We start from the raw sequence: 56,721 nt of genomic DNA on the forward strand, positions 1-56,721 counted from the left end.
TCGGTCAGGATGGGATCGGTGCCGTCGAGTTCATGGTCAACGCCACGGACACCATACTTACGCAGAAGATAAGCATCCGTACCGAACGGCGCGGCAAGAGCATCGAAGGCACCAACCACGTCCTGCCGACCGGCAAGACGGCCCGCTACAACGCCGGCCTGTCGGTCTCGCGGTTCCTCAAGCCGCTGACCTACCAGCGCACGGCCCGGGACGGCACGGCCGCCCTGGCCCCGGCCGTCGAACGGATCTCCGCCTTCGAGGGGCTGGCCGCGCACGAGGCCACGGCCACCCTCCGCATCGAGGGCATCGGCCGCCACTCGGGAGCCTTCGACGGGACCCCGGCCGTCGACCGCGACTGACCCGGCCACCGCACACCCGGACCGTCCCCGCTTCCCGCGGGTGCCCTCGCCCGCGCCTGCGGAACCGTGCTGGGTGGTGGCGCGTTCGGATCAGTGGGACGGGGTGAAGGTGGCCGAGGACCCGGGGGGACGGGGAGTTGTGGGAGCGGGCACACTTTCACCCTGGACAACACATCTCTACCGATCGGAATGGGTCATAGATGATCACCCTGACGAAAGATGACGAGCCGGCGGATCTCGACGGGATCACGCACATGTCCATCGGGGTCTCCTGGGACCCGACCGCCGGGAGCAGCGGGGGTGTCCTCGGGAAGGTGCGGCGGAAGATGGGGACGGACCTCGATCTCATCGCCATCGCCCTCCAGGGCAGCGACCCCGTGCGTCTCGCCGGGCTCGACTCGCTGGATCCGCTCGGGAACGGCGCGCTCCTGCACACCGGGGACAACCAGACCGGCCGTGGCGAGGGGGACGACGAGACCGTGACGGTCGAGTTCGGGCGGATACCCCCGAACATCACGTCGGTCGTGTTCGTCGCGAGCGCGTTCAAGCGGGGCAGCAGCTTCCAGAAGGCCCGCAACGTGAGCTTCAAGGTGTACGACGCGACGGGTGGGAGCAGCCAGCAGGTCGCCGACATCTGGCCGAGTCTGATGACGAGCGACAACAGCTGCGCCATAGCGAAGGCGTTCCGGGTCGGTTCCTCGTGGAAGCTCCAGGTGCTGAACCAGACCGGCAAGACCAAGCAGGGCGACGAGCTGTCCCTGATGCGGTTCGCCGCGGGCGCGTAAGGCGGGCGGTGCACGGGCGTCCGGTGTGGCCGGGCGCCCGGCGCGTTCGTGTGGGGGCGAGGGGGATATGTTCTGCTGCGGGGTGGGCGTGCCTGTGGTGGTGCGTTCGCGCCGGTGAGGGGCGTGGGGCGCTCTTCGCGTCGAGCGAGGAAACAGCAGAACGGCCGTGGATATGGGCAAGGAAGACAGCGGGGGTCCCATACCGGGGCGCGGGTGGCGGCGCTGGGCGATGGACACCCGGCCGTTGCGGCGTCCGGCGTACCGGCGGCTGTGGGGCTCGACGGTGGTCACGGCGGTCGGCAGTCAGCTGACGGCTGTGGCGGTGCCCAAGCAGATCTATGACATCACCGGTTCGTCGGTGTGGGTCGGTTACGCGAGCCTCGCGGGTCTGGTGCCGCTGGTGGTGTTCGCGCTGTGGGGCGGGGCGGTCGCCGACCGGATGGACCGGCGGAAGCTGCTGCTGATCAGCGACTCGGGGATCGCGGTGACGTCGGTGCTGCTGTGGGCGCAGGCGTTCGCGGGTCTTGATTCGGTGGCGGCCCTGATGGTGCTGCTGGCGGTGCAGCAGGCGTTCTTCGGCCTGGTGTCGCCGGCGCGCAGTGCGTCGATCCCCCGGCTGGTGCCGGCGGACGAGCTGCCCGCGGCGAACGCGCTGGGGTCGACGGTGTCGCAGACGGGGATGCTGGTCGGTCCGCTGCTGGCCGGGGCGCTGATCCCGGTGATCGGGCTGGCCGAGCTGTATCTGATCGACGCGGTGGCGCTGAGCGCCGCGGTGTGGGCGGACTGGCGGCTGCCCGCGCTGCCGCCGCTGGGGGGTGCGGCGGCTGCCGCCCGGTCGGGGTGGCGGGAGATCGTGGCGGGTTTCCGGTACATAGCGGCGCACAAGGTGCTGCTGCTGTCGTTCCTGGCGGACATCATCGCGATGGTGCTGGGGATGCCGCGGGCGCTGTTCCCGCAGTTGGCGTCGGAGACGTATGTGGCGCATGGGGAGGGGTTCGCGCTGGGGGTGCTGTACGCGGCGATCCCGGTGGGGGCGGTGCTGGGTGGTCTGGCGTCGGGGACGTTCTCGCGGGCGCGGCGGCATGGGCTGCTGGTGATCGCGAGTGTCATCGCCTGGGGGCTGGCGATCATGGGGTTCGGGTTGAGCGGGAGTCTGTGGGTGGCGCTCGCGTTCCTGGTGGCGGCCGGGGTGGCGGACATGGTGTCGATGGTGTTCCGCGGGGCGATCCTGCTGTCTGCGGCGACGGACGAGATGCGGGGGCGGATGCAGGGGGTGTTCACGGTGGTGGTGGCCGGTGGGCCGCGGCTGGCGGACGCGTTGCACGGGGCGGGGGGTTCGGCGTTCGGGCCGCGTACGGCGATCGCGGTCGGTGGGGGCCTGGTGGTGGTGATGGCGCTGGCCCTGGCAGCGGCGCCGACGCTGCGCCGCTACCGGGCCTGACGTCGCCTGTGGTCAGGCGGGAAGCGCGTTGAGTTGCCGTGCCCACTCGGGGTACTTGGCGAGCTTCGCGGCGTGGAGGGCGGCGACGCGCGCGGCGGTGTCGGGGTCGGGGTCGTCGGTGAAGCGGACGGCGGAGAGCCGGGCGAGGCGCGGGAGGATCGTCCAGTCGCCGTCGATGTGCGCGGGGTCGTGGAGGTAGCGCTCCAGGGCGTCGAGGTCCTGGAGGGAGGCGCTGTAGGCGTGGGTGAAGCCTTCGGCGGGGTCGCCCATGTCGCGGCCGACGGTGCCGAAGGTGACGGCTTCGACGGAGGCGGTGCGCCGCATGAGGGCGAGCACTTCGGCCCGTTCCTCCTCGGTCGTCTCGTCCTTGAAGGAGAAGCGGAGGACGTTGGTGATCATGGTGGCCCCTCGGGACGCTCGTGCGGATGAACCAGCGGGTTCAAATTACTGCACTGGTGAGTTGAGCGCAACGAGAGGCCGGTGGCGCGGGCGCCGGTGCAGGAAGCGCCCGCGCCACCGGGGTCATGCCGGGCGGGCGGCGGCCCGGCGGGGGTGGGTCACGGCATCAGCACGGAGTCGATCAGGTAGACCGTGGCGTTGGCCGTGCTGACGTTGCCGCAGACCACGGAGGCGTCGCCGTTCACGGTGAAGGACTCCCCCGAGCCCGAGGTCGTCAGCGTGCCGCCCTGGAGGGTCTCGAAGCTGCCGTCCGCCAGGTCCTCGGGCGTCAGGCGCTCGCCGACGACGTGGTACGTGAGCACGTCGGTGAGGGCGTCCTGGTCGGCGAGCAGGGCGGTGAGGTCGGCCTCGGGGATCTGGGCGAACGCGTCGTTGACGGGCGCGAAGACGGTGAGGGCCTCGGCGTTGTTGAGGGTGTCGCCCAGTCCGGCGGCGGTGACGGCGGCCACCAGCGTGGTCAGCTCCGGGTTGTTGCTCGCGGCGGTGGCGACGGGGTCCTGCGCCATGCCGTCGAAGCTGCCCGCGCCGTCGGCGGGGACGCCCGCGCAGGCCGGGCCGAACGGGGCGGACGCGTCGGACATGCCGCCGTCGCCGGGGTCCTCCGAGGGCTGCTCCTCGTTGCCCTGCTCCTGGGCGCTGCTGCTGTCGGAGGACTCGGCGGCGGAGTCGTCGCCGTCGGAGGAACAGGCGGCCAGGCCGAGGGGCAGGACGGCCGCGGCGACGAGGGCGAGGGTGGTGCGACGCATGCGGTTGACGTTCACGGGGTTCTCCTGGAAAGCGTTGCGTGTGGGGGTGGGTCTGCGGAAGGTGTCCAGGCGCTGGACGGGGGGGGTCAGGTCACGTCGACCACCACCGAGTGCCATCCGGTCGCGCCGCCGGGGATGGGGTCGGAGCGTTCGGGGGTCTGTGTCTCCCCGGTGCGGTCGGTGGCGCGGACCTCGATGCGGTGCCTGCCGGGGAGCGCGGGCCAGTCCCAGCGCCACTGGCGCCAGGTGTCCGCGGTGTCCTCGTCGGCGAGCAGGGCGTCCTGCCAGGGGCCGTCGTCGACGCGGACCTCGACCCGGTCGACGCCGGTGTGCTGGGCCCAGGCGACTCCGGCGACGGGGACCGTGCCCGCGGCGAGGCCGTCGAAGCCGCGGGGGGTGTCGATGCGGGCCTGGGTCCTGATGGGTGCCTGCGCGGCCCAGTCGCGGCGGACCCAGTAGGCGTCGAAGTCGGCGAACGTGGTGAGTTCGATGTCCTCGATCCACTTGCACGCGGAGACGTAGCCGTAGAGGCCGGGGACGACCATGCGGACGGGGAAGCCGTGCTCGAACGGGAGGGGTTCGCCGTTCATGCCGACCGCGAGGAGGGCGTCGCGGCCGTCCATGACGGCCTCGACGGGTGTGCCCAGGGTCATGCCGTCCACGGAGCGGGCGACGAGCTGGTCGGCGCGGCCTCCGGCGGAGGGCGGGCGGACGCCGGCCTCGCGCAGGACGTCGGCCAGGGGCACGCCGATCCAGCGGGCGTTTCCGGCGTAGGGGCCGCCGACGGGGTTGGAGACGCAGGTGAGCGTGATGTGCCGCTCGATCAGGTCGCGGGCCAGGAGATCGTCGAAGGAGAGGCTGAGGGGGCGGGTGACGCCGGTGCCGTGGAGGGTGAGGCGCCAGGTGCGGGCGTTCACCCTGGGGACGGTGAGCGCAGTGTCGATGCGGTAGAAGTCGCTGTTGGGTGTCAGGTATGGGGTGATGCCGGGGATGTCCAGGCTGGCGCCGCGTGGTGACGGGGTGACGGGTGATGCGGGGGCGGGGATGCGGATCGCGTCCCGGGCGGCGGCGGCCTGGGTGCGTCCCGCCGCGTTGATGCGGGCGGCGAGGGTGCCGGATGCGGCGGACACGGCGGCGACGGAGGTGGCGGCCAGGACGAAGCGGCGCCGGTCGAACGGCGGGGGCTCGTCCGGCGCGGGTTCGGTGACGGGTTCCGGCGCGGGGCGCTGTCGGGTGGGGAACTGCCCGGCCAGCACGTGGAGGACGGCCGCGCCGGTCACCGCGCCGACGAGGGAGGGAACGGCGTCGAACCGTCCGGCGTCCGGGCGTCCCGCGGCGGCGACGGCGCCCACCGCGCCGACGAGCAGGACACCCGCCGCCGCCGGCCGGCGGAAGCGCGTCGCCAGCACGCCGAGCGCCAGGGCCGCCAGGACGAGCACCACGAGGATGCCGAGGCGCAGGACGAGCTTGTCGTCGGTGCCGAAGGTGCGGATGGCCCAGTCCTTGACGGGGGCGGGGGTGCGGTCCACGACGGCCCCGCCGAGCGCGGTGACCGGCCCGGCCTCGCGGCGTACGAACGAGGCGGTCAGCTCGGCGGCGGCGAGGGCGGCGCCTGCCGCGAGGAGGCCGGACAGCGCGCCGGGGACGGCCACGCGGCCCGCCGGGGGCCGCCGGTCACCGCCGCGCCGGGCGCCGTCGCCACTGCCGTTGCCTTCCATGCCCGTACTTCGGGGCGGGGCGGGCGGTGGATGGGTGTGACTTCGGGTGAATTCCGCGCGGGGGGTGGCGGACGTGACGGCGCCGCCGACCGCGCGGGTGCGGTCGGCGGCGCGGAGGCGGTGCGCGTCAGGCGGCCGGGAACGCCATGACGGCCAGCGGGTCGCCGGTCGGCTGCGGGGAGCCGCCGTCGGGTTCGAGGGTGACGCCCATCCCGGACGCGCCGCCGACGGCGCCGTCCATGAGGACCGTCTCCCCTTCCGCCGCCGGGTCGAGCAGACCGGCGGGCCGCATCCGGCCGCCGTCGTCGAACCACAGCTGGTACACCTGGCCCGGCGGCGGGGCGGCCAGCCCGGAGACGGCGAACGCCGCGCGGTCCGCCGAGGCGGACACGACGACGGTCGCGCTGCCGCCGCCGGGGAGGGCGCCGGTCGCCACCCGGGCGTCCGGCGCGGACATCACGCGGGACAGTTCGGCGGCGCGGGCCTCGACCCGTTCCGCCTGCGCGCGGGCGTCCCGCGCGGCCTGCCACTGCCAGACGGCGGTGCCGCCGAGCGCCGCGGCCGTCACGCAGGCGGCCAGGGCGAGGGCGAGCGTGCGCCGGGTCCGTACGGCGCGCCGTACGGGGGTGTCGGCGGTGCGGTCGCCGCCGGGCGGGGGTTCCTGGCGGACGCTGCCGATCCGCCGCAGGACGGCCTCGCGCATCGCCGGGGGCGGCGGCTCGGCGACCGCGGTGCCGAGCCGGGCGGCGGTCTCCAGGAGTTCGGCGACCTCGGCCGCGCAGGCGGGGCAGCGTTCGAGGTGGCCCTCGAACCGTTCGCGTTCGGCGGGCAGGACGGCGTCCAGCGCGTAGGCGCCGCCGAGGGTGTGCAGCTCGGCCTCGTCGTCACGCGTCGTTCCCCCGCCGCTCGTTCCGGCGCCCTTCATGACATCACCCCCAGGCAGTCCCGCAGTCGGATCAGGCCGTCCCGCATCCGTGTCTTGACCGTGCCGAGCGGCAGTTTGAGGAGGTCGGCGACCTCGCGGTGGGTGAGGCCCCGGTAGTAGGCGAGGGTGACGGACTGCCGCTGCCGTTCGGTGAGTCCGCCCATGCAGCGTTTGACCTGCTCGCGTTCGAGGCGGGCCTCGACCTGCTCGGTGACCTCGTCGAACGCCGGGGTGCGCTCCAGCAGGGCGGCGCGCTGCTCGCGGTCGCTGGCGGCCTGGGCGGACCGTACGCGGTCGACGGCGCGGCGGTGCGCGAGGGTCATGATCCAGGCCATGGCGGAGCCGCGTTCCGGCCGGTACTGGGCGGCGCAGCGCCACACGTCGATCAGCACCTCCTGGGTCACCTCCTCGGACTGGGCGGGGTCGCGCAGCACCGACCTGACCAGTCCGAGGACGGGTCCGGCGACGCGGTCGTAGACCGTGGCGAACGCGTCCTGGTCGCCGCGCGCGACCTCGGCGAGCGACTCGGCGAGCCCGGCGGGACCCTCGCCCTGCCGTGGGAGGCCGGTGAGGCGGGCGGAATCCCTCACCTGTCGTCTCCTTCGGCGGCCGGGGCGTGGCGGGTCGGCCGGGCGGCCGTGCGGGCGGGATGCATGCGACTTTCTCCGAACGACGGCGGTCATGGCGCACCGTGCGGTGGCCGTGCGGTATTCGCCGCCGGTGCCCGCGCGGATTGGTGCGGGCTGGATTTTTTTCGCTGGGCCGCCCGGTAGGTGTCCGGCTGTGGGGACATGGTCTCCTGCCGGGTCGTGCGCCGGGTGGGCGGGGTCGCATGGGTGTGCGTTCTTCCGCCGGGGGCTCGTGGGGGCGAGGCTGTTGGCCCGGTGTGGTGTCCACAGGGGAACGGGGTGGGTGCGGGTGGCGAGGCGGTCACGGCGGCGTGAGCGGGTGGCGGTGTGGGGTGCCGTGGGAGTGGTGGCGCTGATGCTGTGGCCGGGGATCGCGCGGGCAGTGCTGGCGGCGGCGGTGCTGGCCGTGGTGGGGGGTGCCGGATGGTGGGGGTGGCGGACGCACCGCGCGCTGCGGGAGCGGGACCTGCGGTGGCGGGCGGAGGACCGGGTGCTGGCGGCGAACAGGCGGCTGGCGGATGTGGACGTCCTGGACGGTGACTCCTTCGAGCGGATGGTGGCCGCGCTGCTGCGGCGTGACGGGTGCGGGGATGTGGTCAAGGTGGGCAGGAGCGGGGACAACGGGCGGGATGTGACGGGGGTGCTGCCGGATGGGCGCTCCATGCTGGTGCAGTGCAAGCGGTTCGCGCCGCACCGGGCGGTCGGGGAGCGGGACATGCGGGACCTGCTGGGCACGCGGACGCACTTCGGCGCGGACGTGGCGGTGTTCGTCACCAACACCCGTTACACGCGGCCCGCGTTGGATTTCGCGGTGGCCAACGGCATCCTCGTCGTGCACCGCGATCTCTTCGCGTCCTGGCTGAACGGGGCGCCGTTCGCCTCGGTGGTGGGCGTGGGCGCGCGGGGGCAGGGCGACGGGCGGCATCTGGCGCGCTGGCGGCGCACGTACGGCGCCGCGCGCCCCAGGGCGGGGCGGCGGCGCGTGTCCTGAGCGATCCCGGCGGAAGGCGGACATGAGGCGGTGGGCCTCCCCCCTCGTCACCGGGGTGAGGCCCACCGCCCGTCCCAGTGCGGCGGCGATGGCTCCCGCCTGCCGCGGGCTGGTCCGCACCGGCCCCGTCGAGGCGTGCGTCCTCCCCCGGGGACCGGGGCGCGGGACATGGCCTCAGCGGCGCCGGGTGCGGGTCTTGCGCCAGCCGAAGGGGCCGGGCAGGTCCATCGAAGTGGTGCGGCGGCCGGTGCTGCTGACGGTGTGGCGCGGACCGCCCCGGCTGCCCGTGGTGACGGACAAGGAACGGCGGTTGATGTTCAGCCGCACGCCGGGCAGAATCCGGATGCTCTTGCGGAAGGTGAGGCCCATGACGTCCTCCTCGGTTCGGCTCGATCACTCGGGTCCGGCCCGGATGTGGGGCCGGCCGGATCTTCGGTAACGCTCCGCTTACCCGGCGCCGGGCCGTCCACACCACCGCACTCGGCACCGGCGCGGTGCCTGCCGTCAGGCGCATCCGCCTGCCTCCGGCGTGGATCTTCACCGGTGCCCGGCAGGAAGATGCCGCGCGGGCACGGCGGTTCGGGGCGTGCGATGGGCAGGGCAGCGCATCCGGAAGGCGTAACGGGGGCCCGCACGCGTCGGGACGGCGTGAAGGGCGGGGTCCGGCCGTCCGATCAGGGAATCCGGGTGCTGTCGCCAGGCGCACGCCGCGCCTCCTGACGGTGCCGTGGACGGGCCGTCAGGAGGCGTGGGCGCGGCCGGGTCAGGGGGCGGACCACTTCTGCGCGGGGTTGCCCGAGCACCAGGCGATCTGGAGGGGGGTGCCGTTGGAGGCGTTGGCGTTGGCGACGTCCAGGCACATGTCGGCCGCGACGTTGACGATGTCCCCGGCGGTGCGTTCGATGCGCCAGTGCTGCCGGGTGTCGGACGGGGCGCAGGCGGCGAGGACGGCGCGGGTGCCGTCGGTGATGGCTCCGCCGGAGAGCGCCAGGCACTTGCCCGCGATGCGGAGCGTGCCGTCGGAGGCGACCATCCACTGCTGGTTGGCGGAATTCGAGCAGTCGCCGATGCGGCTGCCGGTGCCCGCGGCGCTGCCGGGGACCTCGGCGCACTTGCCCGCGAGGCCGATGATGTGGCCGGTCGTGCCGGTGACGGCGGGCGGGGCGGGCGGCGGGGCCGGGTCGTTGCGGGGGGCGGGGTCGTCGGGCTCGTCGTCCTCCTCCGGCTCCTCCTCCCGCGTGTCCGCGCCGCCGGAGCCGTCGTCCTGGGCGGCGGGCGGGGCGGGCGGCGGGGCCGGGTCGGGGGCCGCCGCGTCCCGTTCGTCGGACTCCGCCGGCTCGTCCCGTTCCGCGGGCTCGTCGGCGGGCTCGGGCTCCGGCTCGGGCGTGGTGGGGTCGGCCTCCGGCGAGGCCGGGGCCGGTGGCGCGGCGCCGGGCCCGCCCGCCGTGCCGTCGGGCAGGGTGCCGGTGGCGACGGGTGCCGCGTCGTCGGGGCCCAGGAGGCGGGCGGTCACGGTGGCGGCACCTGCGACCGTGGCGGTGACCAGGGCGGTCGCGCACAGGGTCGTCCAGACGCGGCGGCCGGGACGGAGGCCGGTGGGGGGTCGGGCGGGCTTGCGGGCGAAAGTCGTGGAGAAACGTTCCTCGGACACCGGGCTCCTCTGCTCGCGGGGAGGGGGCTGGGGTGTGCGAGGTAGAGGGTATGCGCTCCGGGCGCCGCGCGCCGCCCCGCCCCCGGGAGGGCGCGGAACGTGCCGGGTGCCCGGCCGCTGGCGGCGGCCGGGCACCGGGTGTCACGCGTCATGCCGGGAGGGCACCGTTCAACTGGGCAGTACCCAGCGCTGGTTGGCGCCGCCGTGGCAGGACCACAGATGCAGCCGTGTCCCGTCCGCCGAGGAGACTCCGTCGGCGTCCGCGCACTTGTTGCTCACCGGGTTCAGCAGCGCGCCGTTGGCCTGGGGCGTCCAGCGCTGGTCGGTGCCGCCGTCGCAGGTGAACAGCTGGATGGCGGAGCCGTCGCCGGTGCCCGTCGCGGTCGCGCACTTGCCGAGCGCGCGGATCGTCCCGTCACCGGGCAGCGTCCAGTTCTGGGCGCCCGTCCCGTTGCACGTCCACAGCTGGATGCGCGTGCCGTCCGCCGTGTTGGAGCCCGAGACGTCCACGCACTTCCCGTCGAGCCCCGTGATCCGCCCCGTCACCGGGTTGGGTCCTGGGCCGCCGCCCAGTTCCTTGATGCGGATGTTGCGGAACGACGCGGTGTCGCCCGTCCCGTGGTTCTGCAGCCCGATGTGTCCCTGCTGGAGGCTGCGGACCGGGTCGGTGTTGGTGAAGTCGTTGATCAGCCTGCCGTTGAGGTAGATCCGCAGGCGTTCGCCCTCGACGAGGAGTTCGTACGTGTTCCACTCCCCCGGCGGGTTGAGCGCGGCGTCGCGGGCGGCGATGTCGGCCGACTTGAAGCCGTAGACGGAGCCGGTGGTGCGGTCGGCGGCGTCGGTGGCGTCGATCTGGATCTCATAGCCGTTGTTGACCGCCGACCACGGGTCGGACGACGGCGGGAAGCCGATGAAGACACCCGAGTTGTCGTCGCCGTCGAGGCGCCAGTCGAGCTTCAGCGAGTAGGACGTGAACTGCTGCGCCTGGTACCAGAGCATGCCCATGCCGCCCTGGGTCGTCAGCGTGCCGTTGGACAGGGAGAACGACCCCGGTCCCGCCTGCGACCAGCCCGTGGTGGCCGAGCCGTCGAAGAGGCTGCGGTAGCCCGTCTCCGGGCGGCAGTCGGCCTCGGTGACCCGGGCCGCCCAGCGGATGCCGCCCAGGAGGTGGCGGGTGAACGCCGCCTCGCTGTACGACTCGGCCGTGTGGCCGCCGCCGGTGTAGAACGCGCGGCCGCCCTGGTAGTCCTTGCACCAGGCGATGGGGTGGTCCCCGCTCATGTTCCCGCCGGTGTAGCTCGATTCGTTGAGCGAGGCGAGGACGTGCGCGGTGGAGCGGGGGTTGGTGCGGTAGTTGTACCACTCGTCGGTGCGCTGCCAGGTCGTGCCCAGGTGCGCGGTCGCGTCGTGCGCGCGGTCCTCGACCCGTACCTGCGCGGACTGGATGTTCGGGTGCGAGTGGAAGAGCGCGCCGGCCAGGCCGTTGTACCAGGGCCAGTCGTACTCGGTGTCGGCAGCCGCGTGGACGCCCACGTAGCCGCCGCCGTTGTTGATGTAGCCCTCGAACGCGGTCTGCTGCGCGCCGTTGAGGACGTCGCCCGTCGTGGAGAGGAAGACGACCGCCTCGTACTGGGCGAGGTTGCCGCTCGTGAAGGCGTTGGCGTCCTCGGTCGCGGTGACGGTGAAGTTGTTCGCCGCGCCGAGCTGGTTGATCGCGGTGATGCCCTCGTCGATCGAGTCGTGCCGGAAACCGGCCGTCTTGGAGAAGACGAGGACCTGGTAGGCGGGGTCGTCGGGCGCGGCCGTGGCGGACGCCGCCGTGAGGGCGGGCAGCGCGGTCGCGCACAGCAGGGCTCCGGCCGCCATGCGGGCGAAGCGGGTCAGTGTTCGGCTCATGAGGGGAGAACCCATCTCTGGTTGGCGCCGCCGTGGCAGGACCACAGGTGGAGGCGTGTCCCGTCGGCCGAGGAGACTCCGTCGGCGTCGGCGCACTTGTTGGAGGTCGGGTTGAGCAGCGCCCCGTTGGCCTGGGGCGTCCAGCGCTGGTCGGTGCCGCCGTCGCAGGTGAACAGCTGGATGGCGGAGGCGTCGGCCGTACCCGTGGCGGTCATGCACTTGCCGAGCGCGCGGATCGTCCCGTCGCCCGGGAGCGTCCAGTTCTGGGCGCCCGTCCCGTTGCAGGTCCACAGCTGGATGCGCGTGCCGTCGGCCGTGTTGGAGCCGGAGACGTCCACGCACTTCCCGTCGAGACCGGTGATCCGCCCCGTGGCCGGGTTCGGACCGGTGCCGCCGCCGGTGGTCAGGGTGAAGTCGTCGATGTCGAAGAGGTTCCCCTGGCCGGTGGGGCCGGTGAAGACGAGGTAGAGCGAGGTGGTGCCGGCCGGTGCGTTGGTGATGCCGGTGCTCACGTCCTGGAAGTTCTCCCAGCCGCCGGTGGACGGGACGGCGACGGAGCCGAGCAGGGTGCCCGTGGGCGAGCCTGCGCGGATCTGGATCGTGCCGCCGACGCCGCCGGAGGAGACGCGCGCGGTGAACCGGGTGACGTTGGACAGCAGGTAGGGCTGGAACGCGATCCAGTCGCCGTTGTCGGTGAAGCCGACGGTCCTGCCGCCGTGCGCGGTGCCGTGGTTGGCGACCTCGACGCCCTGCGAGGAGGAGTAGTGCTCGGCCTGGCGCTGGCGGGTCTGGGTCTGCGCCTGGTCGTGGACGGTCAGGCCGCCGTTGTCGGTGTAGACGGCGTCGAAGACCCCGAAGATGTTGGCGTTCGGGTCGTGTTCGCCGTCCGCGAGGGTCTGGAGCGTGCCGGAGCAGCCGGTGGCCGACGTCTGCGGGTGGCCGTGGGCGTCGTGGCCGAGGATGAAGTTGACCGTGACGCGCGAGCAGTCGATCGTGCCGTCCTCGGGGTCGGTGACGACCACCCGGAAGGGCACGGCGTCGCCGAAGTCGACGAGCTGTCCCTCGGCGGGCAGTTCGAGGCGTACGGTCGGTGCCGTGTTGCCCACCGAGATCTGGACGGACGCGGTGCCGGTGGCGCCGGTCGAGTCGCGGACGGTGAGGGTGGCGGTGTAATTGCCGTTCTGGCTGTAGGTCTTGCTCGGGTTGGCGGCGGTGGAGCTGGTGCCGTCGCCGAAGTTCCAGGCGTACGTGATCGGGTCGCCGTCCGGGTCGTTGCTCCCCGCCGAGGAGAACTGCACGGTCAGCGGGGCGGGTCCCGAGGTGCGGTTGGCCGATGCCTGGGCGACCGGGGAGCGCCCGTTGGTCACGTTCTCGATGCGGTAGACGCCGCTGTTGGCGTCGCCGTTGAACCAGCCGGTGCCGTAGTCGAGGACGTAGAGGGCGCCGTCCGGGCCGAAGGCCGCGTCCATGACCTGGGTGCCGGTCCAGGGGAACGCGTTGATGGTGCCCGCCGCGCCGTTGGCCTGGATGTCGATGTTCTTGATCCAGCGGCGGCCGAACTCCAGGGCGAAGAAGTCGCCGTCGAACTCGGCGGGGAACTTGACGGCCGACTGGAGGTTCGGGTCGTAGTTGTAGACCGGGCCCGCCATGGGCGACTCGGAGCCGCCGCCGAACGCGGGGACGGAGTTGCCGTCGTACGGGATCCAGGCCGCGCGTGCCGGGGGCAGGGTGGTCTGGCCGGTGTTGTTCGGCGAGTTGTTCACGGGGGCGGCGCAGTTGAAGGCGCTGCCCGACGTGTTGTTGGCGAAGTTGAAGTCGACGTACGGCTGGTTGTTGCCGACGCAGTAGGGCCAGCCGTAGTTGCCCGCGCTGGTGATCCGGTTGAACTCGACGAGTCCGGCCGGGCCGCGCGACGAGGACGCAGTGCCCGCGTCGGGGCCGTAGTCGCCGACGTAGACGACGCCGGTCCGCTTGTCGACGCTGATGCGGAACGGGTTGCGGAAGCCCATGGCGTAGATCTCGGGCCGGGTGTTGGGCGTGCCGGGCGCGAAGAGGTTGCCTGACGGGATGGAGTAGGTCCCGTTGGCGTTGACCTTGATGCGCAGCACCTTGCCGCGCAGGTCGTTGGTGTTGCCCGCCGAGCGCTGGGCGTCGAACGCGGGGTTGCGGTTGGTGCGTTCGTCGATGGGTGTGTACCCGTCGGAGGCGAAGGGGTTCGAGTCGTCGCCGGTGGACAGGTAAAGGTTGCCCTGGGCGTCGAAGTCGATGTCGCCGCCGACGTGGCAGCACTGGCCGCGGTTGGCGGCCACGTCGAGGATGCGGACCTCGCTGGCGAGGTCGAGCGTGTTGCTCGTGGTGAGGGTGAAGCGGGAGAGGCGGTTGACACCGTTGAACGGTGCGAACGCCGCCGCGTTGCCCTCGCTCGGCGCGTCGCCGGCGGGGGTGTCGAGCGGGGGCGCGTAGTAGAGGAAGATGTGCCGGTTGGTGGCGAAGTTGGGATCGACTCCGACGCCCTGGAGGCCTTCCTCGTCGTGGGAGTAGACGGGGACGCGGCCGGCGACGCTGGTGTTGCCGTTGGCGTCGGTGATGCGGAGCGTGCCGTCGCGCGAGGTGTGGAGCACCGAGCGGTTGGGCAGCACGGCGAGCGTCATCGGCTCGCCGGTCTCGGCGACGCCCCTGGCGAGCGCCACCTGCTGGAATTCGGCCGCCGCTTCGATGGGCGCGGCGGGGGCCGGGTCCGCGGTGGCGGTGGACGGGGCGATGACCGTGAGGGCGCCCGCCATGGCGAGCACCGACCCTGTCAACGCGGCGAAGAACCTTCTGAATCTCCTGTGCACGTGCGTCCTCCGTGGACAACGGGGGGCATGGGAACGAGCAGTGGCACAGGCGCGCGCCGTCGCGCCGGGGCATGCGGGAACCGTCGGACGGGAGGGGTGGCTCCGCAGGCCAGAGGTGATGGGCACCGGCAGGCAAGACCGGGGCTCACAGGGAAGGTAACGACTAAGCACGTCGCTGGATAGTCCTCCCGCGCGCCGGAATCCGGTGTCCCCGCGGCGGGGCCGGAACCGGTACCGTCACCCCGCCGTCTCGTTGTCCGGTCGTGGGGCGGACGGCGGGGGCCAGGGGGCAGGATGTGCCTCCACGGGTGGTGCGGTGCGGAGCGGGAGAAGGTGGGCGGATGGGCGTTCCTGACGGTGGCGGGCTGCCGGACCTGCCGGATGTGGGGACGTACGTCGTGGACGAGCGGGGCCACATCGTGCGGGTCTCGCGGCGGGCGGCGGAGCTGCTGGGCCGGGCGCCGGAGGAGCTGGTCGGGCAGGACGCGCACGACCTGCTGCACCGTGACAGCCAGGGGCGGACGCTGCCGCGGGCGCGGTGCCCGATGCTGCAGGCGTTCCTCGGCGGGCGGACGGCGCGGGGCGACCTGGAGTGGTTCGAACGCGGCGACGGCTCGCCGCTGGCGACGTCGTGGCTCGTCACGCCCTGCGGCCTGGGCGACGGCCGAACGGGGGCGCTGGTGCTGCTGCACCGGTCGCCGTCCGCCGCGGCCGACGGCTGGGAGGCGGCGGGGACGGCCGCGCCGCTGTCGGAGCTGGACCGGCTCGCGCTGCTGGCGGAGACGACGACCCGGCTGACCTCGACGCTGGACACCGAGGAGGCGCTGCGGCGGCTGGAGCGGCTGGTCGTGCCGCGGCTGGCGGACTGGGCGGTGGTGGACCTGATCACCGAGGAGGACGAGGTGTGGCGGACCGCGGTCGTCGGGCACGAGGGCGGCGCGCTGGTGCGGCGGGAGGACCTGGAGGGTCCGCTGCCGCCGGTGGTGCCCGACTCGCCGATGCCGCTGTCCCGTGCCCTGCGGGGGGCGGCGTCGGCCCTGACCGGCCCGGACGCGTACGAGGTGGCGCCGGACTCGGGGGTGGCGGTCGTCCAGCGGGAGCTGTTCCGTGCGACGGGCATGCACTCGGCGGCGATCGCGCCGATCCGGGGGCTGCGGGAGGTGCTGGGGGCGCTGACGCTGGGGCGGTCGGCGCAGCCCGTGGCGTTCGGGGCGGCGGAGCTGTCGCTGCTCGACGACATCGCGAGGCGTGCCGGGCTCGCGCTGGACAACGCGCGGCTGTACCAGCGGCAGCGGCGGGTCGCCGAGACGATGCAGCGGCATCTGCTGCCGCAGCTGCCGGGCGTGCCCGGTCTGGAGATGACGGCGCGGTACGTGCCGGCCCCGCAGGCGTCGCAGGTGGGCGGCGACTGGTACGACGCGTTCGTCCTGCCCGACGGGGCGACGGCGCTGGTGATCGGCGACGTGGTGGGGCACGACCTCGACGCGGCGGCGGGGATGGCGCAGATCCGGAACATGCTGCGGGCGTACGCCTGGTCCGAGGGGGAGTCGCCCGGCGCGGTGGTGGACCGGCTCGACCGGGCGGTCCCGCACATCGCGGAGGCGTCGGTGGCGACGCTGGTCCTCGGCCGCGCCGAGCCGCTGGACGGCGGGGGCTGGCGGCTGCGGTGGGTGAACGCGGGGCATCCGCCGCCGCTGCTGGTGACGCACGACGGGAAGACCCGTTTCCTCGACGGGGGGCACAGTCCGCTGCTGGGCACGGGCCTGGTGCCGGGCCGTTCCGACGCGGTGGCCGCGCTGCCGCCGCTCTCGACGCTGGTGCTGTACACGGACGGGCTGGTGGAGTCGCCGGGCCACTCGATCGACGAGGGGCTGCTGCGGCTGCGGCAGCACGCGGCGGCGCTGGCGCGGCGGCCGCTGGGCGCGTTCTGCGATCTGCTGCTGCCGCGGGTGCGTCCGTCCGACAACGACGACGACGTGGCGGTGCTGGCGCTGCGCATCCCGGACGGCGGCTGAGCCGGGGCGGCGGCGGGGGCATTCGCCCGTGGGGGGAAAGCGGGGGTGTCGCGCGGGTGTTCGGGAATGCGCGCGGCGGGAAGTCCGGAATGTTGCCGTGCATTGCGGTCGCGTGGCAGGTTCATGGATTTTCCCTGATTTCCTTTTCCGGCTCACGGCGCGCTGCCTAGGCTCCGGGGAGCAGAGCGAGGGAAAAGGGGCGCACATGGCCGTCACGGACGAATTCCTGGAGCACAACGCCTCGTACGCGGCGGGCTTCGAGGGCCCGCTGCCGCTGCCGCCCGCGCGGCATGTCGCGGTCGTGGCCTGCATGGACGCGCGGCTGAACCCGTACGGCGCCCTCGGGCTGCGGGAGGGTGACGCGCATGTCATCAGGAACGCCGGCGGTGTCGTGACGGACGATGTGATCCGTTCGCTGGCCATCAGTCAACGGCTGCTCGGCACACGGGAGATCGTGCTCGTCCACCACACCGACTGCGGCATGGTGACTTTCACCGACGACGCGTTCAGGCAGGGGATCGAGAACGAGACGGGGCTGCGTCCGCCCTGGGCGGCGGAGGCCTTTCCCGACGCCGAGGAGGACGTGCGGCAGTCGTTGCGCCGCATCGCGGCGAGCCCTTTCGTGCCGCACAAGGAATCCGTGCGCGGTTTCGTCCTCGACGTGTCCACCGGGCGGCTGGGCGAGGTCGTCTGAGGCCCCCGCGTCCGCCCCGCTCCCCCGCTGCTCCCCCTCCCGCCAGACCCGCACCCCGCACACCCGCACACCCGCGCCGAGACTCCCGAGGAACCCGCATGAGCCAGCCCGTCGACGCCGTGACCGGCGGACACACCCCGCAGGACGACGACCGGCCCGAGCCGTCGGCCGCCTGGTCGTTCGAGACCCGCCAGATCCACGCCGGGGCCGAGCCCGACCCGGCGACCGGCGCCCGCGCGGTCCCGATCTACCAGACGACGTCGTTCGCCTTCCGCGACACGCAGCACGCCGCCGACCTGTTCTCGCTCGCCGAGCCGGGCAACATCTACACCCGCATCCACAACCCGACCCAGGACGTGCTGGAGCAGCGCGTCGCGTCGCTGGAGGGCGGCGTCGCGGCCGTCGCGGTCGCGTCGGGGCAGGCCGCCGAGACCCTCGCGATCCTGACGCTGGCCGGTGCGGGCGACCACGTGGTGTCGAGCGCGTCGCTCTACGGCGGCACGTACAACCTGTTCCGCCACACGCTGCCGCGCTTCGGGATCGAGGTGTCCTTCGTCGAGGACCCGGACGACGCGGAGGCGTGGCGCGCGGCGGCGCGGCCGAACACCAAGGCGTTCTTCGCCGAGTCGCTCGGCAACCCGCGCGGCAACGTCCTGGACGTCGCGGCCGTCGCCGAGGCGGCGCACGCGGCGGGCGTCCCGCTGATCGTGGACAACACGGTGCCCACCCCGTACCTGCTGCGGCCCCTCGACCACGGCGCGGACGTGGTGGTGCACTCGGCGACGAAGTTCCTCGGCGGGCACGGCACGACGATCGGCGGCGTCGTGGTGGACGGCGGCACGTTCGACTTCGGCGCGCACGCCGAGCGCTTCCCCGAGTTCAACGAGCCCGACCCCAGCTACCACGGCCTCCGGTACTGGCCCGCGCTGGGCCCGAGCGCGTACGCGGTGAAGCTCCGCGTGCAGCTGCTGCGCGACCTCGGCCCCGCCATCGCGCCGCACTCCGCGTTCCTGCTGCTGCAGGGCGTGGAGACGCTGAGCCTGCGCGTGGACCGGCACTCGTCCAACGCGCTGGCGCTCGCCCGCTGGCTGGAGCAGCGCGACGAGGTGGCGGCCGTGCACTACCCGGGTCTGGAGTCGAGCCGCTGGCACGCGGCGGCGCAGCGGTACCTGCCGCGCGGCGCGGGGGCGGTCGTCGCGTTCGAGCTGCGCGACGGCGTGGAGGCGGGCAAGCGCTTCGTGGACGGCGTGAGCCTGTTCAGCCACCTGGCGAACATCGGCGACGTCCGCAGCCTGATCATCCACCCGGCGTCCACGACGCACAGCCAGCTGGACGAGGAGCAGCTCGCCGCGACCGGCACGTCGCCCGGCCTCGTCCGGCTGTCCGTGGGCCTTGAGCACGTGGACGACCTGACCGCCGATCTGGAGAGCGGCTTCCGCGCGGCGAAGGGCGCGTCCTGAACACGGCGGCCGACACCGTCCTCCCGCCGGCCACCGGGGCCTGGCGGGAGGGCGACCCGGTGGGCGCCCGCCGCTTCGCGCGGCTGGGCCCGCTGCGCCCCGAGCGCGGCGGCGAACTGCCGGACGTCACCCTGGCGTACGAGACGTGGGGCCGTCCGGCGCCCGACGGGTCGAACGCGGTGCTCGTCCTGCACGCGCTCACCGGCGACAGCCACGCCGCAGGTCCCGCCGGTCCCGGGCATCCCACGGCGGGCTGGTGGGACGGCCTGATCGGGCCGGGCCGCCCGCTGGACACGGACCGCTGGTTCGTGGTCGCGCCGAACGTCCTGGGCGGCTGCCAGGGCAGCACGGGCCCCGCGTCGCCGGGGCCCGGCGGGCGGCCGTGGGGCGGCGCGTTCCCGCTGCTGACGCCGCGCGACCAGGTGGCGGCCGAGGCGCTGCTCGCGGACGCGCTGGGCGTCGGCCGGTGGGCCGCGGTGATCGGCGGCTCGATGGGCGGCATGCGGGCGCTGGAGTGGGCGGTGACGCACCCGGGGCGCGTCGGGTCGCTGTTCCTCCTGGCCTGCTCGGCGGCCGCGTCCGCCGAGCAGATCGCCTGGTCGGACGCGCAGATCCAGGCCGTGCGGAACGACCCCGGCTGGCGCGGCGGGCACTACCACGACGCCCCGCCGGGCCGGGGGCCGCACCTCGGCCTGGGGCTGGCGCGGCGGATCGCGCACGTCACGTACCGCAGCGAGCCGGAGCTGGCGGCGCGCTTCGGGCGCGCCGGGCACGACGGCAGGTTCGACGTGCAGGACTACCTGGACCACCACGCGGAGAAGCTGGTGCGCCGCTTCGACGCGGCCAGCTACGTGGTGCTCAGCGACGCGATGAACGCGCACGACGTCGGCCGCGACCGGGGCGGTGTCGCGGCGGCGCTGCGGCGGGTGCGGGCGGCGACGCTGGTCGCGGCCGTGGACTCCGACCGGCTGTACCCGCCGTCGCAGCAGGCGGAGCTGGCGGGCGGCATCGCGGGGGCTGACGGGCTGCGGGTGATCAGGTCGGCGCGGGGGCACGACGGGTTCCTGGCCGAGACGGAGCAGGTCGGGGCGCTGCTGCGCGAGTTGCTGGCCTGACGCGGACGGCGGCGCCCCGGCTGCCGCCGCCGGGTGCCGCGGTTAGCGTCGTCGCAGGACGCCCGCAGCGAAGGGAGCACGCGGATGGAACGCCGTGCCGACTGGCCCGTGCCCGCCGAGGGGCTGGTGCTGACGCATTTCCTGACGGTCAGGGACGTGGCCGTTTCGCGCCGCTTCTACGCCGAGGTGCTCGGCGGCGAGGTGGTGCTGGACGAGAACCCGTGCATCGTGAAGGTCGCCAACGGGTGGCTCATCATGAATCCGGGCGGCGGGCCGACGCCGGACAAGCCGGGGATCACGCTGCGGGCGCCGGAGGAGGGCGACCCGGTGTCGTCGTTCCTCAACGTGCGGGTCGCGGACATCGCGGCGTTCCACGCGCACGCGGTGGCGCACGGCGCGGAGTTCGTGACGGAGCCGCTGGACCGGAAGGCGGAGATCCGCTGCTACTTCCGGGACCCGGACGGCTACCTGATCGAGGTCGGCCAGGCCACCGGCATGCTGAAGGGCCTCTTCGCCGACACGCCGGGCCGGTCGGGCTGACGCGCGTCGGGCGGGGTCAGCGGAGGGTGAGGACGTTGCCGGTGATCAGCTCCGCCTCGTCCGAGACGAGGTGGGCGATGGTCTTCGCGACCTGCTCCGGGGTGGCGACGTGGAAGAGCGTGGGGCTCTCCTCGACGAAGCGGCGTACCTCGTCGGTGACCCAGCCGGTGTCGGTGACGGGCGGGTGGACCACGTTGGCCGTGATGCCGAGACCGGCCAGTTCGGCGGCGGCGGACAGCGTGTAGTCGGTCTGGGCGGCCTTCGCGGCGCCGTAGGACACCTCGCTGGGGAAGCCGAGCGCGCCGCCCGAGGTGAGGCCGACGACGCGTCCCCAGTCCGCGCCGCGCGCGCGGTGGCGCCGTGCGAGTTCGCCGATCAGCAGGGCGGGGGCGAGCGCGTCGACGGCGAACTGCCGCTGGAACGTCTCGGGGCTCACGGGGCGCATCGGCCGTCCGAAGCGGTCGGCGGACTCCGGGGTGAAGGTGTCCTGGACCCAGCCGGAGGCGTTGTTGACCAGGATGTCCACCGGCCCGAGGTGTGCCTCGGCGAAGTCGAAGAGCGCGGCGGGCGCCGTGGTGTCGGCGAGGTCGGCCGCGTACGCCGCCGCCTGTCCGCCCGCCCGGCGGATCTCCCCGGCGGTGTCCTCCCCGGTGGGGCCGCCGCCGGGGCCCGGGTCGAGGTAGGCGCACAGGACGGCGGCGCCGCGGGCGGCCAGTTCGCGCGCCGTGGCGGCGCCGATGCCGTGGTTCGCGCCGGTCACGAGGGCGACGCGGCGTGAGGAGGAGAGGGAAGCGGTGTGCATGGGAGGGGATCCTCACACGGCGCGGCTCCCCCGGGGAACCGGATTACGGGGGCGACCGGCCGGGTGCACTGCGTCCGGAGGGGCCGTGCATGATGGCCGGGGAACTGATGTGCGAGTACGGGTGGGGGGCGGGTGTGGAGATCCGGCTGCTGGGGACCGGCTCGGCCGACGGGTGGCCCAACCCCTGGTGCGTGTGCCGCTCGTGCGCCTGGGCGCGGGAGACTCCCGGGGCCGAGCGCGGGCAGACGAGCGTGCTGGTCGACGGCACGCTGCTGATCGACACGGGCAGTGCGCGCCGCGCGCGCGTGCCGCTGCACGAGGTGCGGACCGTCCTGTTCACGCACGCGCATCCGGACCACGCCGATCCGCAGCCGCTGCTGTGGCGGCAGTACGCGCAGGCGCGCCGGGACGTGGCGGAGCCGCTGGAGGTGGCCGGGCCGCCCGCCGCGCTCGACCTGTGCCGCGACTGGGTGGCGCCCGGGGCGCCCGTCACGTGGACGCCGCTGCTGCCGGGGGACGCCGTGCGGCTGGCGAGCGGCCACCGGGTGCGCGCGTTCGCCGCCGACCACTGGCGCGACGATCCGTACGTCGGCCCGGCGCTGCTGTACTCGGTGGACGACCGCCTGCTCGCCGCCTGGGACACCGGGCCGCGGCTGCCTGAAGTGGCGCACGCGCCCTACGACTTCGTGCTGCTCGACTGCAACGACGGGCTGCGGCGCGGCGACGGGCAGCACCACGACCTGGCGGCGTTCGCGCGGACGGTCGCGGCGCTGTGGGAACGGGGGGCGGTCGGCGCCCGTACGCAGGTCGTCGCCGTGGCGCTCGGCTGCGCCAACCCGCCGGGGCCCGAGCTGGACGCGATCCTCGCCCGGGTGGGGGCGAGGGCGCCGTTCGACGGGACGGTGCTCGTCTCGGGCGGCGGGGAGCGGTGAGCGGGGGCCGCCCGGCGCGTGGCCGGGCGGCCCCTGGCGGGCGGCGTCAGCCCAGCAGGCCGGGGCGCTTCCACTCCTCGCCGAGCACGTTCTGCGCGAGGAAGGCGAAGACGGTCTCGTACCAGATCGTGGCGTGGTTGGGCGTGAGGACCCAGTGGTTCTCGTCGGGGAAGTAGAGGAACTTGTGCGGGCTGGTGCCGTCCGCGCGGCCGTCCTTGGCCTGGAGGTCGGCCCACAGGCGGAAGCCCTCGCCGACCGGGACGCGGTAGTCCTTGTCGCCGTGGATGACCAGCATCGGCGTGTTGATCTTGCCGATCCCGTGGTGCGGCGAGAACTCGTCGGCCATCTCGGGGGTGAACTCCTCCGCGAAGGCGTACGCGTAGTCGCTGACGCGGATCGAGTGCTCCAGCGTCCACAGGGACGCGTGGGTGACGATCGCGTCGAAGCGGTCGGTGTGGCCCGCGACCCAGTTGGCCATGTAGCCGCCGTACGAGCCGCCCATCGCCGCGGTGCGGTTCCCGTCGATGTCGGGGCGGCGTTCGGCCTCGTCGGTGAGGGACATCAGGTCGGTGTACGGGGTGCCGCCCCACTGGCCCCAGCCGCGGCGGATGAAGGCGTTGCCGTAGCCGGTGGACAGGGCGGGGTCGGGCTGGAGGACGGCGTAGCCGCGGGCGACGGCGAGCCACTGGTTCCAGCGCCAGGACCAGGCGTTGGTCGAGCCGAGCGGGCCGCCGTGGATCCAGAGCAGGAGCGGGGCGGGGTTGTCGGCGGAGGCGCCCTCGGGGAGGGACAGCCAGGCGCGCAGCGGGGTGCCGTCCTCGGCGGTGGTGGTGACCTCGGTGAGCCGTCCCGGCAGGGTGGCCGGGCGGCCCAGTGCCTCGGCCGGGCCGGGGAGCGGCTGGAACGGGCCGGGCGCGTCGAGCGGTACGCGGACGGGCGCGGGCGGGGCGTCCATGGCGGAGCGCACGGCGTAGACCCAGCGGCCGTCGGGCGACACGTGCGGGTCGGTGTAGGCGCCGTCGTCGGGTGTCAGCCGGGTGGTCTCGCCGGTCTCGGCGTCCACGCGCCACAGGGGCGAGCGGCCGTTGTCGTCGGCGGACAGCACGAGGGCGGAGCCGTCGGGGGTCCAGGCGGGGGTGTGGGGCCAGCGGTCCCACTCCTTGGTGAGGTGGCGTACGGGGCCGCCGTCCAGGGGGACGATGGCCAGCCACTCCTCGACGGCGACCTCGGGGTCGAGGCGGCTGGAGACGACGACGGCGACGCGTGTGCCGTCCGGGGAGATGCGGGGCGCGATCACCTCTCCGATCGCGGGATCGTCGAGGAGCGTCCTGCGCTCGCCCGTCGCCGTGTCGACGGCGACGAGGGTGAGGCGCTGGCGTCCGCCCTCCTCGGGGACCATCCAGGCGGCGGCGACGGTGCCGCCGTCGCGGGAGAGGTCCCAGCCGCCGTCGTCGTGGAGTGCGGCGCCGACGTGGCCGGTGAGGTCCCCGGGGGCCGCGGGCGCGGCGTCCGGGGCGGTGTCGTCGGGGAGCCCGGTGGTGAGGAGGCGGGTGGTGGCGGGGCCGAGGTCGTGGTCCCACAGGCGCGTCTGCGTGGCCTCGTGCAGGATCGCGGTGACCTTGGCCTTCTTGCGTGCCTCGCGCAGTTCCGCGTCGTGGTCGGCGCCGGTGGCGGACGGCAGCAGTTCCGAGGTGATGACGACCGTGCCGGAGGCGCCGGCGCGGGCGGCCTTCACGCCGCCCGCGGGGGCGGCGACGAGCCGCGGGTCGCCGCCCGCGGCGGGCTGGGCCCACAGCGCGGGCGCGTCCTGGGGGTCGGAGTCGCCGGGGGCGGGGCGCGAGGAGACGAACAGCAGGTCGCCCGAGGGGGCGAAGACCGGTCCCGAGACGGCCTTGTCGCCACGGGTCAGGCGCCGGGCGGGGCGTTCGCCCTCGGGGTCGATCTCCCACAGGGCCGGCACGAACCGGGCGCGGTCGCTGTCGAGCGTCGCGGCGGTGACGACGAGGCGGCTGCCGTCCGGTGACAGCGCCAGGCCGCCGACGCGCGGCAGATCGGCATAGGAGTCGAGGGCGTGGAAGGCGGTGCCGGGTGCGGCGTCCTGATCAGGGCTTTTCGTCATTCCGTCTTCTTATCACCCGGCACGGACGGGTTTCCATGCCGTTTCGCGGGCGTCTTCCGCCGCGCGGTGACGGCCCCGGTGGCGAGAACCGGCCACCCCGCACCGGGCGCCGGACGGCGGTGGCGCGGACGGCCCGTACCATGGGCGGGCCGGTCTCCCCCGGTGCGGGCACCGCCCGCCGGGGCAGGGGCGCGGCGGCCGGTGCGGCACATCGCGCGGCGGGGGGCTCGTACGGGACATACGGGCGGCCCCGCGCGGTGCCGGCTCCGGCGGACAGCAGAGGGACAGACCCTCGGGGTCCGCGGTGGCGCGGACCGGCCGCACCGGAGAGGAACGAGACGTGCAGTCCCGACGGACGCCGACCGACGTGCTGGCCCGGATGGACAGTCTGCTCGGGGAGGAACCGCCCGCGCGCAGCGGCGCCGTGTGGCGGCTGTCCGAGGGGGACCGGCAGCTGGACGCCAATGTCATCCGGCTCGCGCCCGGCACGGAGGTCCCCGCCCACGTCGAGCCGGACGTGGACGTCCTGCTGTACGTGGTCGGCGGCGGCGGGCGGCTGCGGACGGACGAGGGCGCCGTGGACCTGTCGCCCGGCAGCCTCGTGGCGCTGCCCCGGGGAACGAGCCGTGCGCTGTCGGCGGGGGCGCAGGGTATGGCCCACCTGACCGTCCACCGCAGGCGGCAGGGGCTGAGCATCCGTCAGGGTCCGTCGCGGCCGGTGGGCGGCGTTCCGTCGGTGGCCGCGGCCGCCTGCGCGGCCTGCGGGCGGCGGGTGCGGGAGGCGGACGCGCTGTACTGCGCACGCTGCGGCACCGCCCTGCCGACGGGCTGACACAGGCGGGGCCGGGGCCGGACAGCCGGGCGGTCAGGACGGCGCGCCGCCGCCTTCCCGCCGCAGGACGGCCATCAGCCGCTTTTCCGCCTCGTCGAGGTGGACGCGCATCGCACGCGCGGCGGCCCGGCCGTCGCCCGCGGCGATCGCGTCGAGCACGTCGCGGTGCTCGGCGTACGTCTGCTCCTGGCCGCCGACGCGCAGCTGGAGCCGGTAGACGTGGGTGTGGGGCTGGAGGCGGGCGAGGGTCTCGCGGAGCATGACGTTGCCGCCGGCCACCGCGACGCGGTCGTGGAACCCGGCGTCGCACAGGGCGAAGTCGCGGTAGTGCGCGTACCGGCCGCCGTCGAACGGCTCCCGCGCGCCCTGCCACAGCTCGCGCAGGGCGGCGAGGTCGGCGTCGTCGCGGTGGCGCGCGGCGGCGGACGCGGCGGGCTCCTCCAGGTAGCGGCGCAGGTCGAAGAGTTCGGCGAGGCCGCGCGCGTCGAGCAGCGGGGTGGCGGTGAACCCGGCGAGCGCCCGTTTGGTGACGAGGCCCTCGCTCTCCAGCCGGGACAGGGCCTCGCGCACCGGCGTGGGCGACACGTCGAGGCGCCGCGCGACCTCGTCGATGTTGACCCGCCCGCCCGGCGGGAGGACCTGGTCCATCAGGAGGGAGCGGATCGCCTCGTAGGTGTGCTCGGCGAGGGCGCGCCGCCGCGGCATCGCGCCCGAGGCCCTGGCCCAGGGGTCGTCCGCCGCCCCGTCGGGGCCGGTGGGGTGGGTCATCGGCTGCTCCTCGGTCGCGCGCGGCCCGCTCGGGCCGGGATGGCGATCCTATAGGATTTTTCCGATCGGGTCGGCCGGACGGACCGGACCGGCAGGGAACGAGCCAGCGGGAGGGCCGCCATGCGCATCGAGTCGGTGCGGACCGTCGTCACGAGTCCGGGACGCAACTTCGTGACGCTGAAGATCACCACGTCCGACGGGATCACGGGCCTGGGCGACGCGACGCTCAACGGCCGCGAGCTGGCCGTCGCCGCCTACCTGACGGAGCACGTCGAGCCGCTGCTGACCGGCAGGGACGCCCGGCGCATCGAGGACACCTGGCAGTACCTCTACCGGGGCGCGTACTGGCGGCGCGGCCCGGTGACCATGGCCGCCATCGCCGCCGTGGACACCGCCCTGTGGGACATCAAGGCGCAGGCCGCCGGGATGCCGCTGTACGAGCTGCTCGGCGGCGCGTCGCGGCGCGGCGCCCTCGCGTACGGCCACGCGTCGGGGCGGGACGTGCCCGAGCTGTTCGACTCGATACGCGCCCACCTCGACGCGGGCTACCGCGCCATCCGCGTCCAGACGGGCATCCCCGGCCTCGACTCGGTGTACGGCGTCGCCGCGTCGGCGGCCGGGGGCGGCGACCGGTACGACTACGAGCCCGCGCGGCGCACGGCGCTGCCCGTCGAGGAGGCGTGGGACACCCGCGCGTACCTGCGGCACGTCCCGTCCGTCTTCGAGGCGGTGCGCGCGGAGTTCGGCCCGGAGCTGCCGCTGCTGCACGACGGGCACCACCGCATGACGCCCATCCAGGCCGCGAAGCTCGGCAAGGCGCTCGAACCCTACGACCTGTTCTGGCTGGAGGACGCCACCCCGGGCGAGGACCCGACCGCGCTGCGGCTGATCCGGCAGCACACGACCACGCCGCTGGCCATCGGCGAGGTCTTCAACTCGGTGCACGACTACACGCCGCTGCTCCAGGAGCGGCTGATCGACTACGTGCGCTCCGCCGTCACGCACACCGGCGGCGTCACGGCGATGAAGAAGCTGCTGGACATGGCGGCGGTGTACGGCGTGCGGTCCGGCATGCACGGCCCGACCGACATCTCGCCGGTCGGGCAGGCCGCCGCGCTCCATCTCGACCTGGCGGTGCACAACTTCGGCATCCAGGAGTACATGCGCCACTCCCCCGACACGCTGGAGGTGTTCCGCACGTCGTACACCTTCGAGGACGGCCTGCTGCACCCCTCCGACACCCCCGGGCTCGGCGTCACGCTGGACGAGGAGGCCGCGGCGCGCTTCCCTTACGCCCCGGCGTACCTCCCCGTGAACCGCCTGACGGACGGCACCGTGCACGACTGGTGAGGCGGGGTCAGCAGGCGCAGCCGATGTCGCCGGGCGGGGCGGTCAGGCCGTCGGCGGGGCGGCGGACGAGGCCGGTGGCCGTGCGGACGGGGAAGCCCTCGCGGACCCAGTACTCGTAGCCGCCGGTCATCTCCTTGACGGGGACGCCGAGCCGGGCGAACGCGGCGGCGGCGCGGGTCGCGCCGTTGCAGCCGGGGCCCCAGCAGTACGTCACGGCGACGGCGCCCGGAGGCACGGCGGCGGCGCCGCGCCGGGGGATCTCGGCGGTGGGGAGGTGCACGGCGCCCGGCACGTGCCCGAGGTCCCAGGCCGCGCGGCTGCGGGTGTCCAAGACGACCAGGCCGGGGGCGTCGGCCTCCAGGTCGGCGTGGACGTCGCTGACGTCGGTCTCGAACGACAGGCGGGCGGTGAAGTGCGCGAGGGCGGCGGTGGCGGGCGCGGCGGGGGTGGCGAGGACCGCCGGGGCGCTGAGGGTGTCGGTCATGCGGCGATCCTGCCGGGACGCCGGTGCCGGCGGCGAGTGGCGCGGACGACACCTGTCGCTAAGATGCCGCCATGTCCGTGCCGCTGCCCGCCCCCGCCGTGCCCCGTTCGGGCGCGGCCCGTCGCCGTACCGTCTCGGTGCTCGCGTACGCGGGGATGTCGGTGTTCGAGACGGGGATCGTCACCGAGGTGTTCGGACTGCCGCGCCCGGAATTGGGCGTTCCCTGGTACGAGCTGGCCGTGTGCGCCGAGCGGCCGGGGCCCGTGCCCGTGATCGGCGGCGCGGCGCTGTCGACGCCGCACGGCCTCGACGACTTCGCCGCGGCGGAGACGCTGATCGTGCCGGGCGTGCCGGATGTGGACGGGCCCGTCTCCCCCGGTGTCGTCGCCGCCCTGCGCGCGGCGCACGGGCGCGGCGCGCGCATCCTGTCGATCTGCTCCGGCGCCTTCGCGCTGGCGGCGGCCGGGCTGCTCGACGGCCGCCGCGCGACGACGCACTGGCGCTACGCCGACCGGCTGCGCCGCCGCCACCCGGCGGTGCGCGTGGACCCCGACGTGCTGTACATCGACGAGGGGCAGGTCCTGACCAGCGCGGGCAGCGCCGCCGGGCTCGACCTGTGCCTGCACGTCGTGCGCCGGGACCACGGCGCGGCGGTCGCGAACGCGGTGGCGCGGCGGCTCGTCGTGCCGCCGCACCGCGAGGGCGGGCAGGCGCAGTTCGTGGAGACGCCGGTGGTGGACGATCCGCGGGACGCGCGGGTGGCGCGGAGTGTCGACTGGGCGCTCGCGCACCTGGCGGAGCCGGTGACCGTCGCCGTGCTGGCGCGCAACGCCCATCTGTCGGAGCGCAGTTACCTGCGGCACTTCGCGCGGGCGACCGGGACGACGCCGATCCGCTGGCTGATCGGACAGCGGGTGAGGGCGAGCCTGGCGCTGCTGGAGACGTCGGACGCGCCGGTGGAGCGGATCGCCCGCGCGGTGGGCTTCGAGACGGCGGTGACGTACCGGCACCACTTCGCGCGGATCATGCGGACGTCGCCGACGGCCTACCGGCGCGCGTTCCGCACGGCGGCCTCGTCCGCGGGCTGAGCGCTGTCCGGCAGATCGTGGCCCTCGCCGTCGAGGCGGTAGACGGAGACGTGGGACGGCGACTCGGCGGTGAACTCGGCGCCCTGCCAGTCGGCGTGCCGGGACTCCAGCCGGAATCCGGCGAGCTGGGCCATGAGGTCCAGTTCCGCCGGCCATATGTAGCGGTGCGGGCTGCGGAACGTGCGCGCCTCCGCGCCGTCGCCGAACCGGAAGTGGTGGGAGACGACGTGCTGGCGCAGCACGTCGTAGGTGTCCACGAGGAGGTAGCCCGGTTCCGACCGTCCGACCACGGCCTGCTGGCCGGGCGGCAGCTTCCGCAGTTCGGGGACCCACAGTTCGACGACGAACCGTCCGCCGGGACGCAGGTGGCGGGCGGCGTTGCGGAAGCACGCGACCTGTCCTGCCTGGGTGAGCAGGTTGGAGATCGTGTTGTAGACGAGGTAGACGAGCGAGAACGTGCCGGGGGCGCGGGCGGTCGCCATGTCGCCGACGACGACCGGGACCGCCGCCTCGTCCGCCTTGGCCCGCAGCCGCTCGATCATCGGCGGCGACAGCTCGACGCCGGTGACCGGCACGCCGCGCCGCGCGAGGGGGACGGCCACCCGGCCGGTGCCGACGGCGAACTCCAGCGCGGGGCCGCCGTCGGCGAGCCCGGCCAGGCGGTCCACCGCCGGTTCCAGGACCTCCGGGGCGAACATGCCGGTGCCGGGCGTGTCGTAACCCCGGGCGACGTCGGCGTTCCAGATCTCTTCCTGTGCCATGCCGTCACACGATGCCCGGAACGGCCCGCCGGGGCGACGGGTTTTCCGCCGGGTGCCCGTCAGACGACGGCGAGGGCGTCGATCTCCACGAGCATGGCCTCGTGCGGCAGGCCGACGAAGACGGTGGTGCGGCTCGGCAGGATGCCGCTGGGGCAGTTCTCCTCGACGAACGCGCGGTACGCCTCGTTCATCGCCGCGAAGTGCGCGCGCTCGGTGAGGTAGACGCGGAACATCACGACATCCTCGACGTCGGCGCCGCCCGCCAGGAGGACGGCGCGGACGTTCTCCAGCGTCCGGCGCGTCTGCGCGGCCACGTCGCCCGGGTGGAGGTACTCGCCGGTGGCCGGGTCCTGCGGGCCCTGGCCCGAGACCTGGAGCAGCGGCCCCTTCCTGACGCCCTGGGAGAACCCGTGCGCGGGCGCCGGCGCGCCCTCGGCGCGGATCTGCTCCTTGTCGGCCATCGCCGTACCTCTCTCCTGGTCAACGTCTGTGCGGCACCTACCCTATGGGGTGACGAGAGGGCGGTGACGGCATGGCCGATCTCCTGATCAGGGGCGCCACCGTGGTCGACGGTACGGGGGCGCCGGGCCGCGTCGCCGACGTGACGGTCACCGGGGGCAGGATCGAGGACGTCGGCGGCCCGTTCCCGGCCGCGCGGCGGGTGGTCGACGCGGCGGGCCTGGTGCTGTGCCCGGGCTTCGTCGACATGCACGCGCACTCGGACCTGGGCCTGCTGACCGACCCAGGGCACCTGGCGAAGGTCAGCCAGGGCGTCACGTGCGAGGTGCTGGGACAGGACGGGCTGTCGTACGCCCCGGCCGACGACCGCACGCTCCCGCAGATCCGGCGCGCCGTCGCCGGGTGGAACGGCGATCCGCCCGGCGTGGAGTGGGACTGGCGGAGCGTCGCGGGCTACCTGCGGCGGCTCGACGCGGGCATCGCCGTCAACGCCTGCTACCTCGTGCCGCAGGGCTCGGTGCGGATGCTCGCCATGGGCTGGGACGACCGCCCGCCGACCCCGGCCGAGCTGGACAGGCAGCGCGAACTGGTCGCCACCGGGCTGCGGGAGGGCGCGGTCGGCATGTCGAGCGGGCTGACGTACGCGCCGGGGATGTACGCGGACGACGCCGAACTGACCGAGCTGTGCCGGGTCGTGGCGCGTCACGGGGGCTTCTACGCGCCGCACCACCGTTCGTACGGCGCGGGGGCGCTCACCGCGTACGCGCAGATGATCGAGGTGGCGCGCGCCTCGGGCTGCGCGCTCCACCTCACGCACGCCACGCTGAACTTCGGCGTCAACAGGGGGCGTGCGCCCGAACTGCTCACGCTGCTCGACGCCGCCCTGCGCGATGGCCTGGACGTCACCCTGGACACCTATCCGTACCTGCCCGGCTCGACCACACTCGCCGCGCTGCTGCCGAGCTGGGCGTCCGAGGGCGGCCCGGACGCCACGCTGGCGCGGCTGCGCGACCCGGCGGCGCTGCCGCGCGTACGGCGTGCCCTGGAGGTGGACGGGTCGGACGGCTGCCACGGGGTGCCGGTCGAGTGGGACACGATCCGGATCTCGGGTTCGCGCGACGCGGCGGCGGTCGGCAGGACCGTGGACCGGCTCGCGGCGGAGGCGGGGCGCGCGCCGTTCGACGTGTTCGTGGCGCTGCTGCTCGGGGACGGGCTGTCCACGACGATCCTCCAGCTGGTGGGGAACGAGGAGAACGTCCGCGCGATCATGCGGCATCCGGCGCACATGGGCGGCAGCGACGGGCTGCTCGCCGCCGAGCGCCCGCACCCGCGGGCCTGGGGCACGTTCCCGCGCTACCTCGGGCACTACGTGCGGGACGAGGGCGTGCTGGGGCTTGAGGAATGCGTGGCGCGGCTGACGGGGCGTCCGGCGCGGCGGCTGCGTCTTGAGGGACGGGGGCGGGTGGCGCCCGGCTGCCACGCGGACCTGGTGCTGTTCGATCCGGGGACGGTGCGGGACACGGCGACGTTCGAGGAGCCGCGGCAGGTGGCGGAGGGCATCGCGTACGTGCTGGTGGCGGGGGTGACGGTGATGGACGGCGGGCGGCACACGGGGGCACTGCCCGGCCGGGTGCTGCGGCGGGGACCCGACGGTGTGACGCGGTGACTCACCGGTTCGGGTGATGTCGGGGCCGGTTCGGGTCGGGCGCGGACGGGGCTGGGCAGAGTCCGGGCGTACTCGCCGCCCCGCCCGGAGGAACAGTGATGCGCGTCCTGTGCACGGCCGTCGGTTCGCCCTCGCACGGGCGGGCGCTGCTGCCCCTGGCGCGTGCCCTGGCCGGTGCCGGACACGCGGTGACCGTGGCGGCGACGGAGCCGGTGGCGCCCGTCTTCGCGGACGACGACGTGACCGTGGTCCCCGTCCTGCCGCACCTGCCCTTCATGGACCGGGAGGAGATGGCGCGGGGAGCGGGGGACGCGGGTGAGGACGGGCGGATCGACGTGCTGGCGCGCGTGCTCGCCGAGCGGTACCTGCCCGCGACCTGGGACGTCCTGGCCGGGCTGGCGCGCGAGGTGCGGCCCGACCTGCTGGTGCGGGACGGGATGGACATGGCGGGGTGCCTGCTCGCCGAACGCCTGGGCATCGCGCAGGTGCCGATCCCCTCGGGGTTCGCGAACGTCGCCGATCCGGCGGCGCTGCTGGCGCCGCTCGACCGGGCGCGCGAACGGCTGGGCCTGCCGCCGGGGGACGGGCCCGCGTCGCTGTACCCGTACGGGCGGCTGGACTTCCTGCCGCCCGACTGGTCGTTCGCGGCGCGTCCTGCGCCGGTGCTCGCGTACCGGCAGACCACGGCGGTGGACCGCGTGGCGGCGCTGCCCGACTGGGTGGCGCGGCTCCCGGCGGGGCGGCCGCTGGTGGTCGTGGCCTTCGGGACGGCGCTGCCGATGGTGCGCGCCATGACGGGCGGCGGGCGGCTGCCCGAGGGGATCACGGACCCGGCGGGGGCGCTGGCGGCGATCGTCGCCGCGCTGTCCCGGATGCGGTGCGCGGCGGTCGTCGCGACGGGCGGCATGCCGCTGAACGGGGTGGAGCCGGGGCCGTACGTGAGGCTGGCGGAGCGGATCGCGCAGCCGCTGCTGCTGGAGTGCGCCGACCTGTTCGTGCACCATGGGGGGTACAACGGGGTACGCGAGGCGATCCGCACCGGCACGCCGATGGCGGTGCTGCCGAACTTCGGCGATCAGCCGCACAACGCGCGGCGTGTCGAGGAGTTGGGGCTCGGGGTCCGGCTCACCGACACGCGCCCGGCGGCGCTGGCCGCCGCGTTCGAGGGGGTGCTCGGCGACGCGGACACGGTGGCGCGGGCGCGCCGGGCGCAGCGGGCGGTGCTGGCGCTGCCGGACATCGGGCGGGCGCCCGCCGATCTGGAGGCGCTGGCCGCGCGCGCCCGGCGCACGGCGGCCGTACCGTCGCCGTCGGCACCTGCGCGGATGTGAGACGGGCGCCGCGGCGTCCCTGCGGTGGGGGGCACCTCCCAGGCCTACTTGGGCTCGGAGGAACCTCGCCGCGTTGTCGCATCGCGCGAGTACGAGCTGCGGGCCACCGCATCCGACAACGCGGTCCGACGCGACAAGACCCGCACGACGCGCCCTGGTTGTGGCGGAGCCGACGCGATGTCGGCAGTTCGGGCGCGGCGACGCCCGCCTCGACGACTCCGCACAGGTGAGTGCTGCCGGACGGCCTGCCGCGTCAACGGCCGGTGCCGCGTGGGCAGTCAGGACGCGTGGGCTCCCGGTTTCCGGTCCGGCGTGCAGTTGCCCCGGTGCGGGGCGGCCCAGCCCGTCAACGGCCGGTGCCACGCGGGTAGTCGGGATGCTTGCGCCGGGACCGATCCGCGGAAGACACCTGCTGGTCGTGGCGCAGCCGGTGAGGTCCGGTCGGTGGGCTGGGCGGGTCTGCCTCTGGTTCCGGTGGTGTCCCGGCAGGGCACCGCCCCCTCCCGGGGTGCGTGGGAGGGGGCGGTGGTGGGGGGTGGGGTGGTTGGCCTGTGGTGTCAGCCGGTGGTGGTGAAGTGGGCGGTGAGGTCGAGCGGTCCGTCGACCGTGAGGGTCAGCGACGCGCCGCCGTCCAGGGGTTCACCGTCCGCCGTCCAGTGGTCGAAGCGGTACCCCGGTGCCGCCTCCGCCGTGGCCGTCACGGTGCTGCCGCGTTCCCAGCGTCCCGGTTCGACCTGGTGGCCGCCCAGGGTGACGGTGCCGCCCGCGGCCGGTTCCGCCTCGGCGCGCACCGGGTCGCTGGCCATGTTGATGGCCATCACGTTGACCAGGCGGACGGGTCCGCTGCTGGTCGCGCCGTTGTAGCGGGCCAGGTTGACGGCCGTGACGTCGGTGTCCTCCGCGGCGCTGACGACGACGCCGTTCTCGTTGAGGTTGTCGGTGCCGAGGTTCTGCGCGGTCACCTCGCCCGCGGTGACGACCAGGCCGTTGCGGTAGCCGTAGCCGAAGACGTCGAGCAGCATGAGGCCGCGCGCGCCGTCCACCGTCACGAGGTCGGACCGCGCCCGGGTGTACCGGTCGATGACCTGCGGGAAGATGCTCGACTCCAGGCCCCATCCGGCGAGCGCGTAGCCGACGCGGGCGGTGGCGTTGCCGTTGGACAGGACGCCCTCGATCCGGCCGTCCTCGGACGCGCCGACGCGGATGCCCGCGTTGAAGTAGGCGCCGGCCAGCTTGCGGACGAGGAAGTCGTCGCTGTCGCCCATGTCCACGCCGTTCCAGGCGTTGGGCAGGCCGACGTTGACGACGTACACGCCGTCGGCGTCGCCGCGGATCGCGTACGGGTAGGCCGCGACGCTCCCGGCCGGGGCGGCGCTGTTCTCCGGGTAGAACACGCGCAGGCCGCTGACGCCCGCGCCGTTGCCGGAGAGGGTGAGGAACGCCGTGGCCGTCGCCGCGTCCTCGGTCCCGCGGCCCTCGCGGGCCATCAGGACCGTGCCGCCGCTGGAGCCGAGCAGGTCGCGGTTGGGGCCGGCGGACGCGCCGCGCAGTTCGACGCCGCGCGGGACGTCGAGGTGGCCGTCCACGCGGTACCAGCCGGCCCGCAGGTAGACGATGCCGCCCCCGGCGCGTCCTGCCCGGTCGAGCGCGCCCTGGATGGCGCGGGTGGCGTCGCGTTCGGGCAGGACGCCCACGCCGTGGGGGGCGTCGACGTCGTAGAGCACGCCGCGCCTGGCCTGCGGGGCGGGCTCGACCTCGTGGCGCTCGGGCAGTTCGCCGGCGAGCCGGTGGACGGTGCCCTCGACGGCGCCGGTCAGTTCGACGCCGGTGAGCTTCACGTAGCCGCCCGCGTTGTTGTCCACGGCGGCGACGCTGCCCTCCAGCACGCTGTCGGCGAGCTGCATGCCCCAGCGGTCGTCGATGCCGTCGACCAGGAGCGCCGTGTCGGTCCTGCGGACCTCCGTCTCCAGGAACGAACCGGTGAACTCGGCGCGCTGGCCCCGTACGACGTGGATGCCGGTGCGGTAGTCGGAGACGCTGACGCGGTGGAACTGGTCCCACTCCAGGTCGCCGAGGGTGAGTCCGGTGCCGTTGGCGCGTGTCCAGGCGTCCAGGGTCGCGCGGGCGGGCGGGTCGTAGGCGGCGGGGGCGTCGGCCCAGTAGGAGTTGTCGAAGACGATGTTCTCCCAGGTGCCGACGTCGGCGCCGTTGTAGGCGGTGGCGCCTTCGAACAGCGCGGTGCCGCGGACGTTGCGCACGGTGGCCGACTCGTGGACCTGGCCGCTCGACGGCGCCTGGCCCCGGTCGTTGGCCATCGTGCTCAGGCCGATGCCCCGGTAGGAGTTGAGCATGGTCACGTCGGAGACCGTGCTCATCATGTAGTTCTCGTCGCTGGCCCAGGCGCGCCCCGGGATCTGGAACGTGTAGTTGTAGGGGACCGGGTCGGCGGCGTCCTGCTCCGGGTAGTACGTGGTCAGGCCGGAGACCCCGGCGCTGCCGCCGATGCGGAAGAGGACCGGTCCCTCGTCGCCCGGCGGGAGGTCGGCGGTGACGACGGTGCCGTAGTCGCTGCCGCGGGTGTCGGGGTCGCGGCGGTCGCCGCGCAGGGTGCAGAACGCGAAGACCTCGACGGTGTCGGTGACGCGGTACGTCCCGGCGGGGAGCCAGACGGTGCCGCCGCCCGCGTCGTAGCAGTCGTAGATGGCCTGCTGGATGGCGGCGGTGGAGTCGGCGCGGCCGGTGGGGTCGGCGCCGTAGCGGCGGGCGTCGAAGTCGGCGACGATCCAGCCCTCGGAGGAGTGGCGGGTGTCCACCAGGCGGGGGCGCGGGGTGACGGTGCGTTCCTGCCGGATCTCGACCTCGGAGACCGTCTGGGTATCGGCCGCCTCCATGTAGCCGGTCAGGGCGAGGCGCACGTACCGGGCCTGGACGGTGTCGAGGCGCAGGCGGACTTCGCGGTTGGGCTCGGTGCCGCCGGCGAGTCTGACGGTGCGGAAGTTCCGGCCGTTGGTGGAGACCTGGACCTCGAACGCGGTGGACAGGCGCGCACCGAAGGTGACCCGTACGTCGTTGATCCGCCGGTTGCGGCCGAGGTCGAGGGTCAGCCACTCGCCGTCGCCGCCGGTGCCGCTGACCCAGGCGGTGCCGGGGTCGCCGTCCACGGCGGCGGCCGGGTCGCCGCCGCTGCTCGCGGTCGCGGTGGCGCCGCCCGCGAGGTTCGTGTCCACGACGAGGGACTCGAAGGTGACGAGCGCCTCGCGCAGGGCGGCGAGGGCGGCCTTGGCCTGTTCGCCGGTCAGGTCGTCCTGCCCGGCGGTCTCGGCGGCGGCCGCGATGGCGGCGGCCAGGTCGTCCTTGGCGCCCGCGGGGTACTGCCCGTCGCGGTCGCCCTCGCGGGCGGCGTCCAGGGTGCGGCGCGCCGTATCGACGAAGCGGTCGAGCCCGGCGGCGGGCTCCAGCGCGGCGGCGAGCGCGGTGACGCGCAGGGCGGCCACGCTCACGTCGCCGCCCTCGGCGGCGACCCGGAAGTCCGCGCCGTTGGAGCGGTTGGTGAGGATCGCGTCGTCCAGGGCGAACGTGTGGGTGCGCCACTCGCCCGAGCCGGTCAGCGGTACGACCTGGGTGGGCCGGAAGCGGTCGATCAGCTCGTCGCCCGGGGAGTCGTAGTGCAGCAGGAAGCCGCCGGTGCCCTCGTCCAGGTAGTCGACGCTGACGAGGACCGGGCCCGTGTGGTCGTACGCGTACGTGTCGTCCACGCTCGCGTAGAAGAAGCCGGTGCCGCCCGCCTGGTCGGTGCGCCAGAAGCCGCGCCCGTCGTGCGAGCCGGTGACCAGCGCGTCGGGGTTGTCGCCCGCGCGGACGGACAGGGCCCTGGTGTCGAGGGAGGCGCCCAGGCGGGCCGACGCGCCGACGGCGCTGACGCGCAGGGCCGTGACGGTGATGTCGGCGGCCTCGCCGTCCTGTTCGCCGGTGAGGACGAGCCCCGGGGCACCGGCGGCCGGGACCTCGATGGCGGCGGTGCGCCACGTGTCGGAGCCGGTGAGGGCGATCCGCTGGACGGCGTCCCCCGCGGTCAGCACGAGGTCGCCGTCGCCCGCGTCGCGGTAGGTGACGCTGGCGCCGAGCAGGCTGCCGCCCGGCAGGTCGGTGAGCCAGTCCTCGTCGAACGCGAACGCCAGCTCGCCCGTTCCCGCGGCGGCGTCGGTGGCCCAGAAGCCGCGGCCGTCCAGCTCACCGGTGCGCAGTCCGGCGGGGTCCTGGCCCGCCGAGGCGTCGATGCCCAGGGTGCGCGGCTCCTCGCCGAGGTCGGCGCCGAGTCCCTGGGGGTACATCAGCTGGCCGACGGGTGGCGGCGCGGCGTGCGCGGCGGGCAGTGCGGGGACGAGCACCAGGGACAGCAGCAGCACCAGGATCGTGGTGGCGCGCGATCTGGGCGGTCCCGTGGTGGGCGTGGGCGGGGAATGCACGGTCTACCTCCCGGTAGGAACGGGGCGGGCTCAGGCGGAGAGTGCGTGAGGCGCGGGTGCGGGGCGTGCCGGTCGTCCGGCGGGATGCGGTGGTGGCGGCCGGTCGCGAACGGTCATGCGGTCCCCTTCGAAGCGCCGTGACGGGGGTCATGTAAATCCAATGGATTGACTAAGTCAATGCTCCGGGAGCGGGAAATCGGTCCGAACTCGGCGCTACCATGCGCCACATGGGGCCCTTCGGGGACCTGCAGGAGACTTACCGTGCAGCGATACACGTCCGGATGGGACACGTAGTGGCTTTACAGTCCGGGCGTGGGTGTTGGATGTGCCCATGCGTGACCACCAGGAACTGCCGCTCTCCGGAGCCGACCGCGAGGCGCTCCTCGCCTGGTCGGAGGCCGGGCCCGACCGGTCCGTCCGCGCGCGGATCGTGCTGGACGCCGCCCGGGGCGTCTCCGTCTCGGAGAGCGCCCGCGCCCTCGGGGTCTCCCGGCCCACCGTCACCTCCTGGCGCAACCGCTACGCGGCCCAGGGCCTGTCCGGCCTCGAACACCGGCCGCGCACGGGCCGGCCGCCGCGGATCGACGAGGCGGCCGTCGTCGCCGCGACGCTGGCGGGCCCTCCCCCGCCGCGCCGCGCCTGGTCGGCGCGCGCCCTCGCCGACCACCTGGGCATCTCCCACACGGCGCTCGGCGGCGTGTGGCGGCGCTGGGGCGTCGGCGGCGAACGCCTCGCGCCGGTCGCCCTGCCCCTGACGCCGCCGCTGGCCTGCCACCGGCCGGTGCTGCTCGGCCTGTGGCGGGGCGGCGGGGCGGCCGCCGTGCTGCTCGCCGAGAGCACGGCCGAGCCCGTCCGTGACGCGGCCGCCGCCCCCGCCGACGAACGGCGGGCGTTCGCCGCCGCGCTCGGCGCGGTGACGGCCGGGGCGCGGGGCGGCCCCTCCGGCGCGGCCGACGGGGACACCGCCGGTCCGGCGGAGCTGGTGGAGTCGGTGCGCCGGGCGCGGCCCGGCGCCGGACCGCTGCACCTCCTCCTGTGGGACCCCCACCGCCGCGTCACCGGACTCCCGGACGGCGACGGCGGGCTGACGGTCCACCGGGCGAAGGAGTACCCGGACTGGCCCGCCACCCTGACGGTGCTCTGCCTGCTCGAACTGCTCGGCCGCCCCCGCGCCGCCCGCCCGGCGCTGGAGTCGCTGCTGGCGGCGCTGCGCGCGGGGGCGGCGCGGTGGCAGCGCCCGGGGGAGGCCGACGCGCCGGAGCCGCCGCCGCGCGCGCCCCGCGCGTTCGACCAGCCGGCGCTCGGCTCGTTCAACGAGAAGCTGGTCATCGAGTCGATCCGCGAGGCGGGCGCGCTGAGCCGGGTGGAGATCGCGCGGCGCACGGGCCTGACGCCGCAGGCCGTCTCCCGGATCACGCGCAACCTGCTGACCGAGCGGTTCCTGGTGGAGGACGTCCACCGGCCCGGGGGCAAGGGCAAGCCGCGGGTGCCGCTGCGGCTGCGCGCGGACGCCGCCTGCGCCGTGGGCATCCACCTCGACCCGGAGATGGTCACGCAGGTGCTGGTGGACCTGTGCGGCGGGGTGGTGGACCAGCGGCAGCTGCCGCTGCGCGGGCGCAGCGATCCCGAGTGGGTGATCGGCCGGATCGCCGCGATGGCGCGGGAGGCCGTCGCGGCGTCGGGGTTCGGCGCGGGGACGCTGCTCGGGGCGGGTGTCTCGGTGCCGGGGCCGCTGGACGCGGACGCCGGGGTGATCCTGGACCCGCCGCTGTTCGACGGCTGGCGGGACGTGCCGCTGCGGGCCGCGCTCACGGCGCGCCTCGGCGTGCCGGTGACGGTCGAGAAGGACGCCACCGCGGCGGCCATCGGCGAGCGCTGGATCGGCGCGGCGGAGCGCGCGGGCGACTTCGTCTACCTCTACCTGGGCACGGGCGCGGGCTGCGGCGCGTTCCTCAACGGCGACGTGTACCGGGGGCGGACGGGGAACGCGGGCGAGTTCGGGCAGTTGTGCGCGCTGGCGGTCGGGCGGTTCACGCCGGAGGGCGGCCCGGCGATGGTGGCCGAGTGCGCGCCGATGTCGGCGGTGGTGGACAAGGCGGTGGCGGCCGGGCTCGACGTGCCGCGGCGGCCGGGGTCGTACGGGCGGGTGTGCGCCGCCGCGGCGGCGGGCGACCCGCGGGCGGTGCGCGCCGTGCGGGAGGTCGCGCGGGTGGTGGCGCAGGGCGCGATCGGCGTGGTCGACCTGCTGGACACGACGACGCTGGTGGTCGGCGGACCGGCCGTGCCCGCGCAGGTGGCGGACCTGTACCTGACGGAGATCGCCGCCGCCGTGAACCGGTTCCCGGTCGCGCGCAGTCTCCGGCGGGTGCACGTGGCGCACTCGCTGCTGAACGAGTCGGCCGCCGCGATGGGGGCGGCGTCCGGGGTCTTCCACGCCTCCTTCGTGCCGCGGCTGCGCACGCACGCGCGGGGCGGGGCGGGCGGCTTCGCGGCGGGATGAGGCGCGCTCCGTTCCGGGCTCCGTCCCTGGAGCGGCAATTAAAACGCTTCCCTCCGGTGGGGACGCGCCCCTGTTCGCTGCCCCGGTAAGCCCTTGCCGTACACGGGTCGAGCAGGCCGCATTGACTTAATCCATCCATTGGATTTTCATAATCGGCATGCATCGCGATCCCGCGCTCATCGAACGACGCCTTCACCGAGTGCTCACCCAACGCATCGTCCCCGCCGTCCACGCGGACGCCGTCGCCCTGGACGTGGCCGCCTGGACCGTGCCCGGCGAGCCCGTCCCGGCCGCCGAGGCGCTGGCCGCGTCGTACGAGCCGGTGCGGCCCGGCCACCGGTGGGGGCCCGCGTGGTCCACCTGCTGGTTCCGGATCAGCGGCACGGTGCCCGCCGCGTGGGCCGGGCGGCGGGTGGAGGCCGTGCTCGACCTGGGCTTCGACGCCACCAAGCCGGGGTTCGCCGCCGAGGGCCTGGTGCACCGGGCGGACGGCTCGGTCGTCAAGGCCCTCAATCCGCGCAACGGCTGGCTGACCGTGGCGGAGTCCGCCGAGGGCGGCGAGGAGTTCACGTACTGGATCGAGGCCGCCGCCAACCCGCTGATCCTCGACGACGGCCCCGGCGGCGTGCCGTTCCTGCCCACCAGGCGCGGCGACCGCGCCGCCTGGCTCGAGGACGGCGGGGCCACCGCCGCGGACGAGCCGCTGTACCGGCTGGCGCGCGCCGAGCTGACCGTCTTCGAGCCGGGGGTCTGGGAGCTGGCGCAGGACTTCGACGTGCTGCACGGCCTGATCACCGAGCTGCCCGCCGACTCGACGCGCCGCTGGCAGGTGCTCGACGGCGTGGAGGCCGCGCTCGACGCCGTGGACCTGCACGACATCGCCGGTACGGCCGCCGCCGCGCGCGCACTCCTGGCGCCGCTGCTGGCCGAGCGCGCGGGGGACTCCGCCCACCGGATATCCGCCGTGGGCCACGCGCACATCGACACCGCCTGGCTGTGGCCGCTGCGCGAGACCGTCCGCAAGGTGACCCGGACGGTGGCCAACGCGGTCAACCTCATGGACGAACACCCGGAGTACCGGTTCGTCATGTCGCAGGCGCAGCAGCTCGCCTGGCTCAAGGAGCACCGGCCCGAGCTCTTCGCGCGTGCGGCCGAGAAGGCCGCCGCCGGGCAGTTCCTGCCCACCGGCAGCCTGTGGGTGGAGCCGGACACCAACATCACGGGCGGCGAGTCGCTGGTGCGCCAGTTCGTGCACGGGAAGCGGTTCTACCTGGAGGAGTTCGGCACCGAGACCGAGGAGATGTGGCTGCCGGACACGTTCGGCTACAACGCGGCGCTGCCGCAGCTGATGAAGCTGGCCGGGGTCCGCTGGTTCCTCACCCAGAAGATCTCGTGGAACACGACGAACTCCTTCCCGCACCACACGTTCTGGTGGGAGGGCATCGACGGCACCCGGATCTTCAGCCACTTCCCGCCGGTCGACACGTACAACGCCGAGCTGTCCGGCGCCGAACTCGCGCACGCCGAGCGGAACTTCAAGGAGAAGGGCCCGGCCGGGCGCTCCCTGGTGCCGTTCGGCTACGGCGACGGCGGCGGCGGTCCCACCCGCGAGATGCTGGGCCGGGCGGCCCGGCTCGCCGACCTGGCGGGCTCGCCCCGGGTGGACATCGAGAAGCCGGCGGACTTCTTCGAGAAGGCGCACGCGGAGTACGGCGCGAAGGCCCCGGTCTGGTCGGGCGAGCTGTACCTGGAGCTGCACCGGGGCACCCTGACCAGCCAGCTCAAGACCAAGCAGGGCAACCGCCGCAGCGAACACCTGCTGCGCGAGGCCGAGTTGTGGTGCGCGACGGCAACCGTGCGCACCGGCGCCGCGTACCCGTACGCGCAGCTGGACCGGCTGTGGAAGACGGTGCTCACCCACCAGTTCCACGACATCCTGCCCGGCTCGTCCATCGCCTGGGTGCACCGGGAGGCGGAGGAGACGTACGCCCGTGTGACGGCCGAGCTGACGGCGCTGGTGGACGAGGCGCAGCGCGCGCTGGCGGGTCCGGCGGACGCGGACGGCGCCGCGCTGGTGTTCAACGCCGCGCCGTACGCCCGTGGCGGCGTCCCCGCCCTCGGCGCCGAGCCCGCGCCCGAGCCGGTGCCCGCGGCGTCCGCGCCCGGCGGGCCGCTGGTGCTCGACAACGGCCTGCTGCGCGTACAGGTGGACGAACGCGGCCTGGTCACCTCGGTGTTCGACCTCACCGAAGAGCGCGAGGCACTCCCGCCCGGCGGCAGTGCCAACCTGCTCCAGCTGCACCAGGACTTCCCCAACCAGTGGGACGCCTGGGACGTCGACGTCTTCTACCGCAACACGGTCACCGACCTCACCGAGGCCGACGAGGTCACCGCCGTGGACGGCGGCGTGCGGGTGGTGCGGACGGTCGGCTCGTCCACCGTCACGCAGACCCTCACCCTGTTGCCGGGCGCCCGCCGTCTCGACATCGACACCGAGGTGGACTGGCGGGAGCGCGAACGGCTCCTGAAGGCCGCGTTCCCGCTCGACCTGCGGGCCGACCACTCGCGCGGCGAGATCCAGTTCGGCCACACCCAGCGGCCCACCCACTCCAACACCAGCTGGGAGGCGGCCAAGTTCGAGTTCTGCGCGCACCGCTGGCTGCACGTGGCGGAGCCGGGCTGGGGCATGGCGGTGGTCAACGACTCGACGTACGGGCACGAGATCACGCGCGACGTCCGCGAGGACGGCGGCACGACGACCACGGTCCGCCTGTCGCTGCTGCGCGGGGCGCGGTTCCCCGACCCGGAGGCCGACCTGGGCACGCACCGGCTGCGGTACGCGCTGGTGGTGGGCGCGACGCTGGGCGACGCGATCCGGGAGGGCTACGCGTTCAACCTCCCCGAGCGCCGGGTGCCCGGCTCGGCGGCGTCGGTGGCGCCGCTGGTGTCGGTGGACCACGAGGCGGTGGTGGTCGAGGCGGTGAAGCTGGCCGACGACGGGAGCGGCGACGTGGTCGTGCGGCTCTTCGAGTCGCTGGGCGGCCGGGCCGTGACCACCCTGGCGGCGGGCTTCCCGCTGGCCGGGGCGGTGCTCACCGACCTGCTGGAACGCCCCCTGCCGGACGCGCCCGCGGTGGACGGCGGGCGGCTGACGCTGCGTCCGTTCCAGATCGTGACGGTGCGGCTGACGCCGGGGGCATAGCGCCCTCCTCCCGCAGGGCCCCCTCCCGGTCCGGTGGCGAGCCGTCCTCGCCACCGGATTGGGAGGGCCACGGGCTGGGCAGGGTCATCCTGTCGTCACCCGACGTGTCATGGTCATGACGCACGGGCCATGGCCGGGCGGGTCCCCTCCCCCACCCCCACGGAGGCAGCTCATGCCGTCCCGCACCTCCTTCCGCACCACCACCCGCGCCCTCGCGACCGCCGCCGTCGTCCTCGGCGCCTCCCTCACCGGGACCGCGCAGGCCGCGGAGGCGGCGCCCACCGGCGACGTGTCCGCGGCCGCGGTCGTCCTCACCTACGACGCGAGCGGCTCCGCCGAGTTCGCGGGCGCCGTCGCCAGCGGCGCCGCCGTCTGGAACTCCTCGGTGTCCAACGTCCGCCTGGAGCCGGTCGCCCCCGGCCGCCGCGCCAACATCCGGATCGTCGCCGACAACGGCTGGCCCCGCGCCCAGACCACGAGCCTGGGCAACGGCACCGTCTGGATGGGCCGCCAGGCCGTGAACGAGGGCTACCACACCGTCCGCATCGCCGCCCACGAACTCGGGCACATCCTCGGGCTGCCCGACCTCAAGCCCGGCCCCTGCTCCAGCCTGATGTCCGGCTCCACCGGCGGCGTCTCCTGCACCAACATCTACCCCAACGCCCAGGAACGCGCCTGGGTCGAAGACGACTTCGCGACGGCCCTCGCCGCGCCCGCCGCCGCCGCGCGCTGACGGGACCGGGGCGCGCGCCACCGCGCCCGTACGGCGACGCGGCGGGCGGGAATCCAGGTGCCCCCGGCTCCGGGCGCACCTACACTGCTGCCGCCACCACGTCCCGTCACCGGCCGCGCACCCGCGCGCCCCGGCCACGGCGCACCCCGCCGTACCGCACCCAGGAGCCCCGCGTGCAGGCAGCCGTCACCGTCACCCCCGCCCGGATACCCGAGCTGCTGCTCGGACTCGCCACCGTGCGGCCGGTGTTCCTGTGGGGCGCGCCCGGCATCGGCAAGTCGTCCCTGGTGCGGTCGTTCGCCGACTCGCTCGGTCTCGAGTGCGTCAGCCTGCTGGGCACCCAGCTCGCGCCCGAGGACCTGATCGGCGTCCCCCAGATCCGGGACGGCCGCTCGGTGTTCTGCCCGCCCGCCGCCATCGCGCGCGACGAGCCGTACGTCCTCTTCCTCGACGAGCTGAACGCGGCGACGCCCGACGTGCAGAAGGCGTTCTACTCGCTGATCCTCGACCGCCGCATCGGCGACTACACGCTGCCCGACGGCTCCCTCGTCATCGGCGCGGGCAACCGCGCCACCGACAACGCCCTGGCCAGGCCGATCGCGTCCGCCCTGGTCAACCGTCTGACGCACGTCCACCTCACCGCCTCGGCCGAGGACTGGCTGGTCTGGGCGGGCGAGCACGGCATCCACCCCTGGATCACCGACCACCTGACCGACCGGCCCGACCACCTGTGGTCGAAGCCCCCGCGGACCGAGGAGCCGTTCTCCACGCCCCGCTCCTGGCACATGCTCTCGGACGCCCTGCACTCCTTCGGCCGGGACCTGGACGAGGAGACCCTGAAGGTCCTGGCCCACGGCACCCTGACGCCCGCGCACGCCACGGCGTTCTGCGGCTACGTCAAGATCGTCCGGCACGCGTACGGCATCGAGGCCATCCTGAAGGGCGACGCGTCCTGGCCCCGCCGCGTGGAGGACCGCGACCTGCTGTACTACCTCGCCGACGCGTTCCGCGGCCGCCTGGTCAAGGAGCTGCCCGCCGAGAAGGGGTACGCGTCGGCGGCGGGCCGGGAGACGGCGTACCGCGCCAAGGCGCTGCTGGTGCAGCTCGCCGAGATCTCCGTCGAGGTGGCCCAGACGGTCCTGGCCGACGACGAGGACGGCAACCCGGTGCTGCCCTCCTGGTTCGTCATCGAGGCCGCCCGCGACCTGCCGCGGCTGGTCGAGGCGCGCCGGTGAGCCGCCGCGGCAAGGCGGCGCGCGACCGCGACGCGGACGCGGCCGCCGAGGCGTACGAGGCGGGCGTGGCGCTCGTCAGCCCGGTGCTCGCCGGTCTGCGCTTCACGGCGTGCCGGGAGGCGGACTGCCCCGTGACGCCGCGCGGCGGCCTGATCCGCGCCGACTCCCTGGGCCGCCTCCACTCGCATCCCCGCCGCCGCGCCCTGCCGGAGCAGTGGGCCTGGGCCGTCTCCCACGCGCTCCTGCACCTCGGCTTCGGGCACCTGCCCGCCGCCGCCGGACCGCGCGAACAGCCGGACCGTTTCCTCGTCGCCGCGCGCTGCACAGTGGTCAACCGCTTCCTGGTGACGTTCGCCGGGGCGCTGGTCCCGGCCGACGCGCCCGCCGCGTACCCGGGCGGCGACGAGGAGGAACTGGCCGCCCGCTGGCGCCGCGACGGCCTCCCCGCCGCGTACGCCGCCTGCGGGACGGCGGGCGAATCCCCCGACCAGCTGCTCGTGCCCTGGGACGACAAGTGGTCGCGGCCCACGGACTGGGAGCGGGTGTTCGCCGCCGCACTGAGCCGCGCGGTCGCCGAGGCCGTGGACCTGGCGGGCGGCCGCCGCGCCCCGGGCGGCGGGCCCGGCGCGGCGCCCGCGCCGTGGCAGCGCGCGCTGGACTGGTTCGTCGCCTCCTACCCGCTGCTCGGCGGCATCGCGGCCGGGATGCGGCTCGTGGCCGACCGGGAGCTGGCCAGGGCGCACGGCATCTCCGTCGCGGCGGTCGACACGGGCGCGGGCGAGATCTACGTCAACCCGGACCGCGCGCTGGAGGACGAGGAGTGGCGCTTCGTCCTGGCGCACGAGATGCTGCACGCCGCCCTGCGCCACGGCGACCGCCGCGGCATGCGCGACCCGTACCTGTTCAACGTGGCCTGCGACTACGTGGTCAACGACTGGCTCGTCCAGATGCAGGTCGGCCTGATGCCGGACGGGCTGCTGCACGACCCCGCGCTGCGCGGCCTGTCCGCCGAGGAGGTGTACGACCGGATCGCCGGTGACCTGCGGCGCCTGCGGCGGCTCGGCACCCTGCGCGGCAAGGGCGCCTGCGACCTGCTGGGCGCGCCGCTCACGCCGCCGCGCGCGTACGTGGACCTGGACGAGTTCTACCGGCGCGGCCTCACCCAGGGGCTCGACCTCCACCGGCGGAAGGGGCGCGGCCTGCTGCCCGCAGGACTCGTCCAGGAGATCACCGCGCTCAGCCACCCGCCCATCCCCTGGGACGCGCAACTGGCGCGGTGGTTCGACGAGTTCGTGCCGAGGCCGGAGCCGGTGCGCACGTACGCGCGCCCGTCGCGCCGCCAGGCGTCCACCCCCGACATCCCGCGCGCGGGCCGCTACCTGCCGACGGAGGATGTGCCGCGCTGCACGTTCGGGGTGGTGCTCGACACGTCGGCCTCGATGGACCGCGTGCTGATCGGCAAGGCGCTGGGGGCCATCGCGTCGTTCGCGCAGTCGCGTGACGTCCCGTCGGCGCGCGTCGTGCACTGCGACGCGGCCCCGCACGACGCGGGGTACGTGCCGGTCGCGGACCTCACCGGCCGTGTCCGCGTGCACGGGCGGGGCGGCACCGTCCTCCAGCCGGCGGTCGACCTGCTGCTGGGCGCCGACGACTTCCCGGAGGACGCGCCGGTGCTCGTCATCACCGACGGGGAGTGCGAGCCGCTGCGCGTCCGGCGCACGCACGCGTTCCTCGTCCCGCGCGGCGCCCGGCTGCCGTTCGCGCCCCGGGGGCCCGTGTTCTCCGTGCGCTGACGGGGGCTCGCGGGAGCGGTCGGGAGGCGCGTGGGGGCCCGTCGGAGCGGCCCGGTGCGCCCGCGGCTCCGGCGCGCGGCACGGGCGGCGTGACAGGGGGGCACCAGCGGGCCGGGAGTGGCGGCACGGCGGCCCCCGGCGGCGCGACGACGCGGGGGGAGGGGTCCCCCTGTCGGTGCAAGGACCGCTTGATCATCGCTCTCCGTGGCCACTACGCTACGTCCACGTTCGGCCGTGGACAGCTCCGCCCATGGCCGAGGAGGGGGAACGGAACCATGCCATCGTCACTCGACGCGCATACCACCGGGGTGCCCGCACGGCCGCCCGCGGCGGCGGGACCCGTCGCGACGCTCGGTCCCTCCGGGACGAGCAGTGAGGCGGCGGGGAGCCACCTCACGCGGCACATCGACCGTACTCCGGGGTCGCCCGTCGCCCTGTTCGGGACGTACGAGGACGCCAGGGACGCCGTGCTCGCGGGCACGGCGGACCGCCTGCTGGTGGCGAACGCCTACCGGGGGATCGACTCGTTCTACATGGACCTGCGCCTCGGCCTCGCGCAGGCGTTCGTCTTCGACACCCCGCACTACGGGCTGGCGGTGCGCACCTCGGCGCCGGTCCCGCTGAAGTGCACCGTGGTCACCCACCCCGCGCCGCGCGACCTGATCGCGCAGCTGATGCCGCCGGGGTACGGCGTCGCCGGGATCGCGTTCGCCACGTCCACGAGCGAGGCGGCGCGGCACGCGGCCGACGGGGGCGCGGAGATCGCCCTCACCACCGCGCCCGCGGCGGCGCTGCACGACCTGCGGTTCATCTCCGCCACGCGCCCGATACGCATGCTCTGGTCGGTGTTCGGGCGGAGCGGGCGCGACGCCTGACGGACGCGGGGAACTGCCAGGAACGGCGCGCGGAACAGTGGGAACGTGATGGTGGAACAGAACGCCGGACACGGACGGGCGGTCACCGAGCCCGCCCCCGCCGCACCCGTCGTCCCGTCGGCGGGCGCCGGCGGGGGCGCGCGGCGCGGCCGTGGCACGGGAGTGGCGGCCGTGCTGCTCTCGGCGGCGCTGCTGAGCAGCTCGTACACCCTGACCGAGGTGGCGCTGCGCGACGTGCCGCCGCTGACGATCGGCCTGCTGCGGTTCACGGCCGCGGCGGCGCTGCTCGCGGTCTGGGTGCACCTGGTGCGCGGCCATCCGGCGCCCGACCGCGCCGACCGCACGCGGCTCGCGCTCGGCGGGCTGCTCGGCATCACGCTGTACTTCGCCGTCGAGAACGTGGGCGTCGAGCTGGCCACGGCGACGGACGCCGCGCTCCTGGTCGGCGCCTACCCGGCGCTCACGGCGCTGCTTGAGCTGATCGTCCACCGGCAGCGCACCAGCGCGGGCGGGCTGGCCGGGATCGGGCTGTCCGTCGCGGGCGTGTGCCTGGTCGTCGGCTTCACCCCGGACGGAGGGACCGAACGCTGGGCGGGCGACGTCCTGCTCGTGCTGAGCGGCGTCGTCTGGGCGTTCTACAACTTCGTCACCCGCGACGTCGGCAGCCGCTGTCCGGCCGACCAGGTCCTCTACTACCAGGCGCGTACGGGCGCGCTGGCGTTCCTGCCGCTGGCCCTGCTGGAGTGGGGCTCCTGGCGGGAGTTCGCCGCCCCGGTCACCACGGTCGCGTCACTGGCCGCGCTGACCCTGCTGTGCTCCATCGCCGGGCTCGGGCTCTACGCCAAGGGGCTGCAGCACCTGCGGTCGAGCACGGCCGTCAACCTGCTGAACCTCGTCCCGGTGTTCGGGCTGATCATCCCCGTGGTGGCGCTCGACGAGGACGTGACCGCGCTCCAGGTGCTCGGCGGTCTCGTCGTCATCATCGGCGTCACCGTCACCACCCGCGGGGACGGCCGGAGCTGAGCGCCGGTGCGCTCCTCCCCCTCCCCCACCTCCATCCATCCCTTCCTGAGAGAGACCGGAACAGATGACCGAGAACGCGACCGTGAGCCCCACGACCCACAAGGCAGCGCTGCTGGTCGACGCCGCCCTGCCCGCCGGACTGGCCGCCAACACCGCGGCGGTCCTCGCCCTGTCCCTCGGCCGGCAGGTCGAGTCCCTCGTCGGCCCGGAACTGAAGGACGCGGACGGCAGCCCGCACGCCGGGATCACCACCGTCCCGCTGCCCGTCCTGTGCGCCGACGCCGACACGCTGAAGGCGATCCGCAACCGCGCCGTGCAGGACCACCCGGACGTCCTCGTCGTGGACTTCACCGACTGCGCGCAGCGGACCCGTACGTACGACGACTACGCCGCGCTGCTCGAAGCGGCCACCGACCAGGACATCACCTACGTGGGCGTCGCGCTGCACGGCCCCCGCAAGCAGGTGCAGAAACTGACCGGCAGCCTCCCCCTCCTCCGCTGATGGGCCGCCCCACCGAGCGGCGGCTCGCGGCCGCGCCGATGTGCACCGTCCCCGCCGGGACCTTCCGCCGCGGGTCCGGCCTGGCACCGGACGAGGGGCCCGTCGCGGACGTGGCGATGTCCGCGTTCGCGATGGACCGCGATCCGGTCAGCAACGGGCAGTTCGCCCGCTTCATCGAGGACGGCGGGTACCGCACCGCCGCCTACTGGACCCCGGCCGGATGGGAGTTCGTCCGGGTGCGCGGCATCACGGCGCCCACCTACTGGGACGACCCCCTGTGGGCCGGCGACCCCGAGGTCCCGGTCACCGGCGTCAGCTGGTGGGAGGCGCTCGCGTTCGCCCGCTGGGCCGGCAGGACCCTGCCCACCGAGGCGCAGTGGGAGTACGCCTGCCGTGGCCCCGCCGGGCGCACGTACCCCTGGGGCGAGGACCCGCCGGAGCCCGCGCTGGCCACGTACGCGCCCGGCTGCGAACCGGAGGAGCGGCGGCCGACCCGGCCGGGTGACCATCCGCGCAACGTCTCGCCGTTCGGCGTCCGCGACATGGCGGGGAACTTCGCCGAGTGGTGCCTCGACACGTACGGCCCCTACGGCGACGGCCCGGTGGGGCCCGACCCGGTGCGGATGACCGACGAGTCGGCCGACCACGTCGTACGCGGCGGCTGCGGCCTGCACGACGAGGACTACCTGCGCGGTTCCGCCCGCGACTACTACCACCCGGGACTGCGCGACAACCTGATCGGCTTCCGCTGCGCGCTGCCGCGGGAGTCCGGCACGGGGAAGGGCGAGGCGACATGACCCGTTACGCACCGGCGACGGGGACGCCCGCGCGGCGCACCCGTCCGGCCAAGCCCTCCTCGCTGCGCTACTACCAGGACGGCCCGCCGGAGCACGTGGACCTCGCCCGGTGGCGGCTGACCGTCACCGGGCTCGGGGTGGAGGACACCGCGCTCGACTGGGAGCGGGTCCAGGCGGCGCCCCGGCTGACCGAGAACCGGCGGTACGTCTGCGTCTGCAACTGGAGCACGCGCGAGAACTGGAGCGGTTTCCTGCTCGCCGACGTCCTCGGGCTCGCGGGCTTCGACGGCGCGACGGAGGGCCGTTACCTGCGGCAGACCAGCATCGGCACACCGGAGAAGGGGGTGTACACCTCGACCGTCCCGCTCGGCGACGCGCTGGAGCGCCGGGCGCTGCTGATCGACCGGATCGACGGCGCGCCCCTCCCCCTCGAACGGGGCTATCCGCTGCGGCTGCTCGACTTCGGGCTCTACGCCTACAAGAGCGTCAAGGGGCTGGCGCGGCTGGAGGTCACCGACGTGTTCGAGCTGGGCGAGTGGGAGATGCGGGCGGGCTACACGCTGGACGGGCAGATCAGGCCGAAGCGGTACCGGTTCTGCGACCTGGGGCGCCACCACTTCGTCGAGCGGCCGGGGGAGGTCACCGAGCCGTGACAGCGCGGGTCAGGCCGGGACGTCGGCCGGGTGCCGCGTGAAGAACGACGCCGCCTCGGCCAGCGCGCCGGTGTCCGCCAGGACGTGGCCCGGCCTCGTCCCGTTGCCCAGCAGGACGCCGCCCCAGCGCATGCGCAGGAAGGCGGCGGTGTGGCGGAGCGTTCCGGCCAGGGGGTCGGCGACCGTCTGGTCGGCGGTCGCGAGGGCGGTGACGCCCCAGAGGGTCCGGCCGGACATGCGGGCCCTGAAGTCGATGCCGGGGACGCGCAGCCAGCCCGACCAGTGGTCGAGGTAGAGCTTGGTGTCCGCCGAGACGCTGTACCAGTACAGCGGGGAGGCGATCACCAGGTCGGTGGCGTCCAGCGTGGCGTCGAGCAGCAGGCCGAGGTCGCCCTCCGGCCGGGGGTACTCCCCCGTGCCGGAGTGGCGGACGTCCTCGAAGCGCGGCAGGGACAGCTCGCCCAGGCGCAGCCAGCGCTGCGGGGTGGCCTCGGGCAGGTGCGCGGCGGCGTGCCGGGCGAGCTGCTCGGTGTTGCCGTCCCGGCGGGTGCTGCCGAGCAGGAAGAGGAAGCGGCGTCCGCCGCCAGGCGTGCCGTCGTGTGCGTCCTGAACCGCTGTCCCCATGGGTGGACCGCTCTCTCGTGTCATACGGGCCGCCGGTGCGTCCCGGAGAGGTCCTACGCGGTGCGGCGCCGGGATATTCCCGTGCCGCCGCCGCTCACGCCGGGGTGTGGGCGCGCATCGCGTCGGCGAACCAGTCGAGCTGCGCTGCCGGACTCTCGGGCTGCTGCCAGCCGTTGACGGTGGCGAGCAGCCGCAGGCAGCGGTCCCGGCGCGGGTCGCGGGCCGCGTCGACGCCGGTGCGAATCAGGTGGCGCAGCGCGGGGCCGTCGTGACGGCCGAGGTCGCGTGCGCGCTGGGCGGCGACGGCCTCGACGATCCGCCCGGCGTCGCGTGAGCCGGGTGCCGTGCCCGCCGCGAGCGCGGGGGCGGCGTGGGCACGGACGACCGCGACGGTGCCCGGCCGCGGGACGGGGCCGGCGCGCCGTGCGGCCGCGCTCTCGGCGAGCTGGTGGTCCACGGCGCGGCGCATCATGGCGCGGAAGTCCGGGTCGGCGAGCAGCTGGGCCAGTTCCGCCCAGGCGGCGAGCTGGGCGGGCTCGGGTTCGAGGGGAAGCTCCGGGGTCAGGGTCCGCGCGTATCCGGCGACGGCCGGGTCGTCACGTCCTCGGCAGGCGCTGCCGTCCAGCACGCTGTCGAGGAACTGGGCGACGAGGCGGCGGCGTTCGTCGTCGGGCAGGGTGGCCAGCATGATCAGAGAGGCGGCCTCGTCGGGCGCGGTGCCGCTGCCGCGGCGGGCGATCGCGAGGAGCAGCGCGTGGCGATGGCGCAGCGCCGTGATCTGGGCGGTCAGGGCGTCGGCGTGCGCGGCGGCGGTCTCGGACAGCTCCGCCTCGCCGTCGGCGACGGCGCGGGCGGCGTCCAGGCCGAGGCCGAGGTCGCGCAGGGCCCGTACGGTCCGCAGGCGCGCGACGGCGGCGGGTCCGTAGCGGCGGTGTCCGGCGGGGGTGCGGCCGGACGGCGGGACGATGCCCCGGTCGGACCAGGCCCTGAGCGTCTTCACCGTGAGCCCGGTGAGCCGGGCGAGGTCTCCGATGGAGTGGGGTGCGTCGTCGCCGTTCATGGCCTCACTCTCGCTGCTCCCCCGGGGGGAGGTGCAAGCGCGGCGGGGCGGCCGCCCTGCCGGTCAGCCGCCGGGGCGGGGCGGGAAGACCCCCGCGGCGTGGAGGACGTGGGCGAGCTGCGGATCCGCGGTGGTGACGCCCCGGACCAGGTCGGGTGTGGGGCGGAAGCGGGCGTGCCGCAGCGTGCGCCGTGGTTCGGTCCAGCCGCTCGCCACGGGGTCCACGCCGTGGCGGCGGCAGGCGCGGGCGACGAGGGAGCGGGGGCACGGTTCCTCGCCGCGCAGCACCCGCCAGGGCAGCGGGAGTTCGGCCCACACGGGGGTGTCGGGGGGTGGCGCGCCGACGACCCTGCGGTGCCAGGCCGCGACGTCGGGGGCCACGAGCGGGGGGACCTTGCCCGGGCAGAGGTGCTCGGTGATGTCCTGGGCGCCCAGCGTGCGCAGGAGCGCGAACCAGTCGGCGCGGGCCGTGCTCCAGGCGCGGGCGGCGGAGTTCCAGCCGGCGGAGTCGTCGCCGCGGCGCACGATCATGGTGGCGCGGTCGAACGGCTGCCGTTCCCAGGCGGCTTCGAGCAGTCCGGCGACGTCGCGCAGGACGCGGTGGCAGCGGCCGAGGAGTTCGCCGCGCTGCCGTTCGGTGAGGCGCGCGACGACCTCCGCCGTCGGGCGGGCGTGGGCGACGGCGAACCAGTCGGTGCTGCCCGGCCGGTCGCGCAGCCTGCGGAACAGCGCCTCGGCCAGCTCGTCGTACGCGCGCTGCTGTCCGCTGACGGTGTACTCGCTGCGCTGGTTGTTCCTGGCGGTGAGGTAGGCGATGAAGGCGGCGGTCGCCGTGTCGGCGGCGAACCGGTCGTACGGCAGGCTCGCCGCGAGGCCGCCCGTGCCCGGCGCGGGGCGTTCCCCCTTGCGGCGTTCGGCGAGGAGCCGGGCCAGCTTGGCCTCCGTACGGCGGAGCGGCCGGGACCGTCCGTCGTCCTGCCGCCGCGCGCCGAGGCGCTCGGCCATCTCCTGCCCCGCGGCCCTGACGGCTTCCTCGATCCGCCGGGGGTCGTCGGCGGCGGGGCCGGGGACGTCGGGGAGGGCGGGCAGGGCCGGGAGCGGCTCGGCCGGTCGCCTGGACCGGCGGTGGGCACCGTCGCGGAGGGCGGACTCACGCTGCGTCGACGCGTATTCGCGCCAGAGATTGTGCAACGAGCCTTCGGCGGCGCGCCGCAGGGCCCTGCGCAGGGAACCGGGAACGGGCGCCGCGGTCTCGTCGTGCGCGAACAGACCGAGGATCAGATCGGCGATGTCCTCGGGCCGTCGGCGCAGTCCGAGCGAGGCGTGCAGCTCGCGGAGGGCCGCTTCGCGGGTCGTCGTCCCGGTCATGCGCACCCGGACCGGGGAAACGTTCCGACACAGAATTTACCATGTGCAGTTGCACATGAAGCTCTCGATGCGCGTGCTCCGCGGGCGGGCGGGAGCGGCGCGTCGGCAGAGGGGGGACGGGGGATGACGAGGGCCCCTCGTACTATTTCGCCGTGTGAACGGAGCACGTCCGTCCGCCGCCGGGCGGACGAGGGAACGTGCCGACCACGGGCGGGACTTGGGCACGGCGCATTGCGTATGCACATGCCGTGCGTTTTCCCCGCCGGGGCGAGGATACGCCCCGCCAACTGGCCGTTCTTCCGTTACCGGCAAAGGATGGACGGCGCGGGCATAGCCGTTGCAGACTGGGAGAACATCTGGATCACTCCGTGCGGCCTTTGGATGTACTGCCGGTGTCGCGGGAGCACCACACCGACCGTCCGGCCGAGCGACGAGGGAGACCCCCATGCCCCATCTCGACTTCACCGCTGAGGACGTCGAGGCCAAGGCGGGCGTCAAGCCCTGGAAGCGGCGCACCGCGTTCCGCGAGGAGATCAAGCCCGACCACATGGCCGACACGGCGGCCGTCTACGCGCGGGCGGCGGGCGAGGCGGACGACGCGGGCGACCTCGCCGAGCGGGCCACCGAGGTGGCGGGCGAGGCGGGCAGCCTCGACGGCTCGTCACTGGTCGCCACACGGGCGCGGATCGACGAGACCGCGCGCGGACTCCAGGGCAACGGCCGCGACATCGACGCCGTCGTCGGACTCATCGTCCGCAGCATGAACCGGGCCATCGAGGGCGTCGACGAGGTCGACATGGTCATCGACGCACCCCAGAACGGCCTCGACGCCATCCTCCGCGCACACCAGCGCGACGCCGTCAACGAGTGGAACGACTGGGTCAGGCTGCGGAACGAGGGGGTCTCGGACGCCGTCGGCGCCATCGACCCGACGCTGATCCTCTTCAGCCAGATCCACCCCATCACGCTCTCGCACCGGGGCGACAGCGTGACCCTCGCGCCGCTGCCGTCGCTGCCCGGCGGCCCCATCGCCTGGGAAGACCTGCCCGACTCGCTCGCCGCCCGGGTCAGGAACCGGCACATCGCCGCCACCGCCGAGGCCGCCAAGGCCGCGGACGAACAGATCACGGACGCGATCAGCGCCTACCGCACCGCGCTGGTGGGCTACGCCGGAGAGCTGGGCGAGAAGGGGTACGACCTCGACGCCGGCCCGTTCGCCCTGTTCACCAACCCGCAGATGGCCGACTTCGTGGCCGACCGGCTGCACGACGAGCTGAACTCGGACAGCCCCGACCCCAATGTCGTCAAGATGTACACCGAGGGACTCGCCGCGGTCCTGGACGGCATCGTGGCGGAGGACGGGAGCCTCGTCCCCGGCGCGAAGCTGACCGGGGCGCAGCGCGACTACCTCTCCACCGTCCTCGGCGCGCTCACCGCCGACGACCTGGCCGCGCTGGGACGGTTCGACCCGGGCACGGGCCTGGGCAACCCGATGGCGGCGGGCGTGCAGAACGCTGTGCTGGAACGCGTCGCCAACGCGGTCAACCTCCTCACCGACCCGGCGGCGGGCGGCTACGACGTCTCGACCGACGAGGGCTGGCAGAAGGTCCCCGAGGGCTTCCGGGACATGCTGACGCTGGCGAGGAACACCGAACCGACCGACCCGATCGTGCACCACATCGGGGACTGGAACGCCTTCGGTGCCCTGATGGCGCACGCGGACCACGCCCCGAGCGACGGCTGGGGACGACGGGTCGCCGAGTCGGCGCTGGAGATGCAGCACACCACCATGAACCAGTACCTCCAGTCGATGGTGAACGACGTGGAGGCGAACACGGGCAGCAGCGACCTGCTCGGCATGGTCGCCCTCAACTCCGGACTGAGCGCGGATCTGCTCAACGACAAGGAGTTCCGCACCGACCTCATGGAGGCGCGCTGGGAGGACAGCTCGGGGGCCGCCGAGCTGATCACGAGCGGCACCACGATCCCCGCGGGCGTGCACCACAACGACGCCGGGGCACGGCCGTACATCTCGGCCGCCTACCACCTCTTCCAGTACGCGGGCAGCCACCCCGACTCCGTCCTCGGCGAGAGCCACTTGTTCAACACGGAGCGGTTCGACCACACCGCTCTCCAGAGCGCGTTCGGCGACACCCTGCTGCGCTACATGGACCCCATCTCGCAGCTGTCGGGTCCCGAGGGCAACCACCTCGGCGACAAGGACAAGAACCTCTTCGGCAACGACTACGACTACTCGTTCGACCTCGGCATGGACACGCGCGAGTCGCTGTTCCAGATGATGTGGGACGCGGGCGGGCAGGCGTCCGTCGACTTCGGCAACGGCATCGCCGAGTGGACGGAGCGGCGGACGGCCGAGTCGCTCGCGCGGACCGGCGGCGAGCTGAGCCAGGCGTCGGACTTCGAGAACATCGGCAGTGTCAACGGCACCTGGGCCCAGGTGCAGGCGAACGACGGCCTGGAGGACAAGTCCAAGCAGCACTTCACCGCCATGAGCGCCGTCGGCCTGGCGGGTACCGTGGCCAACACGGCGATGGAGTTCGGCAAGGCGAACATCATCACCAGCGCGGTGGCCTTCGGCGTGCAGGAGGCCATGCGCTACGGCAGGGAGGACGGTGCCGCCGATCTCAAGGACGCCCAGTGGGACCTGAACAACATGGGTGACATCCCGATGCGTGTCGCCGTGGCGAACGGTGTCCTGCTCGCCGACATCGACGGTGCGGCGGGCAAGGTGGACAAGGACGACCTGGAGAGGCTGAACAAGCCGGACGTCTACGGCCTGGACGACTCGCAGGCCGCCGCCGTGAACATCGGCAGCAAGCACATCGGCAGCTACATCAACGCCCTGGAGGACGGCTACAACCAGGCCGTGCGCGACGACCTGACGGCCAACTGACGCCGACCGTACGAGCGGGCCCCCGGATGGATCGTCCGGGGGCCCGTCCGCGTCCCCCGGCCCGCCCCCGCTCCACCCGCCGTGGATTGCGTTCGCGTATGAAGTGCGTTTTCCCTGAGGAAA

At 74.5% G+C, this 56,721-nt stretch carries 45 protein-coding genes; 26 read left to right on the top strand and 19 right to left on the bottom strand.

Annotated features, from left to right (window positions below):
• The 3 genes from ACIBPC_RS24945 to ACIBPC_RS24955 all read left to right on the top strand — a co-directional run.
• Positions 1-359 (top strand): histidinol dehydrogenase (locus tag ACIBPC_RS24945; protein WP_398847678.1); only part of this gene is annotated, 359 nt, incomplete at its 5' end.
• A gap of 200 nt (positions 360-559) precedes the next feature.
• Complete coding sequence (locus ACIBPC_RS24950; RefSeq protein WP_362967056.1) at positions 560-1,144, top strand: TerD family protein; 585 nt, start codon at positions 560-562, stop codon at positions 1,142-1,144.
• 172 nt (positions 1,145-1,316) lie between these two features.
• The gene (locus ACIBPC_RS24955) at positions 1,317-2,585 is read left to right on the top strand and encodes an MFS transporter (protein ID WP_398848042.1); all 1,269 of its coding nucleotides are present in this window, start codon (positions 1,317-1,319) and stop codon (positions 2,583-2,585) included.
• 12 nt (positions 2,586-2,597) lie between these two features.
• On the opposite strand, the gene ACIBPC_RS24960 is transcribed toward ACIBPC_RS24955, so the two are convergent.
• The 5 genes from ACIBPC_RS24960 to ACIBPC_RS24980 all read right to left on the bottom strand — a co-directional run bounded on the left by ACIBPC_RS24960 (position 2,598) and on the right by ACIBPC_RS24980 (position 7,023).
• Positions 2,598-2,984, bottom strand: coding sequence for a Dabb family protein (locus ACIBPC_RS24960; RefSeq protein WP_398847680.1), 387 nt, complete (start codon positions 2,982-2,984; stop codon positions 2,598-2,600).
• 158 nt (positions 2,985-3,142) lie between these two features.
• A complete protein-coding gene (locus tag ACIBPC_RS24965) occupies positions 3,143-3,790 on the bottom strand; it encodes a fasciclin domain-containing protein (RefSeq protein ID WP_398847681.1) in 648 nt (215 codons plus the stop codon).
• Positions 3,791-3,876: 86 nt separating this feature from the next.
• Positions 3,877-5,508 carry a molybdopterin-dependent oxidoreductase gene (locus ACIBPC_RS24970; protein WP_398847683.1) on the bottom strand — a complete coding sequence of 544 codons (1,632 nt, stop codon included), beginning with the start codon at positions 5,506-5,508 and terminating at the stop codon, positions 3,877-3,879.
• Positions 5,509-5,635: 127 nt separating this feature from the next.
• Entirely contained in the window at positions 5,636-6,433 is a 798-nt protein-coding gene (locus ACIBPC_RS24975; protein WP_398847685.1) for an anti-sigma factor domain-containing protein, read from the bottom strand.
• Positions 6,430-7,023 (bottom strand): sigma-70 family RNA polymerase sigma factor, encoded by a 594-nt coding sequence (locus ACIBPC_RS24980; protein ID WP_362967068.1) that lies wholly within the window; start codon positions 7,021-7,023, stop codon positions 6,430-6,432. Before ACIBPC_RS24980 ends, ACIBPC_RS24975 begins: the two co-directional genes overlap by 4 nt.
• Before the next feature lie 376 nt (positions 7,024-7,399).
• Between ACIBPC_RS24980 and ACIBPC_RS24985 the strand changes: the two genes are divergently transcribed.
• Positions 7,400-8,053: a restriction endonuclease gene (locus tag ACIBPC_RS24985; RefSeq protein WP_398847687.1), complete on the top strand. Its 654-nt coding sequence runs from the start codon at positions 7,400-7,402 to the stop codon at positions 8,051-8,053.
• 174 nt (positions 8,054-8,227) lie between these two features.
• Here ACIBPC_RS24985 and ACIBPC_RS24990 read toward each other — a convergent pair whose 3' ends face one another.
• The 4 genes from ACIBPC_RS24990 to ACIBPC_RS25005 all read right to left on the bottom strand — a co-directional run bounded on the left by ACIBPC_RS24990 (position 8,228) and on the right by ACIBPC_RS25005 (position 14,437).
• The gene (locus tag ACIBPC_RS24990; RefSeq protein WP_362967072.1) at positions 8,228-8,422 is read right to left on the bottom strand and encodes a DUF4236 domain-containing protein; all 195 of its coding nucleotides are present in this window, start codon (positions 8,420-8,422) and stop codon (positions 8,228-8,230) included.
• A 394-nt stretch (positions 8,423-8,816) separates the two neighbouring features.
• Positions 8,817-9,704 (bottom strand): RICIN domain-containing protein, encoded by an 888-nt coding sequence (locus ACIBPC_RS24995; protein WP_362967074.1) that lies wholly within the window; start codon positions 9,702-9,704, stop codon positions 8,817-8,819.
• A 168-nt stretch (positions 9,705-9,872) separates the two neighbouring features.
• Positions 9,873-11,600, bottom strand: a complete 1,728-nt coding sequence (locus tag ACIBPC_RS25000) for a ThuA domain-containing protein (RefSeq protein ID WP_398847689.1) — start codon at positions 11,598-11,600, stop codon at positions 9,873-9,875.
• Positions 11,597-14,437 (bottom strand): PQQ-dependent sugar dehydrogenase, encoded by a 2,841-nt coding sequence (locus ACIBPC_RS25005; protein ID WP_398847691.1) that lies wholly within the window; start codon positions 14,435-14,437, stop codon positions 11,597-11,599. Before ACIBPC_RS25005 ends, ACIBPC_RS25000 begins: the two co-directional genes overlap by 4 nt.
• Positions 14,438-14,778: 341 nt before the next feature.
• Between ACIBPC_RS25005 and ACIBPC_RS25010 the strand changes: the two genes are divergently transcribed.
• The 5 genes from ACIBPC_RS25010 to ACIBPC_RS25030 all read left to right on the top strand — a co-directional run bounded on the left by ACIBPC_RS25010 (position 14,779) and on the right by ACIBPC_RS25030 (position 20,261).
• A complete protein-coding gene (locus ACIBPC_RS25010) occupies positions 14,779-16,452 on the top strand; it encodes a SpoIIE family protein phosphatase (RefSeq protein WP_398847693.1) in 1,674 nt (557 codons plus the stop codon).
• Positions 16,453-16,657: 205 nt separating this feature from the next.
• On the top strand, positions 16,658-17,146 hold the full coding sequence (locus ACIBPC_RS25015; RefSeq protein WP_362967082.1) for a carbonic anhydrase: 489 nt from the start codon (positions 16,658-16,660) through the stop codon (positions 17,144-17,146).
• A gap of 98 nt (positions 17,147-17,244) precedes the next feature.
• Positions 17,245-18,606 (top strand): bifunctional o-acetylhomoserine/o-acetylserine sulfhydrylase, encoded by a 1,362-nt coding sequence (locus ACIBPC_RS25020; protein ID WP_398847695.1) that lies wholly within the window; start codon positions 17,245-17,247, stop codon positions 18,604-18,606.
• Positions 18,603-19,721, top strand: a complete 1,119-nt coding sequence (locus ACIBPC_RS25025) for a homoserine O-acetyltransferase (RefSeq protein WP_398848044.1) — start codon at positions 18,603-18,605, stop codon at positions 19,719-19,721. Before ACIBPC_RS25020 ends, ACIBPC_RS25025 begins: the two co-directional genes overlap by 4 nt.
• Before the next feature lie 84 nt (positions 19,722-19,805).
• Positions 19,806-20,261, top strand: coding sequence for a VOC family protein (locus ACIBPC_RS25030; RefSeq protein ID WP_362967088.1), 456 nt, complete (start codon positions 19,806-19,808; stop codon positions 20,259-20,261).
• Between the two features lie 16 nt (positions 20,262-20,277).
• Here the strand turns inward: ACIBPC_RS25030 and ACIBPC_RS25035 are convergent, their stop codons facing one another.
• Entirely contained in the window at positions 20,278-21,063 is a 786-nt protein-coding gene (locus tag ACIBPC_RS25035; protein WP_398847697.1) for an SDR family NAD(P)-dependent oxidoreductase, read from the bottom strand.
• 89 nt (positions 21,064-21,152) lie between these two features.
• Here ACIBPC_RS25035 and ACIBPC_RS25040 point away from each other — a divergent pair, with 89 nt between their 5' ends.
• Complete coding sequence (locus ACIBPC_RS25040; RefSeq protein ID WP_398847698.1) at positions 21,153-21,995, top strand: MBL fold metallo-hydrolase; 843 nt, start codon at positions 21,153-21,155, stop codon at positions 21,993-21,995.
• Positions 21,996-22,041: 46 nt separating this feature from the next.
• Here ACIBPC_RS25040 and ACIBPC_RS25045 read toward each other — a convergent pair whose 3' ends face one another.
• Positions 22,042-24,114 carry a prolyl oligopeptidase family serine peptidase gene (locus ACIBPC_RS25045; RefSeq protein ID WP_362967094.1) on the bottom strand — a complete coding sequence of 691 codons (2,073 nt, stop codon included), beginning with the start codon at positions 24,112-24,114 and terminating at the stop codon, positions 22,042-22,044.
• A 340-nt stretch (positions 24,115-24,454) separates the two neighbouring features.
• On the opposite strand from ACIBPC_RS25045, the gene ACIBPC_RS25050 reads away from it, so the two are divergent.
• Complete coding sequence (locus ACIBPC_RS25050) at positions 24,455-24,946, top strand: cupin domain-containing protein (protein ID WP_398847701.1); 492 nt, start codon at positions 24,455-24,457, stop codon at positions 24,944-24,946.
• A gap of 33 nt (positions 24,947-24,979) precedes the next feature.
• Here the strand turns inward: ACIBPC_RS25050 and ACIBPC_RS25055 are convergent, their stop codons facing one another.
• On the bottom strand, positions 24,980-25,714 hold the full coding sequence (locus ACIBPC_RS25055) for a GntR family transcriptional regulator (protein WP_398847702.1): 735 nt from the start codon (positions 25,712-25,714) through the stop codon (positions 24,980-24,982).
• A 120-nt stretch (positions 25,715-25,834) separates the two neighbouring features.
• On the opposite strand from ACIBPC_RS25055, the gene manD reads away from it, so the two are divergent.
• Positions 25,835-27,064 carry a D-mannonate dehydratase ManD gene (gene manD / locus ACIBPC_RS25060; protein WP_362967100.1) on the top strand — a complete coding sequence of 410 codons (1,230 nt, stop codon included), beginning with the start codon at positions 25,835-25,837 and terminating at the stop codon, positions 27,062-27,064.
• A gap of 7 nt (positions 27,065-27,071) precedes the next feature.
• Here manD and ACIBPC_RS25065 read toward each other — a convergent pair whose 3' ends face one another.
• Positions 27,072-27,548 (bottom strand): rhodanese-like domain-containing protein, encoded by a 477-nt coding sequence (locus tag ACIBPC_RS25065; protein ID WP_398847705.1) that lies wholly within the window; start codon positions 27,546-27,548, stop codon positions 27,072-27,074.
• Positions 27,549-27,619: 71 nt separating this feature from the next.
• On the opposite strand from ACIBPC_RS25065, the gene ftrA reads away from it, so the two are divergent.
• A complete protein-coding gene (gene ftrA / locus ACIBPC_RS25070; RefSeq protein WP_398847707.1) occupies positions 27,620-28,636 on the top strand; it encodes a transcriptional regulator FtrA in 1,017 nt (338 codons plus the stop codon).
• Here ftrA and ACIBPC_RS25075 read toward each other — a convergent pair.
• A complete protein-coding gene (locus ACIBPC_RS25075; RefSeq protein ID WP_398847709.1) occupies positions 28,594-29,397 on the bottom strand; it encodes a class I SAM-dependent methyltransferase in 804 nt (267 codons plus the stop codon). The genes ftrA and ACIBPC_RS25075 overlap by 43 nt on opposite strands.
• A gap of 59 nt (positions 29,398-29,456) precedes the next feature.
• Positions 29,457-29,858, bottom strand: a complete 402-nt coding sequence (locus ACIBPC_RS25080; RefSeq protein WP_362967107.1) for a RidA family protein — start codon at positions 29,856-29,858, stop codon at positions 29,457-29,459.
• A gap of 71 nt (positions 29,859-29,929) precedes the next feature.
• Between ACIBPC_RS25080 and ACIBPC_RS25085 the strand changes: the two genes are divergently transcribed.
• Positions 29,930-31,522, top strand: coding sequence for an amidohydrolase family protein (locus tag ACIBPC_RS25085; protein WP_398847711.1), 1,593 nt, complete (start codon positions 29,930-29,932; stop codon positions 31,520-31,522).
• Between the two features lie 98 nt (positions 31,523-31,620).
• Positions 31,621-32,853, top strand: coding sequence for a glycosyltransferase (locus ACIBPC_RS25090; protein WP_398847713.1), 1,233 nt, complete (start codon positions 31,621-31,623; stop codon positions 32,851-32,853).
• 557 nt (positions 32,854-33,410) lie between these two features.
• Here ACIBPC_RS25090 and ACIBPC_RS25095 read toward each other — a convergent pair.
• Positions 33,411-37,319: a discoidin domain-containing protein gene (locus tag ACIBPC_RS25095; protein ID WP_398847714.1), complete on the bottom strand. Its 3,909-nt coding sequence runs from the start codon at positions 37,317-37,319 to the stop codon at positions 33,411-33,413.
• A gap of 331 nt (positions 37,320-37,650) precedes the next feature.
• On the opposite strand from ACIBPC_RS25095, the gene ACIBPC_RS25100 reads away from it, so the two are divergent.
• The 10 genes from ACIBPC_RS25100 to ACIBPC_RS25145 all read left to right on the top strand — a co-directional run bounded on the left by ACIBPC_RS25100 (position 37,651) and on the right by ACIBPC_RS25145 (position 50,632).
• Entirely contained in the window at positions 37,651-39,819 is a 2,169-nt protein-coding gene (locus ACIBPC_RS25100; RefSeq protein ID WP_398847716.1) for an ROK family protein, read from the top strand.
• A 157-nt stretch (positions 39,820-39,976) separates the two neighbouring features.
• Positions 39,977-43,021, top strand: a complete 3,045-nt coding sequence (locus tag ACIBPC_RS25105; RefSeq protein WP_398847718.1) for an alpha-mannosidase — start codon at positions 39,977-39,979, stop codon at positions 43,019-43,021.
• Between the two features lie 172 nt (positions 43,022-43,193).
• A complete protein-coding gene (locus tag ACIBPC_RS25110) occupies positions 43,194-43,754 on the top strand; it encodes a snapalysin family zinc-dependent metalloprotease (protein ID WP_362967119.1) in 561 nt (186 codons plus the stop codon).
• A gap of 173 nt (positions 43,755-43,927) precedes the next feature.
• Positions 43,928-44,989, top strand: coding sequence for a MoxR family ATPase (locus ACIBPC_RS25115; RefSeq protein WP_362967121.1), 1,062 nt, complete (start codon positions 43,928-43,930; stop codon positions 44,987-44,989).
• The gene (locus ACIBPC_RS25120) at positions 44,986-46,782 is read left to right on the top strand and encodes a hypothetical protein (RefSeq protein WP_398847720.1); all 1,797 of its coding nucleotides are present in this window, start codon (positions 44,986-44,988) and stop codon (positions 46,780-46,782) included. The genes ACIBPC_RS25115 and ACIBPC_RS25120 overlap by 4 nt, the downstream gene beginning before the upstream one ends.
• 275 nt (positions 46,783-47,057) lie before the next feature.
• A complete protein-coding gene (locus ACIBPC_RS25125) occupies positions 47,058-47,657 on the top strand; it encodes a hypothetical protein (protein WP_398847722.1) in 600 nt (199 codons plus the stop codon).
• Positions 47,658-47,705: 48 nt separating this feature from the next.
• Complete coding sequence (locus ACIBPC_RS25130; protein ID WP_398848046.1) at positions 47,706-48,680, top strand: DMT family transporter; 975 nt, start codon at positions 47,706-47,708, stop codon at positions 48,678-48,680.
• Positions 48,681-48,744: 64 nt separating this feature from the next.
• Complete coding sequence (locus ACIBPC_RS25135; protein WP_362967127.1) at positions 48,745-49,182, top strand: DUF2000 domain-containing protein; 438 nt, start codon at positions 48,745-48,747, stop codon at positions 49,180-49,182.
• A complete protein-coding gene (locus tag ACIBPC_RS25140; RefSeq protein WP_398847724.1) occupies positions 49,182-49,979 on the top strand; it encodes a formylglycine-generating enzyme family protein in 798 nt (265 codons plus the stop codon). The genes ACIBPC_RS25135 and ACIBPC_RS25140 overlap by 1 nt, the downstream gene beginning before the upstream one ends.
• On the top strand, positions 49,976-50,632 hold the full coding sequence (locus tag ACIBPC_RS25145) for a molybdopterin-dependent oxidoreductase (protein WP_398847726.1): 657 nt from the start codon (positions 49,976-49,978) through the stop codon (positions 50,630-50,632). Before ACIBPC_RS25140 ends, ACIBPC_RS25145 begins: the two co-directional genes overlap by 4 nt.
• Before the next feature lie 9 nt (positions 50,633-50,641).
• Here ACIBPC_RS25145 and ACIBPC_RS25150 read toward each other — a convergent pair whose 3' ends face one another.
• From ACIBPC_RS25150 to ACIBPC_RS25160, 3 genes are all read right to left on the bottom strand, one after another.
• Entirely contained in the window at positions 50,642-51,256 is a 615-nt protein-coding gene (locus ACIBPC_RS25150) for a flavodoxin family protein (protein WP_398847728.1), read from the bottom strand.
• A gap of 94 nt (positions 51,257-51,350) precedes the next feature.
• Entirely contained in the window at positions 51,351-52,316 is a 966-nt protein-coding gene (locus ACIBPC_RS25155; protein ID WP_398847730.1) for a MerR family transcriptional regulator, read from the bottom strand.
• A 63-nt stretch (positions 52,317-52,379) separates the two neighbouring features.
• On the bottom strand, positions 52,380-53,684 hold the full coding sequence (locus ACIBPC_RS25160; RefSeq protein WP_398847732.1) for a hypothetical protein: 1,305 nt from the start codon (positions 53,682-53,684) through the stop codon (positions 52,380-52,382).
• A 445-nt stretch (positions 53,685-54,129) separates the two neighbouring features.
• Between ACIBPC_RS25160 and ACIBPC_RS25165 the strand changes: the two genes are divergently transcribed.
• The gene (locus tag ACIBPC_RS25165; RefSeq protein ID WP_398847733.1) at positions 54,130-56,598 is read left to right on the top strand and encodes a hypothetical protein; all 2,469 of its coding nucleotides are present in this window, start codon (positions 54,130-54,132) and stop codon (positions 56,596-56,598) included.
• The last annotated feature ends 123 nt before the right edge of the window (positions 56,599-56,721 follow it).

It is taken from the genome of Streptomyces sp. NPDC049879, from assembly GCF_044461265.1.
Classification (GTDB): Bacteria; Actinomycetota; Actinomycetes; order Streptomycetales; family Streptomycetaceae; genus Streptomyces.

What these genes read in the sequence shown, in the direction of transcription:
- ACIBPC_RS24950 (WP_362967056.1), top strand. Translation starts at nt 560, where the DNA reads ATGATCACCCTGACGAAAGATGACGAGCCGGCGGATCTCGACGGGATC.
- ACIBPC_RS24955 (WP_398848042.1), top strand. Translation starts at nt 1,317, where the DNA reads ATGGGCAAGGAAGACAGCGGGGGTCCCATACCGGGGCGCGGGTGGCGG.
- ACIBPC_RS24960 (WP_398847680.1), bottom strand. Translation starts at nt 2,984, where the DNA reads ATGATCACCAACGTCCTCCGCTTCTCCTTCAAGGACGAGACGACCGAG.
- ACIBPC_RS24965 (WP_398847681.1), bottom strand. Translation starts at nt 3,790, where the DNA reads ATGCGTCGCACCACCCTCGCCCTCGTCGCCGCGGCCGTCCTGCCCCTC.
- ACIBPC_RS24970 (WP_398847683.1), bottom strand. Translation starts at nt 5,508, where the DNA reads ATGGAAGGCAACGGCAGTGGCGACGGCGCCCGGCGCGGCGGTGACCGG.
- ACIBPC_RS24975 (WP_398847685.1), bottom strand. Translation starts at nt 6,433, where the DNA reads ATGAAGGGCGCCGGAACGAGCGGCGGGGGAACGACGCGTGACGACGAG.
- ACIBPC_RS24990 (WP_362967072.1), bottom strand. Translation starts at nt 8,422, where the DNA reads ATGGGCCTCACCTTCCGCAAGAGCATCCGGATTCTGCCCGGCGTGCGG.
- ACIBPC_RS25000 (WP_398847689.1), bottom strand. Translation starts at nt 11,600, where the DNA reads ATGAGCCGAACACTGACCCGCTTCGCCCGCATGGCGGCCGGAGCCCTG.
- ACIBPC_RS25010 (WP_398847693.1), top strand. Translation starts at nt 14,779, where the DNA reads ATGGGCGTTCCTGACGGTGGCGGGCTGCCGGACCTGCCGGATGTGGGG.
- ACIBPC_RS25015 (WP_362967082.1), top strand. Translation starts at nt 16,658, where the DNA reads ATGGCCGTCACGGACGAATTCCTGGAGCACAACGCCTCGTACGCGGCG.
- ACIBPC_RS25020 (WP_398847695.1), top strand. Translation starts at nt 17,245, where the DNA reads ATGAGCCAGCCCGTCGACGCCGTGACCGGCGGACACACCCCGCAGGAC.
- ACIBPC_RS25030 (WP_362967088.1), top strand. Translation starts at nt 19,806, where the DNA reads ATGGAACGCCGTGCCGACTGGCCCGTGCCCGCCGAGGGGCTGGTGCTG.
- ACIBPC_RS25035 (WP_398847697.1), bottom strand. Translation starts at nt 21,063, where the DNA reads ATGCACACCGCTTCCCTCTCCTCCTCACGCCGCGTCGCCCTCGTGACC.
- ACIBPC_RS25040 (WP_398847698.1), top strand. Translation starts at nt 21,153, where the DNA reads ATGATGGCCGGGGAACTGATGTGCGAGTACGGGTGGGGGGCGGGTGTG.
- ACIBPC_RS25045 (WP_362967094.1), bottom strand. Translation starts at nt 24,114, where the DNA reads ATGACGAAAAGCCCTGATCAGGACGCCGCACCCGGCACCGCCTTCCAC.
- ACIBPC_RS25055 (WP_398847702.1), bottom strand. Translation starts at nt 25,714, where the DNA reads ATGACCCACCCCACCGGCCCCGACGGGGCGGCGGACGACCCCTGGGCC.
- manD (WP_362967100.1), top strand. Translation starts at nt 25,835, where the DNA reads ATGCGCATCGAGTCGGTGCGGACCGTCGTCACGAGTCCGGGACGCAAC.
- ACIBPC_RS25065 (WP_398847705.1), bottom strand. Translation starts at nt 27,548, where the DNA reads ATGACCGACACCCTCAGCGCCCCGGCGGTCCTCGCCACCCCCGCCGCG.
- ftrA (WP_398847707.1), top strand. Translation starts at nt 27,620, where the DNA reads ATGTCCGTGCCGCTGCCCGCCCCCGCCGTGCCCCGTTCGGGCGCGGCC.
- ACIBPC_RS25075 (WP_398847709.1), bottom strand. Translation starts at nt 29,397, where the DNA reads ATGGCACAGGAAGAGATCTGGAACGCCGACGTCGCCCGGGGTTACGAC.
- ACIBPC_RS25080 (WP_362967107.1), bottom strand. Translation starts at nt 29,858, where the DNA reads ATGGCCGACAAGGAGCAGATCCGCGCCGAGGGCGCGCCGGCGCCCGCG.
- ACIBPC_RS25085 (WP_398847711.1), top strand. Translation starts at nt 29,930, where the DNA reads ATGGCCGATCTCCTGATCAGGGGCGCCACCGTGGTCGACGGTACGGGG.
- ACIBPC_RS25090 (WP_398847713.1), top strand. Translation starts at nt 31,621, where the DNA reads ATGCGCGTCCTGTGCACGGCCGTCGGTTCGCCCTCGCACGGGCGGGCG.
- ACIBPC_RS25100 (WP_398847716.1), top strand. Translation starts at nt 37,651, where the DNA reads ATGCGTGACCACCAGGAACTGCCGCTCTCCGGAGCCGACCGCGAGGCG.
- ACIBPC_RS25105 (WP_398847718.1), top strand. Translation starts at nt 39,977, where the DNA reads ATGCATCGCGATCCCGCGCTCATCGAACGACGCCTTCACCGAGTGCTC.
- ACIBPC_RS25110 (WP_362967119.1), top strand. Translation starts at nt 43,194, where the DNA reads ATGCCGTCCCGCACCTCCTTCCGCACCACCACCCGCGCCCTCGCGACC.
- ACIBPC_RS25125 (WP_398847722.1), top strand. Translation starts at nt 47,058, where the DNA reads ATGCCATCGTCACTCGACGCGCATACCACCGGGGTGCCCGCACGGCCG.
- ACIBPC_RS25130 (WP_398848046.1), top strand. Translation starts at nt 47,706, where the DNA reads ATGGTGGAACAGAACGCCGGACACGGACGGGCGGTCACCGAGCCCGCC.
- ACIBPC_RS25135 (WP_362967127.1), top strand. Translation starts at nt 48,745, where the DNA reads ATGACCGAGAACGCGACCGTGAGCCCCACGACCCACAAGGCAGCGCTG.
- ACIBPC_RS25140 (WP_398847724.1), top strand. Translation starts at nt 49,182, where the DNA reads ATGGGCCGCCCCACCGAGCGGCGGCTCGCGGCCGCGCCGATGTGCACC.
- ACIBPC_RS25145 (WP_398847726.1), top strand. Translation starts at nt 49,976, where the DNA reads ATGACCCGTTACGCACCGGCGACGGGGACGCCCGCGCGGCGCACCCGT.
- ACIBPC_RS25150 (WP_398847728.1), bottom strand. Translation starts at nt 51,256, where the DNA reads ATGGGGACAGCGGTTCAGGACGCACACGACGGCACGCCTGGCGGCGGA.
- ACIBPC_RS25155 (WP_398847730.1), bottom strand. Translation starts at nt 52,316, where the DNA reads ATGAACGGCGACGACGCACCCCACTCCATCGGAGACCTCGCCCGGCTC.
- ACIBPC_RS25160 (WP_398847732.1), bottom strand. Translation starts at nt 53,684, where the DNA reads ATGACCGGGACGACGACCCGCGAAGCGGCCCTCCGCGAGCTGCACGCC.
- ACIBPC_RS25165 (WP_398847733.1), top strand. Translation starts at nt 54,130, where the DNA reads ATGCCCCATCTCGACTTCACCGCTGAGGACGTCGAGGCCAAGGCGGGC.